We start from the raw sequence: 57,671 nt of genomic DNA on the forward strand, positions 1-57,671 counted from the left end.
GCGTCGGGGGCGGTGGGGTCACGCTGCGGGGTGCGCGGGGGCGCGCACGGCCCGGGGCGCGCGGCGGGGAGGGGCCGCGGGCGTGCGTGACGGGAGGCGTGCGGCGGTCAGAGCCCGCCGGCGTTGCCCACCGGGACGGCCTCGGCCGTGGCCGCGTTCTCCAGCATGTAGCCCCTCCCCCACACGGTCCTGATCGAGAGGTCGATCGGCAGGAGCCGGCGGCGGAGTCGCATGATGTGCAGGTCGAGCGAGTTCCGGTTCAGCGTCGGCGTGCGCATGGCGAGGCACTCGACGAACTCGGCGCGGTAGACGACCTCGCCGAAGCGGTCGATGAGCAGGCGCATCAGCTCGGTCTGCGTGGTGGAGATGGTGATGGAGTTGGGGCCGTAACTCAGGGTGCCGGTCGAGTCGATCGTCGGCACCCGACAGCTGTCGAAACGGTTCTGCAGCGCTTTGACCCGGGCTTCCAGGTCGTCTCTGGACACCGGGGGACGTATCCAGTCCTCGACCGGGTCGTTGCTGATGGGTGGCTGCGCGCCCGCCTCGACGACGAGTAAGCGCGGCACCCCCTCTTTGCGGTAGCGGGTCCGCAGATCCGCCTGTGCAGGCCATCGAACGAAGACGACGTCGGTGTTCCGAACGCCCACGAGCACATCCTCCTTGGACATCCCACGAAAGCCGGCGGCCCGTGCGGTGACGGGCGGGGCACGTGTCTTTCACGGCAAGAGCGCGTGGTTCCTGGCGGGTTTCCGGTGCGGCTATGCGTCCATCGCACCCCGCAGGGGCCGGGGGCGGATTCCGGTCGGGGCCAGGTCCGGGGGATGTGCGCGGCGGGGAGGGCGCGGGGGCCGGGAGGGGCGCCTCGTGACGCCGGTCCCGGCGGTGCGGGAGGTCACGCGGTACGGGGTCGGGCCGTCCGCCCGACATCGCCCGCCGGGGAGCGTGCGGGCGCCGGGGAGCGGGCGGGCCCGTCGCGCGCCGGGGAGTACGCGGCTCCGCCGCGGGGCCGGGGGGCCGTCGCCCCGCCGCGGGACGAGAAGGGCGCGGCCGCGTCGCGGGCCCGGGAGTACGCCGCTACATCGGGGGCGCCGGCGGGTGCCGGCGCAGCGCGGACGGCGGCGGGCGCCGCTCCGGCGCGGACGCTGACGGGCGCCGTTGCACCGGCGCCTCGGGTGGTGCGTACGACATCGGCACCGGGGGCGGTCGTCGCGACATCGCCGTCGCGCCGTCTCCCCGGACTCCCGCGTGGTCGCGACACAGGTCACGCCCATCACTGCCTCCACATCGGACTGGGTCTCCATCGACCTCACCCCATACTTGATCGGAACATGCCGACCTGTCGCAGGGGTGAAAGATCCTCGCCAGATAAAGATCGGCGACGGCCGAAAGGCGCGGTACGGCCGCCGGGCCCGCCGGCCCCGGTTCGGACGGGGCGGGCGGGAGGTGCCGTCAGGCGCCGACGTACGCCGCCAGGTGCTCGCCCGTGAGGGTCGAGCGGGCGGCGACGAGCTCGGCGGGGGTGCCCTCGAAGACGACCCGGCCGCCGTCGTGGCCGGCCCCGGGGCCGAGGTCGATGATCCAGTCGGCGTGCGCCATGACCGCCTGGTGGTGCTCGATGACGATCACCGACCGGCCGGAGTCGACGAGCCGGTCGAGCATGCCCAGGAGCCGCTGGACGTCGGCCAGGTGGAGGCCGGTGGTCGGCTCGTCGAGCACGTAGATCCCGCCCTTCTCCGCCATGTGCGTCGCCAGCTTCAGCCGCTGGCGCTCGCCCCCGGAGAGGGTGGGGAGCGGCTGGCCCAGCGTGAGGTAGCCGAGCCCGACGTCGGCGAGCCGGGCGAGGACGGCGACGGCGGCCGGGGTGCGGGCCTCGCCCACGGCGAAGAAGTCCAGCGCCTCGGTGACCGGCAGGGCCAGCACCTCGCTGATGTCCCGCCCGCCGAGCCGGTACTCCAGGACCGAGGCCTGGAACCGCCGGCCCTCGCAGATCTCGCAGGTGGTCGCGACCCCCGCCATGATCGCGAGGTCGGTGTAGACGACCCCGGCACCGTTGCAGTTCGGGCAGGCGCCCTCGGAGTTGGAGCTGAAGAGGCCGGGCTTCACGCCGTTGGCCTTGGCGAAGGCCTTGCGGACCGGGTCGAGGAGGCCCGTGTAGGTGGCGGGGTTGCTGCGCCGCGAGCCCCTGATCGGCCCCTGGTCAACGGAGATCACCCCGTCGCGGCCGGTGACCGATCCCTCGATGAGCGAGCTCTTGCCGGAACCGGCCACCCCGGTCACGACCGTGAGCACCCCGAGCGGCACGTCGACGTCCACGTCCCGCAGGTTGTGCTTCCCGGCCCCCCGCACCGGGAGCGCGCCGGTGGGGGTGCGCACCCCGGTCTTGAGGGAGGCCCGGTCGTCGAGGTGGCGCCCGGTCAGGGTGCCGCCGGTCCGCAGGCCCTCGACGGTGCCCTCGAAGCAGACGGTGCCGCCCGCGGTGCCGGCGCCGGGGCCGAGGTCGACGACGTGGTCGGCGATGGCGATGGTCTCCGGCTTGTGCTCGACGACGAGCACGGTGTTGCCCTTGTCGCGCAGCCGGAGCAGCAGGCCGTTCATCCGCTGGATGTCGTGCGGGTGCAGGCCGACCGTCGGCTCGTCGAAGACATAGGTGACGTCGGTGAGGGGCGAGCCGAGGTGGCGGATCATCTTGACGCGCTGCGCCTCGCCGCCCGAGAGGGTGCCGGAGGACCGGTCCAGCGAGAGGTAGCCGAGCCCGATGCCGACGAAGGAGTCGAGGGTGTGGCGCAGCGAGGCGAGCAGCGGGGCGACGCCCGGCTCGTCGAGGCCGCGGACCCACGCGGCGAGGTCGCTGATCTGCATCCGGGAGGCGTCGGCGATGCCGACGTCGCCGATCCGGGAGGTGCGGGCCCTCTCGTTGAGCCGGGTGCCGCCGCAGTCGGGGCACTCCATGAAGGCGACCGCCCGCTCGACGAAGGCGCGGACGTGCGGCTGGAGGGCGTCGACGTCCTTGGCGAGCAGGGACTTGCGCACCCGGCCGACGAGGCCCTCGTAGGTGGTGGTGAGGCCGCCGACCTTGAGCTTGGTCGGGGGGTGGTGGAGGAAGTCCTCCCGCTCCTTCCCGGTGTACTCGGCGATCGGCTTGCCGGGGTCGAGCAGGCCGGACTCGGCGAAGACCCGCCAGTTCCAGCCGCCGACGTGGTAGCCGGGGACGGTGACGGCGCCGTCGTCGAGGGACTTCGCCGCGTCGAAGAGCTGGTCGAGGGCGAGGTCGGTGACGGAGCCGATGCCCTCGCAGCGGGGGCACATGCCGCCGGCGACGTCGAAGGCGCGCTGCTCCTCGACCCTGCGGCCGCCCTGGTCGATGGTGACGGCGGTGGCGCCGGTCATCGAGGGGATGTTGAAGGAGTAGGCGCGGGGCGAGGGGAGCCGGGGCTCGGCGAGGCGGCTGAAGAGGATGCGGAGCATCGCGTTGGCGTCGGTGACGGTGCCGACGGTGGAGCGCGGGTTGCTGCCGATGCGCTCCTGGCTGACGATGATCGCGGTGGTGAGGCCGTCGAGCACGTCGACGTCGGGCCGGCCGAGGGTGGGCATGAAGCCCTGGACGAAGGTGCTGTAGGTCTCGTTGATCAGCCGCTGCGACTCGGCGGCGATGGTGTCGAAGACCAGGGAGCTCTTCCCGGAGCCGGACACGCCGGTGAACACGGTGAGGCGGCGCTTGGGGATCCGCACGTCGACGTCGGCGAGGTTGTTCTCCCGCGCCCCGTACACCTGGATGAAGTCGTGGGGGCCCGCGGCGGGCGTGGAGTCCTCGGGTCCGGGTCCGGTGGTCGCGCTGGGCATGGCGTCTCCAGGGGTGTTCGAAGGTGCCCTCACTGTATATCTGCGTATCGAGTGGGGACTTCGGGACGGTTTTACGCGGAGGACGGGGTGCGAAGTCTCAAACGCCCAGGTCCGCGGGGGGAAGGGTTCCGCCCGCGGACCCGGGATGCGGATCAGACCGCCGGGGTCGCCTCGCGCAGGCTGCGGGGGCGGATGTCGGGCCAGTTCTCCTCGACGTACGCGATGCTCTCGGCCCGGCCCGCCGGGCCGAAGACGATCCGCCAGCCGGCGGGCACCTCGGCGAAGGTGGGCCACAGCGCGTGCTGGTCCTCGTCGTTGACCACCACGTGGAACTCGCCGTTCTCGTCGTCGAACGGGTTGACGCTCATCTCTGTCTCCTTCGTCGTGCTCAGGGTGCGGACCGGGTGATCTCGTTGACGACGCGGCTGATCTCCGCCGCGTTCTGGGGCCATGTCATCTCGTTGTGGGCGCAGTCGATCTCGAAGCGCCGTACCGAACCGTCGGTGAACTCCCGCCACATGACGTCGAGTTCCACCTCCAGTTCGCGCCGCTCACGGGTGCCCTGGTCGATCAGGGCGCTGAAGAAGACCAGGTCCCCGCGGAAGACCGGGGAGGTGAAGCGGGTCATCAGCTCCGTGTGCTCGATGAAGAGGGCGGTGGACGTGCCGACCAGCGACTCGAACTCGTCCATGCCGGCCAGGTGCCCCATGTAGTGGGCGAGGTAGCGGCGCACCATCTTCTCGTCCGGGGTCCGGAAGTCGGCGAAGTAGGTGGAGGGGCCCGAGTCGAGCACCGCCAGCAGCCCCACCTCCCGTCCCCGGCGCTGGAGTTCGGCGGCGACCGCCTGGGCCAGCGGTCCGCCGAGGGACCAGCCGAGGACGTGGAAGGGCCCCTCGGGCTGGACCCGCACCATCTGGTCGGCCCAGTCGTCCACCAGCTCCTCGACCGAGGAGGCGCGGGCCTCCCCGGCGAAGCCGCGGGCCTGGAGGCCGTAGATCGGCCGCTCCGGGTCCAGGTGCTGGGCGAAGCCCAGGTACGCCCAGGAGAGCCCGCCGCCCGGCGGCACCCACCACAGCGGGGCCCGGGTGCCGCCGGTGCGGATCGGGAGCACCACCGAGAACGGGTCGTCGAACTCGACGTCCTCCTTCCCCGCCGCCAGGTGCTCGGCGACGCCGGCCACGGTCGGGTTCGTGAACACCGTCCGGATGGCGACCTCGAAGCCCAGCTCGGCGCGGATCCGCCAGATCAGCCGGATGACCTGGAGGGAGCTGCCGCCGCAGTCGAAGAAGTCGTCCTCGACCCCGATCCGGTCCACGTCGAGGACCTCGGCGAAGAGGGCGGCCAGCTCGGCCTCCATGGGCGTGCGCGGCGCGCCGTGGTCCTCCTCCGCCCGCTCCGGTACGGGCAGGGCGGCCCGGTCCACCTTCCCCCGGGCGGTCAGCGGGATCCGGGCGACGACCACGATGTCGGCCGGCACCAGGTGCTCGGGGAGTTCGGCGGCGAGCTCCTGCCGGAGCGCGGCCGGCAGCCTCGACGCCCGGCGGGAGACCGCGGGCGCGTTGGCGAGCTGCCTGCTCCGGGTGGCGAGGGGCCGGTGGACGCCGTCGTAGCAGTGGGTGGCCCCCGCGGGCACGACGACCGCCTCGAACCAGCCGGGCGCCTCGTCCGACCAGGTGCACAGGACGGTGCGGCCGCGCTCCTCGCCCCAGACCTCCAGCGCGTGCGGGTCGAGCGGCGTGCCGTCCGGCGCGCCGGGCACGCCGCACTCGGCGGCCTCGGCGACGAGCCGGGCGTTGGGCACCCGGGTCAGCCGGAGCCGGCCGCCGTGCCGCTCCAGCTCGGCCTCCAGGCCGTCGAGGTCCCGCACGTCCGCGCCCCAGACGACGGTGTGGACGTCCGCGAGGCGGGTCGGCCGGCTGGACTCCTTGTGCAGGACGACCTCGTAGCGGTGGCGGCTGAGCTCGTTGGCGTACGCCCCCGGCTTGAGGCGGACGTCGACGGCGACGACCTCGCGCCGGGCGGCGGCCCACTCGGCGAAGAAGCCCGGGTCGAGGAGGAGTTCGGTCTCGCCCAGCAGGGCCCGCTCGACGCCGGCCCGCACCTGGGCCGGGGTGTCGTCCGGGTGCTGGGCGTGGTGGACGGCGGTGAGGAACTCCCGGTGGGTGGCGAGGTTGCGGACGTCGCCGACGACGATCCGGCCGCCCGGGGCGAGCCGGCCGAGGGCGACGTCCAGGACCCGCCCGAGGTAGCCCGCGTCGGGGAAGTACTGCACGACCGAGTTGAGGAGCACGGTGTCGAACCACGCCTCCGGCAGCCCCTCGGCGGAGTCGGCGGGCCCGGAGAGCAGCGTCACCCGCTCCTTCAGCACCGGATCCGCGGCGACCTGGGCGCCGAGGCGCTCGATGACCGGCTCGGAGAAGTCGGTGGCCCAGTAGGCCTCGGTGCCCGGGGCCAGCGGCCCGAGCTGGAGGCCGGAGCCCGCCCCGATCTCCAGGATCCGGCGCGCCCCGAAGGCCCGCACCCGCTCGACCGTGGTGGCGCGCCACGCCTCCATCTCGGGCAGCGGGATGGGCGCGCGGGTGTAGGAGCTGTTCCAGCCGGTGAAGTCGGAGCCGAGCCGCGGGTCGGGCTCGGCGTCCCCGTACATCGAGTCGTAGATCGCGCGCCACTTCTCGACGTGGGCGTCGACGTCGGCGTCCGGGACCTCGGGGACCACGTACGCCGTGAGGCGCCGCTCGCCGAGCCGGTCCTCGCGGGCGACGACGGCCGCCGCCGCCACGCCGTCCCTGCGGCGCAGCGCGGCCTCGACCTCGCCGGGTTCGACGCGCAGGCCGCGCAGGGTCAGCTGCCCGTCGGCGCGGCCCAGGAACTCCAGCTCACCCTCGTGGTTCCAGCGGACCAGGTCTCCGGTGCGGTACATGCGGTCGCCGGCGCCCCCGTGCGGGTCGGGGACGAAGCGCCCGGCGGTGGTGCCGGGCCGGCCGGCGTAGCCGCGGGCGACGCCCTCGCCGCCGACGTACAGCTCCCCCACCACGCCCTGCGGCACCAGCCGGAGCCGGTCGTCGAGGACGGCGAGGCGGCTGCCGGCCAGCGGGCCGCCGATGGGCAGCGGGTCCTTGGCGCGGTCCGGCGCGTCGATGACGTGGCGGGTGGCGAAGACGGTGGTCTCGGTGGGGCCGTAGGCGTTCACCACGCGGGGCGCGGTGCCGTCGGCGGGCAGCCGGCGGACGGCCTCGGGCGACAGGACGTCGCCGCCGGCCCAGACCGCGCGCACCCCGGCGAGGCTCTGCGGGTGGTGGCGGGTGAGCAGGTCGAACTGGGCGGAGCCGAGCCAGAGCGCGGTCACCTCCCGCTCGGTGACGAGGGCCGCGATCCGGGCCGCGTCGAGCCGCCCGGGCGGTGCGACGACGGCCGTGCCGCCGTGCAGCAGCGGCACCCACAGCTCGTAGGCGGCCGCGTCGAAGTCCTGCGGGGAGTGGACGAGGACCCGCTCGTGGGCGCCGTCGCTCCAGCAGGGGTCGTCGACGAGGGCGAGGAGGTTGCGGTGGGTGACCTCCACGGCGTTCGGCGGGCCGCTGGTGCCGGAGGTGTGCATCACGTGGGCGAGGTGGCCGCCGCGCAGGCCGGCGAGGTCGGGGGCGGTGTCGGGGAGGCCGGACAGGTCCTCCTCGGCGAGGCGCTCGTCGAGGACCGCGACCGGGTCGAGCCCGGCGAGCAGCCGCTCGGTCCTGGCGCGCGGCACGGTGGGGTCGAGCGGCACGTGCCCGGCGCCGGCCTTCAGGGTGCCCAGGATCGCCGCGACCATCAGCGGGGAGCGTTCCATCAGGAGCGCGACCCGGCGGTCGGGGCCCGCGCCGAGGGCGCGCAGACGGTGGGCGATCCGGTCGGACCAGCGGTCGAGCTCGGCGTAGGTCCAGCTGTCGGCGCCGTCGCCGGAGACGAGCGCGACGGCGTCCGGGCGGGCGGCGGCGACGGCGGCGAAGCGTCCGGGGACGGTGTCGGCCGGGCCGTGGTCCCGCCGGCCGCCGGCCGCCGCGCGGTCGCGGCCCGACCAGCGGCGCAGGGCCGCCAGGTCGTCCCCGGTGAGGAGCTCGACCGCGCCGAGCGGCGTCTCGGGGGCGGCCGTCCACCGGCGGAGCAGGTGGCGCCAGCGGTCGAGGAGGGCGGTGACGGTGGCGCGGTCGAACAGCTCGGTGGCGTACTCGGCGACGCCGTCGATCCGGTGGCGCCCGTCGGCGTCGGTCCGCTCGGTGAGGTTGAGGAACAGGTCGAAGCGGGAGACGCCCATGTCGACCGGCTCGTGGGTGACGCGCAGGCCGGGCAGGTCGAACTCCGGCTGGACGTTGTTCTGGAGGGCCAGACAGACCTGGAAGAGCGGGTGGTGGGCGGTGGAGCGCACCGGGTTCAGCGCCTCGACGAGGTGCTCGAAGGGGATGTCCTGGTGGTCGTAGGCGGCGAGGCCGACGTCCCTGACCCGGCCGATCAGCTCGGTGAGGGCGGGGTCGCCGCCGGTGTCGACGCGGGCCACCCAGGTGTTGACGAAGAAGCCGACCAGCCGGTGGAGCGCCTCGTCGGTCCGGCCGGCGATCGGCGAGCCGATCGGGATGTCGTCGCCCGCGCCGAGCCGGCTGAGCAGTCCGGCGAGTCCGGCCTGGAGCACCATCGACACGGTGGTGCCGGTGCGCAGCGCCAACTGCCTTACGGATTCGGTCAGTTCCTGGTCGAGCTCCAGCGGCAGCAGCTCGCCGGCGAAGGAGGCGACGGCCGGACGGGCCCGGTCGGCGGGCAGGTCGAGCGCCTCGGGCAGCCCGGCGAGCCGCTCCGCCCAGTGGTCGAGCTGGCGGCGGTAGAGGCTGTCGGGCCCGTCGCCGCCGAGGAGTTCGCGCTGCCACAGGGTGTAGTCGGCGTACTGGACGGGGAGCGGCTCCCACCGGGGCTCCCGCCCGTCGCGGCGGGCGGTGTAGGCGGTGGTGAGGTCCTCGGCCAGCGGGCCGAGCGACCAGCCGTCGGCCGCGATGTGGTGCAGCGGGAGGAGCAGGACCGCGTCCTGGTCCCCGGTGCGGAAGAGGGCGGCGCGCACCGGTATCTCGGTCGCCAGGTCGAAGGGGCGGCGGGCCTCGGCGCGCAGCGCGGCGGCCAGGGCGTCCTCGGTCACCCGGTGCTCCCGCCAGGGGACGGTGACGGTCTCCGGGGCGAGGACCCGCTGGTGGGCGACGCCGTCGTGCTCGTCGAAGACGGTGCGCAGCGACTCGTGGCGGACGACGACGTCGTGGACGGCGAGGCGCAGCGCCTCCGGGTCGAGCGTGCCGCGCAGCCGCATGGAGAGCGGGATGATGTAGGTCGCCGAGGGGCCCTCGAAGCGGTGGATGAACCAGAGGCGCTGCTGGGCGAAGGAGACGGGCAGCCGGTCCGGGCGGGGCAGCGGCAGCAGCGGCGGGCGGGTGGTGCCGCGGTCGGTGAGGTGGACGGCCAGTTCGGCGACGGTCGGGGCCTCGAAGACGGTCCGGATGGGGATCTCGACGCCGTGGGCGGCCCGGATGCGGCTGACGACGCGGGTGGCGAGGAGCGAGTGGCCGCCGATGGTGAAGAAGTTGTCGTCGACGCCGACCCGGTCGAGGCCGAGGACGCCGGCGAAGATCGCGCAGAGCGACTCCTCCTCCGGGGTGGCGGGGAGCCGGCCGCGGCGGGCCGCGGCGTACTCGGGCACGGGCAGCGCGGCCCGGTCGAGCTTGCCGTTGGCGGTGAGCGGCACGCTGCCGATGGGGACGATCGCCGAGGGGACCATGTACTCGGCGAGGCTCTTCGCGAGGTACTCGCGGAGCACGGCGGGGAGCGCGGTGACGCCCGCGGCGGCGGCCGGGTCGTTGATCCAGGTGCCGGCGCCCGCCACCGGCACGTAGGTGCCGGCGAGGGCGGGCTCTTGGGGGCCGGCGTCGGTGAGGACGACGGCCTCGTAGCGGTCGACGGCGGAGCCGGACCAGGTCGCGGCGGCCCGCCAGCCCAGCTCCGCGGCCCAGGCGGTCAGCGCCTGCGGGGCGAGGGGCGGGGCGGTGGGCGGGGCGGACTCCTCCAGGCCGAGGGCGCGGGCGGCGGCCGCCTCGTGGACGACGCGGGCGTTGGGGATGCCGGTGATCCGGACGGCCGGCGCGCCGAGCGCGCGGACCCGGCCGGCCAGGGCGCCGAGGTCGCCGTCCCACTCCAGGCGCGGGGCGTCGGTCACGGAGCGGGGGCCGCCGGCGGGGTCGCCGCCGGGCTTGTGCACCACGACCTCGTACCGGTGCCGGGTGAGCTCGTTCTCGTACGCGCCGTCCTTGAGCCGGACGTCGACGCCGGCGGCGCCGGTGCGCTCGGCCCAGCGGTGGAACCAGTCCGGGTCGACGACGAGTTCCTTCTCCAGGAGCAGCGCCTGGTCGACGGCGCCGCGCAGCCGGGCGGCGGGCACGTCGCCGTGCCGGGCCCGCTGGACGGCGGCCTGGAAGGTGCGCAGCGAGCGGGCGCGGCGGAGGTCGCCGAGGACGAGCCGGCCGCCGGGTTCGAGGAGTTCCCAGGCGCCGTCGAGGACCCGCTCCAGATAGCGCTCGTCGGGGAAGTACTGGGCGACGGAGTTGAGGACGACGGTGTCGAAGATCCGCGGGATGCCGTCGAGGTCGTCGGCGCGGCGGCAGAGCAGCCGCACCCGCTCGGTCCAGCCCGCGTCGGCGACCTGGCGGCCGAGCCGTTCGACGACGGTCTCGGAGAAGTCGGTGGCCCAGTAGGTCTCGACGCCGCCGGCGATCCGGGCGAGCAGCAGGCCGGTGCCGGCGCCGAGTTCGAGGACGCGGCGGGGGCCGTGGGCGAGGATCCGCTCCACGGCGGCGTCCTGCCAGGCCCGCATCTCGTCGGCGGGGATGGGCTCGCCGGTGTAGCTGGACACCCAGAGGTTGAAGTCCTCGCCGAGCTCCTCGTCGGTGACCTCCCGGTAGCCCTGGTCGTAGATCTCCTGCCATTCGCGGACCTGTTCGTCGGCGGCGACGACGCTCTCGACGGCGTCCCGGTCGGGCAGCACGTAGGAGACGATCCGCAGGTCGCCGGCGGAGTCCCGGCGGGTGAGGGCGATGGCCTGGCGGACGGCGGGGTGGCGGCCGAGGGCGTGCTCGATCTCGCCGAGCTCGATGCGGAAGCCGCGTACCTTGACCTGGCCGTCGGCGCGGCCGAGGAAACAGATGTTGCCGTCGGGGAAGAAGCAGGCGCGGTCGCCGGTGCGGTAGATCCGCCGGCCGGGTTCGGCGCCGAAGGGGTCGGGGACGAAGCGTTCGGCGGTGAGGTCGGGGCGGTTGACGTAGCCGAGGGCGGTGACGGGGCCGCCGATGTAGAGGTCGCCCTCGACGCCGACCGGGCAGGGCTCCAGCTGCTCGTCGAGGACGTAGTAGCGGGCGTTGTCGATGGGCCGGCCGTAGGGGATGCTGCGCCACTCGGGGTCGATGGCGCCGACCCGGAAGGAGTTCGACCAGACGGTGGCTTCGGTCGCGCCGCCGAGGCTGACGACCTCGGCGCCGGGGAAGGCGGAGCGGACCTGGTCGGGCAGGGCGAGCGGGGTGAAGTCGCCGGAGAAGAAGACGAGGCGCAGCTTCCGGGCGCCGGGGTGGCCCTCGGTCTGCGGGAAGAGCGGGACGAGCTGGTTGAGGGTGCCGGGGACCGAGTCCCAGAAGGTGATGGGCTCGGTCAGCAGGACGTCGAGGAGCATCTCGGGGTCGCGCTGCTGGGTGGCGTCGGCGACGTAGACGCCGCCGCCGACGGCGAGCAGGCCGAAGATGTCGAAGACGGACAGGTCGAAGTCGAGGGCGGTGACGCAGAGGCTGACGTCGTCGGGGCCGAAGCCGAAGGTCCGCTCGCACCAGTGGATCAGGTTGTGGACGGGCCGGTGGGCGACGGTGACGCCCTTGGGCTTGCCGGTGCTGCCGGAGGTGAAGATGACGTAGGCCGTGTTGTCGGCGTGGGCGACGGGCTCGGGGTCGATCTCCCCGTCCAGGGAGAAGGCCATGCCGGCGCTGCCGACGTCGAGGAGTTCCACGCCGGCCGGCGGCGTCCACGTGTGGGTGTCCTCGGTGGTCAGCACGAGGGTCGCCCCGGTGTCGGCGAGCATCCCGGCGACCCGTTCGGACGGCAGGGCGGTGCCGACGGGCAGGTAGGCGCCGCCCGCCTTGAGGACGCCGAGGACGGCGGCGATCATCAGCGGGCCGCGGCGGACGGCGACGCCGACGACGGTCTCGGGTCCGACGCCGCGGCGCTTGAGGGTCCAGGCGATCCGGTTCGCCTGACGGTTGAGCTCGCGGTACGTCAGGGTGCCGCCGGCCCAGCGGACGGCGACGGCGTCGGGGCGTTCGGCGGCCTGCCGCTCGAAGGGGAGGTGGAGGGGGCCCGGACAGGGGAAGTCGCGGGCGGTGTCGTTCCAGCCGTACAGCAGCCGTTCGCGCTCGTCGGCGTCGGCGCGGCGGCCGTCCCCGGCGGCCGGCAGGGGCGGCACGTCGAGGCCGCCGATCCGGGCGGCGGGGTCGGCGGTGACCTGCTCCAGGAGGCTCAGGTACCGGTCGGCGATGGCGGCGGCGGTGGCGGGGTCGAACAGCTCGGTGGCGTACTCCAGGTCGACGGTGACCGTGCCGTCGGTGGGGTGGGGCATCAGGTTGAAGAAGAGGTCGAACTTGGCGGTGCCGGTGGGGACGGGCTCCATGGTGGCCGTCACGCCGGGCAGGTCGAGCTCCTGGCGGACGCTGTTCTGCCAGGCGAGGGTGGTCTGGAAGAGCGGGTGGTGGGCGGTCGACCGCTCGGGCCGCAGCAGCTCCACCAGCCGCTCGAAGGGCAGGTCCTGGTGGTCGTAGGCGGCGAGGGCCTTGGCGCGGACCCCCTCCAGGACGCGGGTGAAGGAGTCCTCGCCGGTGAGGCCGACCCGGAGCACCCAGGTGTTGACGAAGAAGCCGACCAGGTCGTCGAGGGCCTCGTCGGTGCGGCCGGCGATCGGGGAGCCGAGCGTGATGTCCTCGTCGCCGCCGAGCCGGTGGAGGAGGACGGCGAGCGCGGCCTGGAAGACCATCGGCACGGTGGTGTCGTGGGTGCGGGCGAGCCGCTCGGCCCGCTCCAGGAGCGCCGCGGGCAGGACGAAGCCGTGGTTGTCGCCGCCGTAGCCGGCGCGGGCGGGGCGGGGCCGGTCGAAGGGCAGGGCGAGCGGCCGGGCGACGCCGTCGAGCTCCCGGCGCCAGTGGCGCAGCTGGGTGGAGAAGACGCTGTCCGGGTCGGTCTCGTCGCCGAGGAGTTCGCGCTGCCAGAGGGCGTAGTCCGCGTACTGGACGGGCAGTTCGGCCCAGTCGGGGGCGGTGCCGGCGACGCGGGCGCGGTAGGCGGCGGAGAGGTCGCGGGTGAAGGGGCCGAGGGAGCCGCCGTCGCCCGCGACGTGGTGGATGACGACGGCGAGCAGGGCGGTGTCCCGGTCGGGGCTGAGCAGGTGGGCGCGGACCGGCGGCTCGGTGGCGAGGTCGAAGCCCTCGCGGACGGAGGTGGCGACGAGGGAGTCGGCCTGCTCCGGCGGGACCCAGCCCCAGTCGGTCCAGGGCAGGTCGAACGCGTCCGGGGCGAGGGTGCGGGGCAGCGGCCGGCCGTCGAGCTCGTCGTAGACGGTGCGGAGGATCTCGTGGCGGGTGACGACGTCCAGGAACGCGGCGCGCAGCGCCTCCCGGTCGATCGTCCCGCGCATCCGGATCAGGACCGGGATGTTGTACGTCGCTGTCCGGCCCTCGAACCGGTTGATGAACCACATGCGCTGTTGTGCGTACGAGAGGGACGCCATGCTGCTGTTTACCTTTCGGTCATCCTGCGCAGGGGTTTCCGGACGGAGGTCGACAGGCCGTCCCAGTGGCGGCCGAGTTCGGCGACGGTGGGCGCGGCGAAGAGGGTGCGGAGCGGGAGTTCGACGCCCAGGTCGGAGCGGACGCGGGCGGCGAGCCGGGTGGCGAGCAGCGAGTGGCCGCCGAGGGCGAAGAAGTCGTCGTCCAGGCCGACGCGCGCCACGCCGAGGAGTTCGGCGAAGAGCGCGCACAGGGCGGTCTCACGGGGCGTGCCGGGGGCCCGGTAGGGCGCGTCGGCGGCCTCGGGCCGGGGCAGCCGGGCGCGGTCCAGTTTGCCGTTGGCGGTGCGCGGGACGGCGGGGAGGAGGACCACGGCCGAGGGGACCATGTAGTCGGGCAGCCAGGCGCGGACGGAGCTCTGGAGCTCCCGGGCGGGCGGTGCCCCGGCGCCGTCCTCGGCGACGACGTAGCCGACGAGGCGACGGTCGCCCGGCTGGTCCTCGCGGACGACGACGACGGCCTCGCGGACCGCCGGGTGGCGGGTGAGGGCGTGCTCGACGTCTCCGGGTTCGATGCGGAAGCCGCGGAGCTTGATCTGGAAGTCGGCCCGGCCGAGGTACTCGATCTCGCCGGTGGGCGACCAGCGGGCCAGGTCGCCGGTGCGGTACATGCGGGAGCCGGGCGGGCCGTACGGGTCGGCGGTGAACCGGCCGGCGGTCATGCCGGGCCTGCGGTGGTAGCCGCGGGCGAGGCCGTCGCCGGCGATCCAGAGGTCTCCGGCGACGCCCGGCGGGACGGGCCGCAGGGCCGGGTCGAGGACGCGGACCCGCTGGTTGGCGAGGGGGGTGCCGATCGACGGGGGCGGGGCGTCGGCGACGTCCGCGAGGGTCGACCAGATGGTGGTCTCGGTGGGGCCGTACAGGTTGACGACCTGGGCGGCGTGGGCGGTGAGCAGGCCGGCGAGGGGGGCGGGCAGGGCCTCGCCGCCGGTGAGGACGCGCAGGCCGGCGAGGCGGCCGGCGTCGTGCAGGGCGAGCATCTGCCAGAGGGCGGGGGTGGCCTGCATGACGGTGGTGCCGGTCTCCTCGACGAGGTCGAGGAGGGCCTGCGGGGCGGCGACGTGGTCGCGGCCGGCGAGGACCACGCGGGCGCCGGTGGTGAGGGGCAGGAAGAGTTCCAGGGCGGCGATGTCGAAGGCGATGGTGGTGACGGCCGTGAGCGCGTCGGCGGGCGTCAGGCGGAGGGTCCGCTGCACGCCGGCGAGGAAGTTGGCGAGCGCCCCGTGGGGGACGACGACGCCCTTGGGCGTGCCCGTCGAGCCGGAGGTGTAGATGGTGTAGGCGGCGCGGCCGGGGGGTGTGGCGAGGCCGGGGTCGTGGGCGGGGTGGGCCGTGAGGTCGGTCCGGTCGAGGAGGTCGCGGTCGAGGACGAGGGCGGCCTCGCTGTCCTCGATCACGGAGCGGATGCGGGCGGCGGGGTGGTCGGGGTCGACGGGGACGTAGCAGCCGCCGGCCTTCCAGACCGCGAGGAGCGCCACGACGAGGTCGGCGGAGCGGGGCAGCAGGACGACGACCCGGCTCTCGGGTCCGACGCCCCGGGAGACCAGCCAGTGGGCCATCCGGTTGGCGCGGGCGTCCAGCGCGGCGTAGGTGATCCGCTCGCCGTCCGCTTCGAGGGCGACGGCGTAGGGGGTGGTCCCGGCCTGTTCGGCGAAGCGTTCCGGGGTGGTGCCGGCGGGGACGGCGAGCGCGGTGGCGTTCCAGTCGCGGAGGACGAGGCTCCGCTCGGTGCCGGAGAGGAGGTCGACGGCGGCGGTGCGGGTCTCCGGTGCGGCGGCGAACTGCCGCAGGACCCGGGCGAGCCGCTCGGCGACGGCCTCGACCGTGTCGGTGTCGAGGACGTCCGGGTGGTGCTGGAGGGTGACGGCGAGCATCGGGTCGGCCGCGGCGAGCACGGTCAGCGGGTAGTGGGTGGGCGCGAAGGGCCGGATGCCGGTGACGGTCAGCTCGGCGGAGGCGCCCGCGCGGGAGAGCGCGGCCCGGTCGACGGGGAACGACTCGAAGATCACGATGGTGTCGAAGAGCGCGGGCAGGCCGGTCGCCCGGTGGATGTCGCCGAGACCCACGTGGTGGTGGTCCAGCGTCCTGGCCTGGGCGTCCTGCACCGACCTGAGGAGGCCGGCGAGGCTCTCGCCGGGCGCGCACCGGACGCGCACCGGCACGGTGTTGGTGAACATGCCGACGGCGGTGTGCGCGCCGGGCAGGTCGGGCGGGCGGACGGTGACGGAGCTGCCGAGGACGACGTCGGTGGACCCGGTGAGTCCGGCGAGGACGACGGCCCAGGCGCCCTGGACGAGGACGTTGGGGGTGATGCCGCTCTCGGCGGCCCGCCGGACGACGAGCGCCGCCTCCTGCGGGGTGAGCGGGACGTCGACCTGGCCGACGTCCCGGCCGGGGGCGGTCCCGGCCGCGTCCGGCGCCCGCTCCCCGGCGGGGGCGAGGGCGGCGGCGAGGAGGGTGGGCTGGTCGACGCCGGAGAGCTCGTCGGCCCAGGCGGCGAGCGCCGCGTCGCTCTCGGCGGCGCCGCGGCGCGCCTGCCGGCGCAGGAACTCGCGGTATCCGTGCCCGGCGGGTTCCAGCGCGCCGGGCCCGTCGGCGTACAGCCGCATCAGCTCCTGCTCGACGATCGGCAGCGACCAGCCGTCGAAGAGGACGTGGTGGGCGGTGAGGGCGAGTTCGGAGCGGTCGGGGGCGAGGGTGACCAGGTGGAAGCGGAGCAGCGGGGCGGTGTCCTGCGGGAACCGCTCCTCGCGCTCCTCCGCGAGGATCCGGGCGAGGGTCTCCTCCTGCTCCCCCTCCCGGGCGCCGGTGAGGTCGAGGTGCCGGAAGGGCACGGTGACGCCGTCGACGACGACCTGGACGGGGTCGCCGGCGGCGGTGGACGCGAAGGCGACCCGCAGGTTGGGGTGGCGGTCGAGGAGGTGCTGGGCGGCGGTCCGCAGCCGGCCGGGGTCCACGGCCCCGTCGATCCGGAAGACGAACTGGGTCTGGTAGGAGGCGGCGGCCGCGTCGCCGAGCATGCTGTGGAAGAGCAGGCCCTGCTGGAGCGGGGTCAGCGGCCAGACGTCGCCGATCCGGCCGTACCGGCCCTTCCATCCGTCCAGGTCCCGCTGGGTCGCCGTCACCAGCGGCACGTCGGAGGGGGTGAGCCCGCCGGCGCCGGCGGCGGCCTGGGCGCGCAGTCCGCGCAGGGCCAGCTGCCAGGTGTCGGCGAGGCGGCGGACCTCGTCCTCGGAGAGCACGCCGGGGGCGAAGCCGAAGAAGGCCCGGAGCCGGTCGCCGTCGCCGGTCCGGGCGACGAGGGAGTCGAGCGAGAGGGCGGAGATCATCGGGGTGCCGGGAGCCGGCGCGGCGACGAGTCCGGCGGTCTCGGGTGCGGGCGTCCACGGGGTCTCGCCGTCCGCGCGGGACCCGTCGAAGGCGAACCTGCCGAGGTGGTTGAAGCCGACCTCGTCGGCGGGGAGTTCGCGCAGGACGGCGGCGGTCGTCTCGTTGAGGTAGCGCAGCAGGGTGTAGCCGATGCCCTGGTCGGGCAGGGCGCGGCGGCTCTCCTTGACGCGCCGCAGGGCCTCGGCGGCGGCCGGTCCGCCGGCGAGCGCGTCGGCGACGTCGAGGCCGGTGAGGTCGAAGCGGACCGGGTGGACGGTGGTGAACCAGCCGACGGTACGGGTCAGGTCGGCGCCCGGGACCAGCTCCTCCTGGCGTCCGTGGCCTTCGAGCCGCACCACGGGGCCGGGGCCGGCGTCCGGGCCCCGGTGGTCGGCGAGGGCGAGGACGAGGGCGGTGAGCAGCACGTCGTCGACGCCGCAGCGGAAGGCGGCCGGCACGGAGGTGAGGACGGCCGCGCCGAGGTCGGCGGGGACCTCGACGCGGTGGGTCCGCGCGGTGGCGGCGAGGTCGGTCGCCGGGTCGAGGCGGCGGGCGCCGAGCGGTTTCCCGGCCGGGGCCAGGATCCCGCGCCAGAGGTCGAGTTCGGCGGTGCGGGCCGGGCGGGCGGCCTCCTCGGCGAGCGCGTCGGCCCACTGCCGCGGCGAGGTGCCGACGGGGGCCGGGGCGGGGGTGCGGCCGGCGCGGAGCGCGTCGGCAGCCTCGGCGAGGTCGGGGACGATCACGCGCCAGGACATGCCGTCGACGACGAGGTGGTGGGCGGCGACGAGCAGCCGTCCGGGGAGGCCCGGGGAGGGCTCGAACCAGACGAGGCGGAGCATCTCCCCGGCGGTCGCGTCGATCTCCGCGACGGCGCGGGCGGCCTCGTCGGCGAGGAGCGCCTGCCAGGCGGGGCCGGTGAGGTCGTCGGGGCGGGGGACGCGCCGCAGGAGCCGGTCCGCCGCGACGGATCCGGGCGGTCCGACGTGGAGTTCGGTGCCGGAGAGCCGGGAGCGGAGCACGTCGTGCCGGTCGAGGACGGCGCCGAGGGCCGCGGTGAGGACACCGGCGGTGAGGCCGGCCGGCAGGGTCAGCACCAGCCACTGGGCGAGCCGGTCGAGGCCGGGGCCGTTCTCGGCGAAGAGGCGGGCCATGGGCGGCAGCGGGACGGGGCCGGCGGGGGCCGGCGCCTCCGGGGCGGCGGCCGGCGCGGCGACGGGACCGGCCGCGGCGGCGAGGGCGGCGACGGTGCGGCACTCGAAGACGGTCCGCGCGGTGAGGCCGAGCCCGCCGGCGCGGGCGAGCGTGACCACCCGCATCGCGGAGATGCTGTCGCCGCCCAGGGTGAAGAAGTCGTCGTCGAGGCCGACCCGGGCGGTGCCGAGGACCTCGGCGAAGGCTTCGGCGAGGAGTCGTTCGCCCGCGGTCCTGGCCACCCGGTGGGGGCGGCGCACGGCCTGCGGCGCGGGCAGCGCGGCGCGGTCGAGGGTGCCGTGCGCGGTGAGCGGCAGGCTGTCGTGGACGAGGAAGACGGCGGGCACCAGGTGGTCGGGGAGCCGGTCGGCGGCGAAGCGGCGCAGCTCGGCCACGTCCAGGCCGGCGCCGAAGTCCACGTCGAGGCCGGCGGCGCCGAGCCGCCCGGGGGTGCCGGGGACGACGTGGGCGACGAACCTGACGGACCCGTCGGACCCGTCGGGTCCCCCGTCTCCCCCGGAGTGCGGGACGACGGCCGCCCGGGCGACGCCGGGGTGGGCGGCGAGGACGGCCTCGGTGGTGGCGGGCTCGGCCCACAGGCCGCGGATCCGCACCCGCCGGTCGGCGCGGCCGGCGTGCTCCAGCTCGCCGTCGGCGTTCCAGCGGGCCAGGTCGCCGGTGCGGTGCATCAGGCCGCCGGGCGGGCCGAAGGGGCAGGGGACGAAGCGTTCCGCCGTCGCGCCGGGCCGGTGCGCGAGGCCCCGGGCGAGGCCGGTGCCGGAGACGTACACCTCGCCGACGACCCCGGCGGGCACCGGGTGGAGCCCGCCGTCCAGGAGGTGGATCCCGGTGTTCCGGACGGGCCGGCCGAGCGGCGCGCCGGCCGACCCGGTCCGGTGCTCCCACGCCGTCGCGTCGAGCGCGGTGCCGGCGGGGCCGTACACGTGGTGGAGGGGGACGTCGTACAGCGCGCGGAAGCGGGCGGCGAGGGCGGCCGGCAGGGCCTCCCCGCCGCACAGGACGCGCCGCAGGCCCTTGCAGGCGGTCGCGGCGGCCTCGTCGCGGACGAGGGCGGCGAGGACCGAGGGGGTGAGGTGCAGGGTGGTGGCGCCGGTGCGGCGGACCGCTTCGGCGAGCGCGGCGGCGTCCCGCTGCACGTCCTGCGCGGTCGTCGCGACGGCGGCGCCGGCGGTCAGCGGCCACAGGAGCTCCCACAGGGCGGGCGCGCCGAGCGCCGCCGGCGTCTTGTGGAGCACCCGGTCGTCCGGGTCGAGGCGGTACCGCTGCTGCATGCCGAGCAGGCCGTCGGCGAGGGCGGCGTGGGTGAGGACGAGGCCGGTGGGCGTCCCGGACTCCGCCGCCTCGTACCGCAGCCAGGCGGCGGCCGCCGGGTCCGGGGCGGGCAGCGGCGGCGCGTCGGGGTCCGCCGCGCCGTCGGCGCGCTCGACGGCGCTCGCCTCCCAGCGCGGTTCGCCGGCGTCGAGCGGGGTGACGGCGATGCCGTCGGCGCCGACGGCGGTGAGGAGGAGCACCGGGCGGGCGTCGTCGAGCACGGCCCGCATCGCGTCGGACGGGGCGCCGGGGTCGACGGGGAGGCAGACGGCGCCGGCCTTGAGGACCGCGCAGACGGCGACGGCGAGTTCGGCGGAGCGGGGCACGGCGACGGCGACGACCCGCTCCGGTCCGGCGCCGAGCCCGGCGAGCCGGCGGGCGAGGCGGTCGGCGCGGGCGGCGAGGCGGCCGTAGCCGAGGGTGGTGGTGTCGTGGACGACGGCGACGGCGTCGGGGGCGGCGGCGGCCCGCCGGTCGATCAGGGCGGTCACGGTCTCGCCGCCGGGCGCGGCGACGGGGCCGGTGCCGAGGGCGAGGAGCGCCGCCCGCTCGGCGGCGTCGACGGCGCCGAGGTCCTGGACGCGGGCGTGCGGGTCGGCGAGCGCGGCCCGGACGAAGGCGACGAAGCGCTCGACGAGGCCGGCGACGTCCTCGGGGCCGTAGAGCGTCCCGGGGGCGTCGAAGCGGACGTACAGGTCGCTGTCCGGGCCGCCGTCGCCGTAGGTGGAGATCCGGACCTCGTCGGGCAGGCCGAAGGTGCCGCCGGCGAACCGGCCGACGGCTCCGCCGAGGTCGATCTCCCGGAGGAAGGGGATGACGTTGACGACGGGCCCGAAGGGGCTGCGGGCGTCGCCCGCGTGGCCGGCGGAGCGCTTGATGAGGGCGACGTTGTACTCGGCGTGCCGCAGCACCCGCAGGCGTTCGAGGCGGACCGCCTCGGCGAGGGCGGCGACGGAGGCGGCCGGCGGCACGTCGACGGCGAGCGGCAGGGCGTTGGAGTAGAGGCCGAGGGCGTTCCGCAGCTCGCCGCGGCGGTAGTTGACGGTGAAGGAGAGGAGCGGCCGGGGCGTGTCGCACAGGCGCCGCAGGAAGGCGGTGGCGGCGGCAGTGAGCAGGTCGGGGACGCTGGTGCCGGCCGCTTCGGCGGCCCGCCGCCAGCCGTCGGTCTCGGTGGCGGGGACGCGGGCGGTGCGGCTGGAGACGCCGAGCGGGGCGGTGAGCCCGTCCCAGAATCCGGCGTCGTCCCCGGGCTCGGCGGCCCTCGGGCGGAGGCCGGCCGGGAGGCGGGCGGCGGTGGCGTCGGCCGTGACGTAGGCCTTCCAGAACTCCTCGGCGGCGGCGAAGCGCGCGGAGGAGCGGTAGGCGGTCTCCTTCTCGCCGGCGATCCCGGCCGGGGTGTCGCGCCGTCCGGGCACCGGCTCGCCGGCGCGCAGGGCGCGGTAGACCTCGGCGAAGCGCTGGGAGAGCACGGCGAAGACGCCGAAGGCGTCGGTGAGGATGTGGTGGAAGACCAGGCAGACGAGGTGGTGCCGGTCGCCGAGGCGGACGGTGCCGACGCGGAAGAGCGCGTCCGTGGCGAGGTCGAAGGGGCGCCGGATCTCCTCGGTGAGGAACTCCCGTGCGGCGAGGGCCGGTTCGGCGGCCGCGGCGACGTCGGCGTGGAAGGGCTCGAAGGAGTCGGGGGCACGGCCCACGAGGCGGAGCCCGCCGGTGCCGGTCTCGTCCCGCCGGAAGTTCACCAGGAGCGCGCCCGCCTCGCCCAGGGCCGTCCGCAGGGCCCGGTCGAGGTCGGCGAGGTCGAGGTCGCCCCGCACGTCCCAGATCGTCGTGGTGCTGTTCGGCACCTCGGGCGCGAGGTTCTGCTCGAGCCACATCGCCTCCTGCGCCGAAGAAACACCGCCGCTAGCACCCATGCAGACTCCCCGGAGAAGTAGGGCTCGGTCGTGGCCGGCACGCGGCGGAGCGCCGCCCGGTCGTGCGGTGCGCGGCTCCGGCGTCCCGGCCGGCGCAGGCCGCCCCCGCTCGCATGGGCCCCACCCTAGGAACGGATCCGCGCCCCATCCGGGCGCCTGAAAGATCTCGGCCAGACCCGACGGGGCGGCCCCGGGGACCCCGGAGAACACGGCGCCCCGCCCCTCGGGGAGGGGCGGGGCGGTGCGGCGCGGAGGTCCGGGCGCGGGCCGGCCGGCGGGCCACCGCGCGGGGCCCTCGGGGGCGTCCCCGACGGAGACCAGGGCGTTCTTGTCGGCCCGTCGCGACGGGGCCGGCGGCGCGTCGCCGTACCGGGGCGACTCGCGGGGAGCGGGCGGCGCGTCCCCGGGCGCGGCGGCCGGCGGGCGCACGTCGACGGCGTACCGGCCCTCGGGGAGCGCGGGGAGGAGTCCTTCGACGGTGTCCGGCGGCGGGTCCTGGACCCCGCGGTGGCGGAGGGCGGTGGGGACGAAGGCGTCCTCCTCGCCGAGCCGGGCGGGCGAGGCGTCGGCCGTCCCGGAGCGGTGGCGCAGCAGTCCGGCGGCGGTGCGGGCGCAGAGCCGGGCCCGGTGCCACGCGTCGCGCTCCGCCTCGTCCGCGAGGTCCGGGGCCCGGGCGTCGAGGAGGGCGGCCGGGGCGTCGGCGATCGGGCGCAGCCGGTCCGCGCCGGGGCTCCGTCCGACGGACCGGGAGGGGTCCCGCATCGCGACGGGTTCGGTCCAGCGGCCGTCCTCGCCGAGGAGTCCGTCGAGGACCTCGGCGGTGCAGGGGAGCGCCGCGGCGCCGCAGCGGGCGGCGAGGTGGGCGTGGAGGGCGGTGAGGGCCTGCCGGGGGCTCGCGGCGCCGGGCCTTTCCAGCGGGCCGTCGACACCGGCGAAGCGCACGCGCTCCGCCGCGGGCCGCCCTTCGTCGTGGGCGCACGTCCGGCGGACCGGTTCGCGAGGGGCGTCGGATCCGCCGAACCCGTGGCTGAATCCGCGTGCCATGACGTCGTCGAGGTCGCCGGTGCCGGGGGTGACGTAATCGTCGACGGGCGAACCCGCCGCGCAATCGCCCTCCAGCGCGACGATCCGGTATCCCTCGTCTTCGACGAGCTGCCGGAGGAGTTCGTCGCGCACGTCGAGGAGGGCGTCCTCGCCGTGGGCGGGCCCGTCCAGCGCGAACAGCCGCGGCCGGGCCCCGATCAGCCCCAGGACACGTGCCGCGGCGACGACTCGGGCGGCGTCCTCGATGGCGGCGGCGATACGCCCGGCCTGTCACCGGGTCTCCGGGTAATACCCTTCGGGATATCGGCGGAAGAGATGGCCGAACCCTTACCGGCGATTTTCCGACCCTCATTGAAATGATATTCGTACGACCTCTTTCTTACCGAACTCTTTCGGGAAATCGCATGCGGACGCGGAAAGTCCCAACGATGCAGTTCCCAAGGCGGGCGAGCGAGAGGGACGGACCGATGGGCCGATTGCGGGAACGAGGGTGGATCCGGACGCTGGCACCGGTCGAGGACCCCGCCGTCCGGCTGGTGTGCTTCCCGCACTCCGGAGGCTCGGCGACCGCGTTCCACGGCTGGACGGGCGCGCTGCCGCCCGGGGTGGCGCTCGCCGGCGTCCAGTACCCGGGCCGCGGCGACCGGTTCGGCGAGCAACTCGTGGACGACGTCGCCGAGATGGCCGGACGGGTCGTGGCGGAGCTGCTGCGGCTGCCCCCCACGGAGCACGTGCTCTTCGGGCACAGCCTGGGCGCCCTCGTCGCGTACGAGACCGCCATGCTGCTGCGGGACATGGGCGCCGAGCCGCGCCGGCTGTGCGCCTCGGCCTGCCTGCCGCCGGGCGCCATGAAGAACCGGGACGTCCACCTGGCGCCCGACGACGAGTTCTGGGCCGCGCTGGGCGCGCTCGGCGGCATCGACCCCGGCATCATCGAGAACGCCGAGATGCGGGAGCTGTTCACGCCGACGCTCCGCTCGGACCTGCGGGCCCACGCGCAGTACCGGCCGCGCGGCGGCACCACGTCGCTGTCCTGCCCGGTGAGCTGCTACCACGGCGACGGCGACCCGCTGGTGGACGAGGAGCGGATGGCCGGCTGGGCCGGCGTCACCTCGGGCCCGTACACGCTGCGGGTCCGCCCCGGCGGCCACTTCCACGTCTCCGGCGACGTCGCCGGCCTGGTCGCGGACGTCCTGGGCCGCGAACCGGTCTGAGCGGAGCGGAACCGGCGGGCGGCGGGGGCGCCCCGCCGGTCCGGCCGCCCGCCTGGGACGCGCCCCGCCGGCCCGGCCCGGCCGCCCGCCGGGGCGCCCCCCGGTCCTGCTCAGCCCCCCGCCAGGGCCTCCCGGACGGCCGCCGCCAGCTCCGCCGGACGGGCGGTCGGCAGGTCGTGGCCGCCCGGCAGCGAGACGAGCCGGAACGGGCCGGTGGTGAGCGCCTCCCAGGCCTCGATCCGGGCGGCCTCGACGGTGTGGTCGTCCCGGCCGAAGACCGCGACCGTCGGCACCGCGACCGGGTCGGCGCCGCCGCGCTCGTACAGCTCCAGCTCGTACTCCTCGACGAGCCGGTAGTCGGCGCGCAGGGCGGGCTCGACGATGTCGAGGAGTTCCTCGTTGGCGAGGAGCATCGACGGCAGGTAGCCGTCCGCCACCACCTGCTTCAGGAACTCCGGCCGCGGCAGCCCCCAGGTCGGCTCGCGGCGCAGGCTGCCGGGCGCCGGGTGCGAGGAGACGACCAGCGCCCGCACCCGCCCGGGGCCCAGCCGCCGGGCCACCTCGTAGGCGATCGCCGAGCCGGCGCAGTGGCCGTACAGCACCACCGGGCGCCCCTGCGCGTGCCGGAGCAGCTCGGCGGCGACCTTGTCGGCGAGCACGGGCATCTCGGTCTCGACGGGGTCCTCCAGGCGGGACTCCCGGCCCGGCAGCCGCACCCCGAACGCGTCGTAGGCGTCGGCCAGTTCGAGGCAGAGCGGGCGGACCGTGGTCACGCCCGCGCCCGCGTGCGGGAAGGCGTACAGCGCGCACTCCCGGGGCTCGTCGCGGGAGGCACCGACGAACCAGCGACTTCTCGTGTGGGTTCCCATGCCCGTGAGGATGACCAGTCGCCGCCGCCCGGGGGCGCCGACCCTGACTGACCTCTGAAAGATCCTCGGACAAGCTCCGACCGCCGCGGCAAGACTGGCACCCCGTTCGCGCCGGTGAGAATCCGCCACCGCGCGGCGAGGCGACGAGGCCGCGGCGGAAGCCGGTTGACGACACAGAGCACCGCGAGAGACGCAGGAGCGAGTGGTGGACGACTTCGGAACGGCCGGGGCGGCGAGCCCGGACCACGGCGACGACGGCGCACGGCTCGACCGGGTGCGCGCGCTGGTGCGGGCCCGGTGGGCGGACGCGCTGGAGGGCGAGGCCTTCGGTGACGACGACGACTTCTTCGAGGCGGGCGGGCACTCCCTGCTGATCGCCGACATCATGGCCGGGCTCGGGCGGACGGCCGGCACCCGCCTGCCGTTGCGCCTCTTCTTCGACAACCCGACCGTGAACGAGCTGACCACCGTGCTGGCGGCCCACGAGGCCTTCCGGTCCCCGGCCCGGTGAGCGCCCCGCCGGCGTCCTTCCCGGACGCCCCCTGGAGCGGCTGGAACGACACCGGGCGACGGTTCCGCGCCGACGCCACCCTCTCCGGCCTGGTCGCCGAGGCCGCCCGCCGGCATCCGGACCGCCCGGCGGTCGTCACCTCCGACAAGGAGGTCCTCACCCACGGCGAGCTGGACCGCCGCTCCGACCGGCTGGCGCGGCTGCTGCGCGGACGCGGGCTGGGCCGGGGGTCCGTCGTGGGCGTCCTGTGCGGCCGCGACGCCGGGGCCCTCGTCGGCCTGCTCGCGGTGGTCAAGTGCGGTGCTTCCTACGTGCCGCTCGACCCGGCGTGGCCCGCGCCGCGGGTGGTCGGCCTGCTCGACCGGCTCGGCGCGACGGCCGTGCTCACCGACCGGGCGCACCTGGCCGCCGTCCAGGAGTTCCGGTGGGAGGTGCGGTCGCTGCGCCACGTGTTCTGCCCGGACATCGCCGAGGAGCACTCCTGGACGGCCGGCTTCCGGCGCGAGCGGGTGGCGGACTTCTTCGACTACGTGGCCGGATCCGACGATCCGCTCGAAGCCGCCGGCTTCAACCTGCGGCGCGCGGAGCGGCCCTTCGGCGAGGAGGACGTCCGCGGCTACCGGGACCACGTGGTCCGGTTCGCGCGCTCCGCGACGGGCGCCGCGCGGCCCTCGGTCCTGGAGGTCGGCTGCGGCTCCGGCCTGATCGTGGAGGCCCTGGCGCCGGAGGCGTCCCGGTACGTCGCCGTGGACCCCTCGCCGGTCTCGGTGGCCCGCAGCCGGGAGGCGGGGGCGCGCGCGGGCGCGGCGGTCGAGGGCGTGGTGTGCTTCGCCCACGAGGCCGCCGAGCGGGTGAGCGGCCCCTTCGACGTCATCCTGCTCGCCAGCACCGTGCAGTTCCTGCCGGACCTCGACCATCTGACCGGCGTCCTCGACGGCCTCCTCGGCCTGCTCGCCGAGGACGGCGTGATCGTCCTCGCCGACCTGGTGGACCCCGCGCCCGGCGCGGCCGCGGGGCTGCGGGTGTCGCCCCGCTACGTGGAGCGCCTCCCCGAGCTGCTGCCGGCGGTGGCCCGCACGGAGGTCCACCGCCGTCCCGGCGGGGCGTTCGCGGGCGAGCTGGCCGAGCGGTACGACGCGGTCGTGCGGGTCGCCCCCGGCGGGCGCGGCGCGATGCGGCGGGAGCCGCTGTGGACCGGGCACCACGCGGAGCTCTGTCCGGACCGGCCGCCCGCCGACGGTCCGACCCCCGACGACGTCTGCTACACGATCTTCACCTCGGGGTCGACCGGCGCCCCCAAGGGCGTGTCCGTCACCCACCGTTCGGCGGTCAACCTGGTCGACTGGATGAACCGCGTCCACGGCGTCGGGCCGGGCGACGAACTCCTCTTCGTCACCTCCTTCTGCTTCGACCTGTCCGTCTACGACGTCTTCGGCGTGCTCGCCGCCGGGGCGACCGTGCGGATCGCCTCGGAGGCCGAACTGGCGGAGCCGGACGCCCTGGTGGACCTCCTCGAACAGGGCACCGTCACCCTCTGGGACTCGGCGCCCGCCGCCCTGGCCATGATCATGCCCTTCGTCGGCTCCCGGCCGCCCACCGGCCGCGGCGCGCTCCGCCTGGTCCTCCTCAGCGGCGACTGGATCCCGGTGCCCCTCCCCGACCGGGTCCGCGCGGCCTTCCCGAACGCCGAGGTCGTGTCGCTGGGCGGCGCCACCGAGTGCACCGTCTGGTCGAACCGGTACCGGGTCGGGGAGGTGGACCCCGGGTGGCCGAGCATCCCCTACGGCACCCCCATGCAGAACGCCCGCTACTACGTCCTCGACGACGCCCTGCGGCCCTGTCCGCTCGGCGAGGAGGGCGACCTCTACATCGCCGGGACCTGCGTGGCCCTGGGGTACGCCGCGGCCCCCCGGCTCACCGCCGGCCGCTTCCTGCCCGACCCGGGGGCCCCGCTGCCCGGCGGGCGCATGTACCGCACCGGCGACCGGGCCCGCTGGCTGGCCGAGGGGGAGCTGGAGTTCCTCGGCCGCCTCGACGACCAGGTGAAGGTACGCGGCTACCGCGTCGAACTGGGCGAGGTGCAGGCCGCGTTCCTCCAGGTGCCGGGGGTCCGGGCGGCCGCGGTGGTGGCGCCTTCCGGCCCCGGTGGGCGGACCCTGGCCGCCTTCTACGTACCGGAGGACGGGCCGCTGCCGAGGGCGGAGCTCGTCCGCGCCCTCAAAGCGGCGCTCCCGGCGTACATGGTCCCCACCCGGCTCGTCGCCCTCGACGCCCTGCCCCTCACCCCCACGGGCAAGGTCGACCGGGCGGAGCTGCTGCGCCGGCTCTGACCGCCCGCGCCCGCCCCTCCCCTTCCCTCCCCTTCCCGCCCCTCCGCCCCGATGACCGCACCCCGATTCCCACACCCCGATGGAAAGGCAACACGATGACGACAGGATCTCCTGGATCGTCGGTACCCCCCCTCGCCGCGGGCACCTCCCGGCGCCGCCTGCTGGTCGCCGCCGCCGGTGTCGCCGCGGGCACGGCGGGCCTCGTCGCCCTCCCGGCGACCGCGCGGGCCGCCGCCCCGGCGCCCGCGGGGACCGGCACCGCCACGGACCTCGTGGGCCCGTGGCTCGACGAGATGCTGGCGGCGTTCGCCGCGTCCCCGATGCACGGACTGCCCGAGCGCACCTGGGCGATGGGCTGGACGGCGGCGTGGGCGGCGCTCGGTTCCCGGCGGGCGGCGGCGGTACGGGCCCCGGAGCGGCGCGCGGTCTTCGAGGACGCCGCCGTGGCGACCGCGGTGCACGGCGTGCTCCTGGCGCTCGTCCCCGACCAGGCCGTCCGGCTCGACGGGGTGCTGGCGCGTTCGCTGGCCGGGCTCGCCGCCGGCGGCGCCAAGGAGGCGGGCGTCGCCGCCGGCCGGGAGGCCGCCGCGGAGACGGTCGCGGCGCGCACCGGCGACGGCCTCGACATGGCGTCCGTGAACGTGCCCTTCACCCTGCCGCCGGAGGCGCCCGGCGTCTACCGGTACACGCCCGGCCAGACGATGCTGGTCGGCGCCGGGTACGGCAGGGCCCGCACCTTCCTGCTCGGCCGGGCCGACCGCTTCCGGCCGGGCCCGCCGCCGGCGCTGGGCACCGCCCGCTACCGGAGGGACCTCGCCGAGGTCCGCCGGCTCGGCGGCGTGGTCTCCGAGCGCACCGAGGAGCAGACGGACACCGCGTGGCTGGACCCGCTGAGCCACTACGTGCCGGCGCTCCGCGCGCTGGTCGGGCAGCGGAGCCGCTCCCGCCGGAACAAGGTGCTGGTCCTCGCGGCGCTGGGCGCGTCGATCGTGGACTCCAGCATCGCCTGTTTCGACGCCAAGTACGCCCGGCTGCACTGGCGTCCGGTCACCGCCATCCGCCTCGCCGACACCGACGGCGACCCGCGCACCACCCCCGACCCGGCGTGGGAGTCGTTCCTGCAGACCCCGCCGCACCCCGAGTTCCCGAGCGGTCACGCGGTCACCGCGGGCGCCGCCGAGCAGGTCGTGTCGTCGCTGGTCGGGCCGTACAGCCCGGTGGAGTTCACCAGCACGTGGCAGCGGGGCGACGGCAAGGTCGTGACCCGGCACTACCCGCGCGGGACCGCGTGGACGACCCTCACCCGGGAGAACGTCGACGCCCGGGTGTTCGCCGGCGTCCACTTCCGCTTCTCCGACGAGATCGGCGCCGACCTCGGACGCGACGTCGCCCACCACAACCTGCGCCGCCTCGCCCGCGGCCACGCGGGCCGGTGAGCGCGGTGGGAAGACGGCGGCTCGCGGCCGCCTCCGCCGTCCTGGTCCTGGCGGCGACGGGCGGCGGCCTGTCCGGACCGGCGTTCGCCGCGCCGGCGGCCGGAGAGGCCCCCGCGGCGGCCGCCGCCTCGGCCCCCGGCAGCGGGACGGACCGGTACGGCGTCCGTTTCCACCCGGTCGGCTCGCTCGCCGGTCCCGGCGCCGCGAGCGAGGCCTTCGACATCAGCGACCGGGGCGTCGTCGTGGGCGCCGCCGCGGTCCCCGGCTCCACGGTGGCGCACGCCTTCGTGAGCGACCCCGACACCGACGCCGGCCGGCTCGTCGACCTCACGCCGTCCGAGACGCGCGGCACCCGCGCCGAGGCGGTCAACCGGTCCGGCACGGTGGCCGGGACGCTCGGGACGGTGCCGGGGGCCGGGCTGCCGCAGCCCTTCGTCTGGCGGCCGCGCACCGGCCTGGAGGTCCTTCCGCTGCCGCCCGGCTCCTCGGGCGCGCAGGCCGTGGACATCAACGACGCGGGCACGGTGCTGGTCGTCGGCACGGACGCCACGGGCGTCGGCCTGCCGGTCGGCTCCTTCCTGTGGAACCCGTCCACGCGGACGTACCGCACGCTCCCGGCGACCGGTCCGGCCGGCACCGCCGCGCCGGTGCCGATCGCGCGGACGCTCGACGAGCGCGGCGGGGTGGCCGGGGGGCTGGTCTCCCCGTCCGGGAACCAGACGTGGCACCACACCGCGACGGTGTGGGAGCCCGGCACCCTGACCCCGCGCACGCTCGCCGCGGGCGGCGGCAGCGACACCTTCGCCACCGACCGCAACGAGCGCGGTCTGGTCGTCGGCTGGCGGATGAACACGCCGGGCACGGCGCCCACGGCGGTCTACTGGCCGGACGCGGACGCGGCCCCGGTCGCGCTCCCCGGCCAGGTGGCCTTCGAGGTCAACGACGACGGCCGGATCGTGGGCATCCGTCCCGTGCCCGGCTCGGCCGCTTTCCCGTTCGCCGCGGTGATGTGGGAGCCGGGGGACGGCGGCCGGGTGCGGACCACCGACCTCGACGACCAGGGCCTCGGCTCGTACGCGAACGCCGTCAACTCCTCCGGGAAGACGGCCGGGTTCGTGGTGACGCCGGGCGCCTCGGCCCCGTACAACGCGGGCGGCTGGTGGAACCCGCCCCGCCGGGGCTGACGCCCCGGTCCCCGCGCCACGGAAGCGGCCGCCCCCTCGCGATCGAGGGGGCGGCCGCTTCCGTCGCGGGGGACGGCGGTCCGGTCAGCGCCGGGTCACTGGGAACGCACGCTGTACTTGCGGGTGGCGAGCGGGGCGAAGACCGCGACCAGGGCGATCGACCAGCCGACGGTCAGCAGGACGTAGTCGGTGGCGGGCTCGCCGTTGAAGAGGGCGCGCAGCGCGTTGACGGTGGTGGTCATCGGGCTGGCCTCGGCGTACACCTGGAGCCAGGACGGCATCGTGCCGGTCGGGACGAACGCCGAGGAGATCAGGCTGAAGGGGAAGATCCAGATCAGGCCGGCCGACTGCGCCGCCTCGGGGTTGGCCACGGAGAGGCCGATCATGGCACCGACCCAGGTGAGCGCGTAGCCGAAGAGCAGCAGGAGCGAGACGCCGCCGAGCGCGGCCCAGAAGCCGCCCTGGAAGCGGAAGCCGATGAGCAGCCCCATGAGGAGCACGACCAGCACCGAGGCCACGTTGCGGACGATCTCCGAGAACGACCGTCCGACGAGGACGGCGGAGCGGCTCATCGGCATCGAGCGGAAGCGGTCCATCAGTCCGCGGCTCATGTCGGTGGAGACGCCGATGGTGGTGCCCGCGACCGAGCCGAAGAGCACCATCTGCACCAGGATGCCCGGCAGCAGGAACTGCGGGTAGTTGCCGCCCTGGACGTTGATCGCCCCGCCGAAGACGTAGGCGAACAGCAGGATGAACATGATCGGCTGGACCAGGGAGAACATCACCAGCTCGGGGCTGCGCAGCAGGTGGCGGAAGTTGCGCAGCGCCATCTGCCAGGCGTCGGAGAGCCACCACGACAGGCCGCTCTTCGGCTGCGTGGCGAAGGTGTCGAGGCGTGCGCCCGGTTCCAGGGACGTGGTGGCCATCAGTGCGTGCCGCCTTTCTTGTCGGTGCCGGTGTTCTCGGTGGCGCGGGCGGTCGCGGTCTGCCCCGTGAAGGCGAGGAAGACGTCGTCGAGGGTCGGCCGGCGCACGGCGACGTCGGCGATCGCGATCCCGGCGTCCCGCAGCGGGTCGAGGAGTTCGCTGAGCGTCACGCCGTCGGGCAGCGGGGCGTGCACCTGCATCACCTCCGGCTCGGCGACCGGCTGGGTGCCGAGCCGCTCGCGGAGCAGCCGGACGGTGCGGTCGACGGCGCCGCTGTCGACGAGGGTGACGTCGGCCCAGGCCTGGCCGACCCGGGCCTTGAGCTCGTCGGGGGTGCCGCCGGCGATGACCCGTCCGTGGTCGATCACCGAGAGCGAGTCGGCCAGGTGGTCGGCCTCCTCCAGGTACTGGGTGGTGAGCAGGACGGTGGTGCCGTCGGCCACCATCTCGCCGACGATCCGCCACACGTCCATGCGGCTGCGCGGGTCGAGGGCGGTGGTCGGCTCGTCCAGGAAGATGAGCTGCGGCCGGCCCATCAGCCCGGCGGCGATGTCGAGCCGCCGGCGCATGCCGCCCGAGTAGGTCTTGGCGGGCCGGGCGGCGGCCTCCGACAGGTCGAACCGTTCGAGGAGTTCACCGGCGCGGGCCTTGGTGTCGGCGGTCGACATCCGGAACAGCCTGCCGATCATCTGCAGGTTCTCCCACCCGGTCAGCATGTCGTCGACCGCGGTGTACTGCCCCGTCAGGCCGATGATGGACCGCACCGACAGGGGGTTGCTCCGCACGTCGAGCCCGAAGACCTCGGCCTTCCCCTCGTCCGGCCTGAGCAGGGTGCTCAGCACGCGCACGGCGGTCGTCTTGCCGGCGCCGTTGGGGCCGAGGAGCCCGTGCACGGTGCCCTCGGGGACGGTGAGTTCGAGGTTGTCGAGGGCGGTCACCGAGCCGAATCGCTTGCACAGTCCAGCCACTTCGATCGCTGCTGGCATCTCCAGTAGTTCCTTTCCAAGGGATCCGACGCATCTCCGGGGTACCTTGGGCTGGAACCTACACCTGAACATCCCATTGAACCTTGGCCCGACAGGTGCAGCCCTCTGCGGCCTATAGTCTCAAACATGGCATATTTCCGACCGGCCGATCTCGCCCAGGAACACGGCATCTCTCCGCAGACCGTGCGCAACTACGAGCGGGACGGCTTCCTCCCGCCGGCCGACCGCACCGACTCCGGCTACCGCCGCTACACCGAGCGCCACGCCGCCGCCCTGCGGGCCTACCGCGCCCTGGTGCCGGCCCACGGATACGCCGAGGGCGGCACCATCATGCGCGCCGTCACCGAGGGCCGCGTGGACGACGCCCTGACCGCCGTCGACCGCAGTCACGCCGAACTCCTGCGCGACCGGGGCACGCTGGACGCGGTCGGCAAGGTCCTCACCCACCTCACCAGGCGCGCCGACGGCGCCTCCTGGCGCGCACCGGCGCCACCCGCCCATCCCTTCACCATCGGCGAGCTCGCCCACCGCCTGGGCGTCAGCGTGGCGACGATCCGCAAGTGGGAGGAGGTCGGCGTGCTGGTCCCCGACCGCCGCCCCGACACCAACCACCGCACCTACGACGCCGACGACGTCCGCGACGCCGAGCTGGCCCACTTCCTCCGTCGCGGCCGCTACCCCCTGGAGCTCATCGCCACCGTCGTGCAGCAGGTCCGCGCCGCCGGCGACACCCAGGCCCTGGAGTCCGCGCTCGACAACTGGCGCCGCCGCGTCACCGCCCGGGGCCTGGCCATGCTGAAGGCGGCCGCCCTGCTCTCCGACTACCTGGCCCTGGAGGCGGACGGGACCGTCCGCTGAGGCCCGGCCGGCACCGCACGGCGTCAACACGCAAATGAGCATCACCCGATCGAGCGAGCTCGTGCGATGTGCGGAGGGGAAGGCGACACCCGTGGGGCGCCGCGGGCCGGCGGCGCGCGGGCAGTCGCCCCGATCCCCTCCTTCCGCACGTGGCGCTGTGTTAGCGTCCTGGCCCCGTCACCGCTCGACCGGTGCGAGCGGAACGGCCGATGACATGCGTGGGGGGCAGAAGCGTATGAACAGGCGAGACGTGCCGGAGCGTCAGCTCCACGACGCCGTGGTGGTGGTCCCGGGCATCATGGGGAGCGCCCTGTACGACGTCGAGAACGACACCCCGTTATGGGGGGTCGGCCGCATCTTCCAGTACTCCGCGCGCGCCCACGGAAAGCGGCTGCGCGCCCTGGCCGTCACCGACGCCGAACGGGCCGGCCGGACCGGCCGGGTCGAGGCGACCGGCGTGCTCAACGTCGCGGACTGGTTCCCGGGCCTCGGCCACGCCCAGCCGTACAACGCCCTGATATCCGGACTGCGCGGAGCGGCCCTGCACAAGGCCGCCGTCCGGCCCTTCCCCTACGACTGGCGCCTCTCCGTCGCGCACAACGGCGCCCTGCTCGCCCGGGAGATCCGCCTGCACCTGGAGGCCTGGCGGACGCACGCCGCCCACCGCCACCACCTCGACCGGCACCCGGAGGCGGGCCCCGCCAAGGTGCTGATCGTCGCCCACTCCATGGGCGGCCTGCTCGCCCGCGAGGCCGTGCACCACGGCGGGGTGCGGGACGACGTCCGCGCGGTGATGACCGTGGGCACCCCCTTCGCCGGCTCGGTGAAGGCCGCCGTGATGCTCAACTCCGGCAAGGGCGCGCCCGGGCTGATCCCGCCCCAGGTGCTGCGCGAGGTCACCCCGACCATGCCGGGGCTGTACGACCTGCTGCCCGCCTACCGCTGCCACGAGGAGGGCGCCGACATGAGGGAGCCCGGCCTCGACGACATCCTGGCGCTGGGCGGCCGGCGCGAGCAGGCCGAGGCCTCCGCCGCCTGGCGGAAGGCGGCGGGGGGCGCCCTGCTGCCCGAGCACGTGATGGTGGTCGGCGTGGGCCAGCGGACCTGGCAGAGCTACCGGATGGACGCCGGGGCGGCCGTGGCCCAGTCGTACCTGTTCCGCCGGAAGGCGGGCCGCCTCCTCCTCGACGCGGAGGGCAGGCCCCTCCCCGAGAACCGCAAGGGCGACGGCACCGTCTACCGCTTCGCCGCCCACCTGGAGGGCTCCGACGCCCGTCCCGTCCCGGTGCGCCAGGAGCACAGCTCCCTGGCCCGCAGCGAGAGCGTCATCGAGATGGCCCGCGCGATGCTGAGCGGCCTGCGCCACCCCGACGAGCTGGGCGACATGCTCGGGGGCGACGACGACCTGGAGCTCCACACGCCCGAATGGGCCGTCCCCGACGCCGCGTTCGCCATCGAGGTGGAGGGCGCGCCCCCCGGCTCGGACCTGGAGTGCGTGGTGCGGGAGGTCAGCGGACACGACACGGTCCACCACCCCGAGCTGAAGCGGGTCCGCGGCACGGAGGGCGGCTGGCGGGCGGCCTGCCGGCTCGACCGGCCGGGGATGTACGAGGTGGAGGTCCGCGGCGGCGCGGAACCGCTGCGCCGGCTCGTCCCCGTCCTCGCGACGGAGCAGCACGGCTGAGACGGTGGTGCCCGAGTTCGTCGCGCCGCCGTCCGGCGCCGGGACCGCGCACGGCCGGACCGCGGACGTCCCGCGGCCCGGCCCGCCCGCGGAGACCCGCGCCGGCGCCGCCGCCCCGCCCGCGTACGACACCACCGGTGCGTACGCCGACACCCGCGCGTACGACACCACGCCCGGGAACGCCGACGCGCCCGGGCACCCCGACGCGCCCGGGTACGACACCACGCCCGGGCACGACGTCACGTCCGGGTACGACATCGCGTCCGGGTACGCCGACACCGAGGTCGCGGACGTCTTCGACGTGCACACCCTGCCCCTGGGGCCGGTGCTGAACTTTCCGGACGCGAGGACCGCGGAGGAGGCCGAGCTGGCCGTCGCCGTCCTGGAGCGGTTCGGCGGGACGGCCGTGCCCCCGCTCGCCCGGCCCGCGGCCGGGAAGAAGGAGGACGAGCCCGGCGAGGGCGACGGAGAAGAGAAGGAAGGGGCCGGCCCGCGGCTCCTGATGTCGCTGACCGACGCCGACGACGCGCTGGCCCACTGGGCGGCGGAGGGCCGCGACCACCCCGGCCGGCCCTCGGTCCTCCTGTGGTTCGGCCACGGCCGCCAGGGCAGGACCGGCCCCGTGCTCGTCGTGCCCGACGGCGGACGCGGGCAGCGCAACACCTACGTCACGCCGGACATGTTCGCGTACTACCTCCACGCCGAGCAGCAGCGGCGGGACACCGAGGAGGGCCACTGGGCGATCGTGGTGATCGAGGCGTGCAACTCGAAGAGCTTCACCGAGGAGCTGCAGGCCAGGTTCCTCGGGGCCCACGCGCCCAAGCTGTGCTCCCTCCTCCTCGTCGGCACGGGCAAGGAGGCGGCCCAGGCGTACCTGGGGGCCTTCCGGAAGGCGATGGAGAGCTACCTCGCGGAGAAGTCCTGGCAGGACGAGGTGCACACCCTCCGGGAGCTCCAGCTCCACCTCAAGCGCAGGGTCCCCTACGCCGAGCTCGTCGGGGAGGAGACCTCGCGGGAGCTGCCGCTGCGGCTGCGGGACGTGGTGCCCCTCGACGGCGCCACCACCGTCGCCGAACAGCAGCGGCTCCAGCGGGAGCACGACGCCGCCCCCGCCGGTCCCGGGACGGCGGGGGCCGAGAAGCCGCACGACGGGGGGACCCGGGGCCTGCCGTCCGTCCCCGGAGGGGACGAGACGGGGTTCCTCGAAGTGGTCCCGGACTTCACCGGCCGGACCACGGAGCGCGCCGCCGTCGCCGACTGGCTCGCCGCCCCGGACGGACCGCCGGTCCTGGTCGTCACCGGTCCTCCCGGCACCGGCAAGTCGGCCCTGCTCGGCGAGGTCCTGCGGGGCCTGCGCCGGGGCGGGGGCGTGGGGCCGGACGTGCGCGTCGGCGCGGTCCTGCGGCTCACCGGGAGCACCGCGGCCGACGTGACGGACCGGCTCGCACAGCTCCTCGGCACCGACCGGAGCACCGGCGGCAACAGCCCCGGCCCCGACGACGGACCCGGCGAGGACGGCGGCGCCCGGTCGCCGGCACCGGGCGGCCCCGGCGACCCCCTCGAACCCCTCCGCCGCCGCCTGGCCGCCCCCGCCGCCGGCGGGGTCCCCACGCTGATCCTCGCCGACGCCCTGGACGAGGCCCGGGAGCCCTTCCGGGTCGCCTCGCTGCTGCGGGACCTCACCGAGGCCGCCGGGGTCCGGCTGCTCGTCGGCACCCGCACCTCCCCGTACGAGACGGAGGCGGCCGGGGACGGGGCCGACCTGCGGGAGGCCCTGGGCAGCGCCACCGGACAGGCCCGCGTCCTGGAGCTGACCGCCGACACGGAGGCCGCCACCGCCTACGCCGCCCGCCGGGTGGAGCGCGTCCTCGACGAGCACGGCACCGCGGACCCGGCCCGGCGCGCGACGGTCGTGGGCACGGTGCGCGACGCCGTCGAGCACCACGTCCGCGAGGGGTCCTGGCAGTTCCTGCACGTCGCCCTCGCCGTCGGCGAGATCGAGCAGCGGCCCGGCCTGCTGGCCGACGGGCCCGACGCCCGCTCCGCCCTGGAACAGCTGCTCGCGAAGGACCGGACCGGGCTGTTCGGGGCCGCCGTCGCCCGGATCACCGCCGCGCTGCCGGCCGCCGACGCGCTGCTGAGGTCCCTGGCCCTGGCCCAGGGCCGCGGCCTGCCCCGTGCCGACGGCGTCTGGGCCCACGCGGCGGCGGGCGTCGCGGGACGGGAGGACCCCGTCTCCGGCGAGGAGCTGTCCCTGTTCCTCGGCCGGGCGGCGGCGTACGTCCTGCTCGACGGCGAGGACCGGCGCAGCGTCTACCGCCCCGCCCACCGCACCTACACCGAGCAGCTCCTGGCCACCACCACCCCCGGGCAGCGGCTCGGCCTGCTGACCGCGCTGCTCGACGCGGCGGCGGAGCAGTGCGCCGGCGGCGGGACGATCAGCCCGCACCTCGAAGCGCGGCTCGCGCAGTACGCGGCCGACTGCGGACTCCCCGGCTGGACGGAGCTGGCGGCCCGGCCCTCCGTCCTCGACCGGCTCCCCGTGACCACGCTCAGCGGATCGGCCCTCGCCCCCGGCGGGGCGGGCGTGACCGGCCCCGCCGACCTGCCGATCGAGGTGCTCGGCACGGTCGCCTCCGCCCACCTGGTCCGCGCGGCCACGGCCGCCGACCGGCCCGGGCTGCGCCAGCTGGGCGGGCTGCGCGCCACCGGGCGGCTGCACCCCGCCGGCCCCGGGGCGGCCTGGGAGGTGTGCTGGGGCGAACTGCGGGTCCTGCCCCCGCACCTGAAGCTCGGCGGAGCCGGCAGCGGCGCGGTGTCGGCGCTGACCGCCCGCCCCTCGGAGCCGTGGCTGGCGACGGGGGCGCTCGACGGCACGGTGGTCGTGTGGGAGCCGTGGCGGGCGCACCGCCCCGCCCTGCTGATGCGCGGCCACGGCCGGCCGGTCTCCGCGCTCGCCTCGCTGGGCACGCGGCCGCACGGCGGCGGACCCGCCCTGCTCCTCGCCGCCCACGACGACCGCACCCTGCACCTGTGGGACACCGGCTCCGCCGACCGGCCCGTCCTGCGCCGCACGGGCACGGCCGGAGAGACCGTCCGGATCGCGGCGCCCCTGCCGGGCGGGGCGGGGCGCTTCGCGCTCGGCGGCGCCGGCGGCTATCTGGCGCTCCTCGACGCGGACGGCGGGGCCCCCGGGGCCCTGGCGACGGGCGTCGCCGGCGACGTGGTCGGGCTGACGCCCCTCACCTCGCCCGACGGACGGCAGTGGCTGGCGGCGGCCCACCGCTCGGGAGAGCTGGTGCTGTGGGACGTGACCGGCTCCGGGGCGGTGCGGCTGGCCTCGCTGGCGACCCGCAGGACGCTCACGGCCCTCACGGCGCTCACGGACGCCGACGGCACGCTCCGGCTGGCGACCGCCGCCGAAGCGGGTCCGGTGGAGCTGTGGCGGGTGCAGACGCGGCAGGACGAGCTCCTCCTGACGGCCTCGCCCCTGCCCGACCCCGAGGAGCTGCGCGCGCCGCTGCTGGCCGCGCTGCCCTCACCGGGCGGCGACACCCTCGTCGTCGGCGACGCCGACGGGACGGTCCGGCTGCTCGTCCCGGGCGACGTGTCCCCGCGCCCCGCGGGCGGCGGCATCCCCAAGGCCCGGACCACCGCCGTCCTGCGCGGGCCCGGCGGCGGGACCGTGCTGGCGACGGTCGCCGGACGCGACCCGCTCGTCCACCTCTGGGCGCCCGCCCCGGCCGCCGGCGGGGCCGGGGCGTCGCGCCGGCCCCGCGTCGACCGGGTGCGACGGCACGTCCTGGAGGACGGTACGGAGGTCGTGCTGGTGACGGAGTCCGCCGTCGCGCCGGCGGGCGCCGCCCCGGCGGTCTCCGTCCGGGTCCTGCGGGCCGCGGACGGCGAGGACCTCACCGACCGGGTGGGGGCCGCGTCCCTGCCGGGGGACGAGGCCGGCGGGAAGGACGCGGCGCCCCCGTCCGTCACCCGGCGGCACGCGAACCGCGTGATGGGCTGGGTGGAGCTGGAGGGCGTGGAGGACGGCGGCGGGCGGCGGGCGAGCCTCGACCGGGACGGCGTCCTCCTGGTGTGGGACGACGGGCCGTCCGGCTCCCGCGAACCCGTCCGCCGGATCTCCCTGGGGGCTCCGGGGCTTCACCTGACGGCCCTGTCCGGGGGACGGGTCGCCGCGACCACCGACGACGGGATCGTCGTCCTCGCCATCGCAGCCGTCGCGCCGAGGGGCGCCGACGGGGGGACGGAGGAGACACATGGTTGACGACCTCGGACCGGAGGAGATCACCGATGTGCTGAAGCAGCTGTTCACCGGCCCCCAGGCGGTGTACGCCCCCGAGGGCAAGGAGCCCTACCAGCTCGACGGAGACGTGGAGGAGGTGATCAAGGGCACCCTGATCCGCTTCGTCCTCACCCACCCGGACCCGGACCTGCAGCACGACCGGGAGGTCTCGCTCTTCCTCCGGGTGGACGGCGTGGTGGGCGAGTTGTGGGAGTTCGAGGTCCGCAACCTGCTGCGGCTGCGCATGCTGGGGCACCCCGCCCTGCCGGTGGTCGAGGACGGCAGGTTCGACCCGTCGCACCAGGTCGCCTTCATCATGACCCGGAAGGTCGGCACGCCGCTCGCGGAGCAGGGCTGGAGCGACGTGCGCGGGTGGGCCACCGAGCACCCGGTCGCCGCGTTCGAGCAGTTCGGCCTCCTGGTCGACGCCCTCAGCCAGCTGCACGGCACCCGCATCGTGCACCGGAACCTGACCCTCGCCGCCCTCCGCATGACCTTCGACGAGGGCAAGGAGTCCCAGGCGTCCCTCTCCCTCGCCCGGTTCGAGCTCAGCGCCCTCCTCAACAACCTGCTGCACGCGATCAGCGGACCCAAGGGCAGGGAGATGTACGAGGAGGCCATGCGCGCCCTGTTCCACACCCCGCCGCCCGGCATCGGCACGGCCCAGCACCTGGCCTACATCGCGCCGGAGACGTACCCCTCGGTCTTCGGCGACGTGCGGTCGCGCCGGCTCGACCACGGCAGCACCGACGTGTTCGGGCTGGGCGTGCTGGGCTGGGAGCTCTTCTTCGACTCCCTCACCGACCGGCTGCCCGATGAGTGCGCGGCGGTCGAGGCGGCGGATCCCGAGGAGCTGCCGAACGCCCTGCTCCGGCTCCACACGAGGATGCGCCGCGAGCTCGACCTCGACACCCGGCTCCCCCGCCACCTGCGGACGGCGCTGCTGTCCATGCTCGACCCCTCCCCCACCAGCCGCAGCACCTCCTTCCAGGCCTCCGCCGACCTGCAGCGGCACTGGACGGCCATCTCCCTCGGGCTGGAGCCCGCGGACGAGGCCGCGGACGGGGGCGGGGGGAAGCGCGAACTGCCCCGGCTGGTGGCCTTCATGCCGGTGGAGTCCGTCGTCACCATCCACGAGGCCCGGGGCTGGACCGACCACCGCACCGACACCAAACAGGGGTGCGAGGAACTGGAGCAGTTCCTCAGGACCGAGCTCGACCAGGCGGAGCTGATCCACTGCCCCGGCGGCGCGGAGGGCTACGTACAGGACGACAACCGCAGGGCGCTGGCCCAGGCGGAGTGGGTGCTCGTCGGCACGCAGGCGGTGTGGTTCTGCGCCTACCTGTACCAGGACTCGGTGAGGCGCCGGAACCTCGTCACCCACAAGGACACGCTCGTCATCAAGTACCTGCTGGACAAGCGGTACGCGGGCGAACTGCTGAAGACCTGGCCCCGGCGCCGGATCGGCAAGTTCGACCTCGTGCCCTACTACGCCCGCAAGTCGCTCGACGCGGAGCGCAGGAACCGCCCCTCCTGGGAGCCGCTGACCTCGTCGGTCTCCATCGAGCGGGCCGTGCAGGACACCGGGGTGCAGAAGATGCTGCGGAGCTTCCACTTCATGCTGGAGTACCGGGGTCTCGTGCTGAGGGCCCGCACCTACCCGTACCGGCTGGAGGACGCCGACGGGCGGCTGGTCCTCACCCACGACAAGGACCGGGACCGCCGCTGGCTCCACGGCGACCCCCTGCTCACCGCCTACGCGGCTCCGGGCCGGCGGCACCGGCCGCCGCTGGGCGACTTCGCGGACGAGCTCCTCGCGGAGCAGGAGTTCGCGGAGCTCGTCGTCGCGCCGGACCGCAACGACGAGAGGACCTCCAAGTTCGCCGGGCCCTACTTCGGCGAGCGCACCGTCAAGGTGCGGATCAGGGAACGGCTGGACGCCGACTCCCTGGTCGTCGACACGCCGTTCGGCCGGGACGACCTCCCCCCTCTGGGCTGGCTGCGCCCCGACGAGGACCGGGGCACGGAGATCCAGCTGCGCCGCGAGATCAAGGGCTACGACTCGCTCGCCCACAAGGCGGGCCTCGCGCGCACGCTCTACGAGCCGCGGTCGATCGCCCTGCGGGCCGGCCGCGGCGCCCTCCCGGCCGGCGGGAGTCCCGAGGAACAGCTGCGGGGCAGGGCGGACGAGGTGATCGGCGGCATGCTGAAGCTGCACCCGTTCTACGCCCTCCAGGGACCGCCCGGCACCGGCAAGAGCACGGTGGTGGCACGGGCCCTGCGGACCTTCCTCGGCAGTGAGTACGGTTCCCGGGTGCTGGTGAGCGCGCAGTCGAACGACGCGCTGGACCAGCTGGGCGGCAAGATCGTCGAGGAGCTGAGGACGCAGATCGAGGACCGCTCCCTCCTGGTGCTGCGGGAACTGTCGAAGTCGAAGGACCGCCAGGACCTGCCGCCCGCCCTGCGGCGCCACACCGCCGAAGCCCTCACCAACGACCTGGTCGAGCACATCGAGCGGCGCGTCCGCAACGGGTACGAGGGCGTGCGTCCCGGCGAGGAGGACCTGATGGACCGGTGGGCCGGGCTGGCCAAGGACATCTCGGTGGAGCTGACCGAACGCATCAAGTCGGGTGCCGACATCGTGCTGGCGACCTGCTCGATCGCGTCCACCCTCACCGACGAGATGCGCGACCCGTCCGACATGTTCGACTGGGTGATCATCGAGGAGGCGGCCAAGGCCTGGCCCACCGAGATCACCATCCCGCTCGCCCTGGGCGTGCGCTGGACCCTGATCGGCGACTACCTCCAGCTCGGACCCCACCGGGCCCAGGAGATCGAGACCTTCCTGGAGGGCCTGGCCACCAACCAGGACGAACGGATCCGCCTCCACTACGACCAGCGGGAGAGCTACCTCGAGTTCGTGCAGCTGTTCCGGCGCTTCTTCGAGGGGCACAGGCCCGGCGCCACCGCCGCGGCGGAGAGCCCCAGGGACGTGCTGGACATGCAGTTCCGCATGCACCGGGACATCTCGCTGCCGTTCGCCAGGGCCTTCTATCCCCCGGTCACCGAGGACGACCTGGACGGCACCTTCCTGAAGACCGACCCCGAGCTGAGCCGGGTCCACGCGCACGCCCGGCCGCCCTACCTCGCGGGCGCGCCCCTGGTGTGGCTCGACACCTCCCGGAACGACTGCGGCGACCAGGGCTACTGGTGGAACCCCGGCGAGGTCGCCCTCGTCGAGGGGCTGGTGCGCGCGATGGGCCTGGCGGACCGCAGGAGCCCGAAGGAGCTGACGGTCCTGACGCCGTACCGCCGCCAGGTGAGGGAGCTGAGGAAGGGCTTCCTGGACGGCCGGGTGCACACCGTCCACTCCTTCCAGGGCGGCGAGGCGGACACGGTGGTGATCTCGCTCGTCCGCAGCGGCGACCGGGGCCCGGACTCCCGCCGGAACGTGGGCCACACCGCCCAGCCCGACGTGGTCAACGTGATGCTGTCGCGGGCCCGGAGCCTGCTCGTGGTCGTCGGGGACATCGCGCACTTCGAGCGGCACGGCGGCAAGGACTGGCAGAAGATCATCCAGGTCTTCCGGACGGAGGGCCGGGTCGTCGACGCGTCGACCGGGGAGATCGTCGAGTGGCGGCCGGAGGCGGAGCCCGACCCGGCGGAGCGGCCGGATCCGCCGGCGACCGGGGCCGGGGCCGTATCGATCCCCGCGCAGGCCTCGGCCCCGCCGGACGCCGCCCCGCGCGAGACGGACGGCGCGAACGACGCGAACGATCCGGCCGGCACGACCGCCGCCGGCACGGTCCCCACGGCCGACACGGACGCGGCGGGGACGACGGGAGAGAAGCCGTGACCGAGACGACGCTGATCGCCATCCCCTGCCGGGTGATCACCCTCCAGGTGGAGTTCGGCGCCGACTCGGGGGCCTCCACGCTGGAGGCGCTCGTCCTGGAGGCCGTGGTCGGCGGCCGCAGGACGGTGAAGGAACTGGGCGACCTGTTCTCCCTGCCGCACCGGCTCATGCTGGACGTGGTGCACGGTCTGTGGACCCGCGGCTTCCTCGCCGTCGACTTCGCCACGAACGCGCTGGAGAGCACCCAGGCGGCGGAGGCGCTCCTCGGGGGGAAGGAGGGCCACGCCCCGCTGGCCACCAGCAGGAAGCCGCAGCGGTTCCTGTTCGACCCGGTGACGGCGACCGTCCTCCCGTACAAGCTGGGCCGGCAGCGCGTCCCCCAGGGAGCCCTGGAGATGCCGTACGCCCAGGGCATCTCGGTGGACGACCTGCCGCAGACGGAGCTCCTGCGGGCCGTGCGCCAGGTCGTGAGGGCCGAGCGCGCGGGCGACGGCCGCAAGGACGACGAGAACGCGGCGGACGACGCCCGGAGGAAGGACACCCGCCTGGCCGACGACCGCAGCCGCGTGCTGAACGTGTCCTTCGCCAACCCGGTGCTCAGCCCGCCGCAGGCCGTGTGCTGGCGGACGGTGGAGACCGTCGTGAAGCGGGACCCGGACACCGGCCTGCTCACGGCGGTGCCCGTGAAGCCCCCGCCGGGCTGGGGCCGCAAGGCCCAGGAACTGTTCCGGTCCCGCATCTCCGATCTGATCCGAAACCGCCCCGAGAGCAGGTTCTCCCAGCGCCTGATGAGTCGTCAGGCCCTGGAGGAGAGGCGCTCCGAGAGCCTGCTGGTGATGATGCGGGGCCTGGACGGCCTGGCCGCCGAACTGACGAGCGCCCCCGACGAGCGGGTGCCGGATCTCCACGACGACCTGACCGCCACGGCCCTGCGGGTGCTGGAGGACCTGGAGGAGGCCCGCCGGGGCCGCTGCTCGGCCGGCGGCGTGGCCGCCGGGGTGGGCGTGGACTGGGTGCTGTCCCATCTGATCGAGAGCGCCACCCGTCAGCTGGTGCTGGCCCTGCCGGAGATCGCGTACGACGCCCTCCACCCCGTGCTGCCCGCGCTCGAACTCGCCGCGAAGCGCGGTGTCACCCTGGTCCTCCTGTGGGGCAGCACTCCGTACTCGAAGCTGGAGTCCCGGGTGGCGACCGCCCTGTTCGACCTCCAGTCCCGCTTCCCCGGGCGCGTGCTCATGGAACAGCGCAGCAGTTCCTGCGCCGCGTCCGTGGTCGTCTGCGACGACCGGTCGGCCTACGTCGGGTCGCGCGGCGTCCTGTCCGGGAACGCGAGCGCGGGAGTCCTGGTCGAGCCGCTCGAAGGCTCCGACACCCCGCCGGAGTGCGTGACGGACCTGCTGAGCTGGGCCCGCCAGGCCTACCCGTACTGGCCCACGGCCCGCGACATCGCCCTGTTCCCCTCGGACTTCGGCCGCCGCGAGTCCTCCGACGGCCCGCCCTCCGGCACCGGCGGCGAGCAGGTCGTGCTGCCGCTGCTCGCGGACGGGTGGGAGGAGGACGCCGCCGCCTCCCGCACCGGCTGGGCCGCCGAGTGGGGCCGGCTGCTCCAGCGCCTGCGCGCCTCCGTCGACGAGCTCCACCGGGGCGCCCCCGTCGTCCGGGTGGTCCGGGGCGGCGTCTACGCCGACCTGGCGCAGCGCCTGCTCTCCGGCACCGTCGAACGGCTGGCCGTGCTGGACGACGCGGTCCAGCCCGAGGGGTACGGGGAGCAGATCACCCGGCGGCTCACCGAACTGCGCGACGAGGGGAAGGTCGTGCACCTCCAGCACCCTCCGCTCGACAAGGCGGACGGGCGCCGCGGGGAACTGCAGAAGCGGCTGGCCCGCGAGCGGACCCTGCGCACCACCCCGGCGCGGGCGCGGGCGGTCCTCAGCGACCACGAGGTCGTCGTCGGCAGCCACCACCCCCTGGGCGACCGGGCGGTGGGCCCCGGGGGCGGCCCCGCCCCCCACCAGCTGGGCCTGCACGTCGTCGGCACCGCGTTCACCGCCGACTTCGCGCGGGAGATGGGCATCCCCGACTGGTTCGGCGACGACGCCGAGGAGCTGCCGGCCTACCTGCCGCCGCTGCCCGCGCTGAGCGCGGCGCCCGTGGACGACGACCCCTGGACGGAGCTCGCCAACCGCGAGGCCAGGAAGGAGCCCGCGGACGTCCTGCGCGCGAAGGCCGCCGGGCTGCTGCTGGACAGTCCGGACCACGCCGACGAACGGTGGGGGAAGTGGGCGCGCTGGCTGCTCCACGACGCCTGGGCGCGCGGCGCGTTCATGGAGGCGTACCTGCTGTCCCCGCTGCTCGGCGGCCCCGGCGGGATGCCCGTGGACCTCGCCGCCGTGGCCGTGCCGGTGGAGCACGGACCGCTCGGCTACCAGCTCTACGCCAGCACCGTCGAGCTCGACGCCGCACCGCCCGGGCACCGTGCCGTCGCCCTGGTCGGCGCGATCGCCGAGATGCTGCTGCACGGCGGGCACACGGGGGCGGAGGTCTGCGACGTCCTGCTGGACGGCGACGGGCCGGGCCGGGACCTGACCCCGGCCTGGACGCGGCTCGGCGCCGCGGCGCGGAGGTGCTTCCACGAGGATCCGGCGCCGCTGCCGCTGGGCGACGCCAGGGAGTGGGCGGCGCGCCAGGAGAGGCTGGCCGACGCCCAGGCCCGCTGGATCGGCCTGGCGGCCGAGCTGGACGACTTCAGGGAGGCCAAGCACCACTTCACCTTCCAGGACGGCGAGAAGGTGCACCGCGCCCTGTTCCACCCGGGCCGCGTCCTGGCGCAGGTCGTCGAGGCGACCCTCCAGGAGGTCCCGCCCGGCGCCCTGGTCGACGACGTCCTGGCACTGCCGCGCACCGAGCAGGAGGTCAGGGCGGCGCTGGACAGGATCTCCGACGACCTGGGGGTGCGGAGGATCGAGTGGCGCAACCACATGGCGTACGCGCGCAAGGTCGCCCGCTTCCTCACCGAGGCGCGCGAACTGGCGTCCGTCCCCGTCGGCGGGGGCGAGCGGCGTCCGGGCCGGCTGCCCGTGCTCAGCGGTCACCAGAAGGACTTCGCCCGCCATCTCGACCTCGAATGGCATCAGTTGCTGGCGGAGGCGGAGGCGCTCGACGAACCGGCGGGCCGGCCGGCCAGGGCCCTGCTGGAGATCCTGTCCGTGCTGCCGAAGGCCGGGAAGGAGGAGGCGTGAGCGAGGAGCGGACGGGGGACGACGTCGGCGTCGAGATCCGGATCGACCGGGACCTTCTGGAGACCTGGCCCGGCCGCTTCCGTTATCCGGACGTGCTGATCGGCCTCGCGTCGGAGACGGGGCCCGGCTCCGACGCGGACGGCTCCGCGCTCGCGCGGGCCGTCCTCACCCGCGCCGGGGGCAGGTCGCCCCGCACGGTGGGCGAGGAGCTGGTCGACCGGGGCGAGTTCGAGGCGGCCGAGTACCTGCACACGGACTGCCCGGAACTGGGCGGCCACGACAAGGAGGCGCTGAAGCGGAGGCTGGAGGCGGCCCGGGCGGCGGCGGGCGAGGACGTGCGGCAGGAAGTCCGGAAGCTGGAACGCGAGGCCGCCGCGGCCGGCGTCCGCTTCGACCTCCTCGACGCGGAGGCCCTCGTCGCCCGCGCCCCGTCCCGCCGGTCCGCCGTCGACGACGAACTGCGCGAGGCCGCGGACATGCTGGCCCAGCAGGTGAAGCCCGTCGCCGACGAGCTGCGCGCCCGGCTCGAACGGCAGGCCGCCGAGGCCGTCACGCGCCGGAGCGACCCCGTCATGAAGCGGGTCGACGCGCTGATCGCGGCCGGCGAGCTGATCGCCGCCCGGACCCTGCTGAACCGCGAACCCCTCGGCACGCCCATCCCGGAGTCCGCCGCCCCGCTGCCGCCGTGGAACCCGCTGTGGACGCCGGACGAGCTCCTCGACTACCACCTGAACCCGGCGGCGAACCGGCCGCCCGAGTTCGCCTCCTGGGAGGCCGCCGACACGAACGGCAGAGAGCTCCTGGCGGCCTACGGCCGTCTCCAGAAGGAGGACTCCGCCCAGGCCGCCGAGGCCTTCGCCGGTGCCCTCAGCCGCTTCCTCGGCGCGCCGGTCCGGGACGGCGTGGCCCGCCGGGTGGACGACAGCCGCCACCACCACACGTACTTCGACGGGCTGTTCGGCACCCCGGCGCTGTCCCGGCTGCACCCGACCGGACGCGTCGACCTGTACGTCGGCGGCCCGGGCACCACGGGACTTCCGGACCGGCTGGCGCAGCAGCCGCCGCACGTCGCCGTCGCCCCCGGACTCGCGGCGCCGGAGTACACCGACCGCCGGGCCACGGCGGTCCTGTCGCTGCGCGACCTGCTCCGGCTCGTCGTGCTGCCCGAGGACCGGCCGGCGGCGATGCTGGGCATCCTGGCCCGCCAGTGGCCGGTCGCGGCGCTGATCGGCTCGCGCGGCCCGGACCTGGCCGCCGCCCTCGGCGACGAGCCGGACGCCGCCTGGCGGACCCTGCGCTGGATCGCCCACCTCTCCCTGGGCGCGGGGCTCCCCCTCGCCCAGGCCATGGAGAACTGCACGGCCATGGACACGGCCTCGCTGCGCGTGATGCTCCGTTACGCCGAGGACCGGATGCCCGCCGCCGGGGCCGCGCTGTGGTCCGGCGCGGAAGGCGGCTGGCAGCGGGACGAGGTGCTCGTCCAGGCCCTCCAGGAGGAGCTGGTGGCCCGCTGCGGCGGACCGGCAGCCGAGGCCGCCTGGTGGGCGGCGCTGGCGGCCGGCCACCCCTCGACCGGCGAGGTCAGCACGGAGGACCTCCTCCTGATGGCCGAGGCGTGCTCGGAGTGGCCGGGGGCCGTGGAGCAGGTGCGCGCCGGGGTCGAGGCGCTGGTGGCGCGCGGTCTGCTGGTCCGCGCCGGGGACGGGACGGACGGGCTTCTGACCGTGCCGCCGAGCGGCATCGTCCGGATGCTCCGGGCGGGCGCGGAGCAGCAGTTGACCGGTCTCCTGACCCGCCTGGCGCACGCCCGGGACGAACGGGACGCGACCGGGGCGCCCGCCTCGTCCGCCCCCCTGACGTCCCCGGCCTGGACGCCGTGGCAGTGGAACCGCTTCGCGACCGTGCCGTCCCTCGCCCGCCTCGCGGCGGCGGCGGCCGGCGGCACCGGCACGCCGGCGGCGCAGGCCGCCGAGGCCCTGGCCGAGCTGCGGGACCAGGACCCGGCGGCCCTGGCCGAGGCGCAGGGCCCGGCGGTCACCGAACTGGCGCCGCTCCTCGACGCCCTGGCCGCGCAGTGCCGCGACCACCACCCGGGCGCGGTCCTGGACGTGCGCTGCCCGCCGGCGCTCTCCGTGGAGGTGCCCGAGCCGGTCCTGCGGGCCGTGCTCTACGAGGTGCTCGACAACGCGGCCGGCGTGGTCGCCGGGACGGACTCCGGCCTGGTCCAGGTCGTGGCGAGGGCGGAGGCCCCCGAGGTGCACGTGGAGGTCCGGGACAGCGGCCCGGGCCTGCCCGCCGGATCCCGCGGCCGCCGGATCTTCGCCCTGAGCGCGGCGGGCCGCGAACGGGGCCGCACCGGAGGCCTCCACCGGGCCCGTCTGCTGCTGCGGGCCTTCGACACCCCGTCGGTCGAGACGGAACTGGAGGTCTTCGAGTCGGGGCACCCCACCCTCACGGGCGCCGCGCTCCGCCTCGTCCTGCCGGAGCACACGCCCTGAGCGGGACGCGACCGTACTGCCGTGGGTGGGCGGGGCAGCTGACCTTCCCCGCCCCCGTGCGGGCCGGGGACCTGCTGAGCGTCGAGGCCGGGCTCGAACGCGTCGGCCGCACCTCCATGACGGTCGGCCTCCGCGTCACCGCCGAACGCGGGAACAGCTCCGGCCCGGCCACCGAGGCCGCCACCGCCTTCCTCACCTTCGCGGCGATCGACGCCGACCACGCCCCCGCCCCGCCCCACCCCTCACCGTCACCCTCCCCACGACCTCCTGAGACCGGGACCCCACCACCCCGGCCGGAAGCACGCCCCTTCTCCAGCCCCCAGGGCATGGAGAGGAGGCAGCGGGTCAGGCGTCCTTCTTCGCCGGCTCCAGGATCGCCACGCACTCCACGTGGTGCGTCATCAAGAGCACGTAGGAATCGAGGCCGGCCAGCAAAGCAGCAGGTCAAAGGCCACATGGATCGCCATTCACAGCCCCTCGTGAGGGTCCATGCGTCAAACGAGCGTCACTGGTCCTGGCATCGGTCCCGGTCTCGGCACGTCGCATGTCTCACCAGCCGCACGTCCTACCCGAGGTCTGCCAGCAAAGAGTCCAGAACAGCCTCCTCCTCTATACGCACACCGTGCTCAGCGAGGGCAGTTGCCAGATCCGGATCCCATGGCGACAGAGCCGAGATCCCGGTCAGAGGCAGGAGAGCAGAACCGGCAGCGGCTACCGCCGCACGGTATTCCTCGGCTGTGTAGCGCCATGGCTGCCACGGCACATGCTGGTGCAGTGTCGTGGCGATGCGCAGGCCGCCCCAGTCGAAGTCGCCGTGGTAACGAAATTCGGCACGGAGCTCGTGGAGGTGCGCCAGGAGGGCCAGGGCGGCAGCCGACGGCTGGCCCTGGAGGCAGACCAGCGGAAGGGCGTCCGGGCCGTAGGTGTCGGCCGCAGCCGACAGGACGGCGGGATTCTCACAGATGTGGACCACCGGCGGTGTGGTCCGGGGCGGATGGTGCGCGAGCTGGCGAAGGGTGAGTACGCACGGCTCCCCCATGTCGGCCGTCCAGTCCAGAGCGGGGGTCCCTCGGAGGTTGAGGGTGAGGACTGTGGAGGAGACGTCGTCACGGAGAAGGCCGGCGGAGGCCCAGGCGGCCCGTCGCCAGGCTGCGCCCGCCCCGTCCGGATGTCCGGTGAGGGCACGGATGCCGGAGAGGCAGAGCGTCGCCGGGGGTGTGCCGTCGTCCAGTGCGTGGGCGCTGCCCAGGATGTCCGCGGCGAACACGGAGAGGGAGCGCGGCGGCTCGGCCGGCAGTTCCCGCAGGACGCGAGCCACCTGATCGAGCAGCGATCGGGCGGCCTCAGGCGTACGGGCGAGACGCCGCACAAGGCCGTCTTCGCGTACCCGGCCGACCCATTCCTCGAGGGACGGAACCTCTCCGGCGAGCCCGGTGAGCGGAGCGTAGGCCTCCGCCCAGGCCTGGTCCTCACTCCGGCGGACCTCTTCGAGAGGGACGACGGGGCCGGTGAGCGTCGTCACGGCCACCGTCAGGCCCTCGGGGCTGACGCCTGATCTGACCAGCACGGCATCCACGGCGTCGAGCCGGACCGTCAGCACCTTGCCATCACCCGGGGCCCGGCCCAGCAGCCGCTCGGCCGCGGACCGTTGGGCCGGGGTCGGCGCGGCCAGGGAGACGGGTCCGGTGAGGGACTGTCCGCGCTCCAGCCGACGGCGTACGCGCTCCAGCAGCCAGGCCAGATCGGGCCCGCCAAGGAGGCGGCGCAGGCGGGCTTCGTCGACCGGAGGCCTGTTCACGTCCACAGGGGCTCCGGGTCCGGCGTGCGCACCGGGTCCTCGTGACGGGTACGAGCCGTGCCGTCCCATTCCCAGCGGGTGACCAGAACGGCGGCCACCTCGTCGACGCGGGACAGCTGGGCGATGGCGATGCCCGGTACCTGCGGATAGCAGGCCCATTCCCGTTCACTGGTCATGACCACATCCAGGTCGAAAGCGTGCAGGAGGCCGAGGCACTTGGCGCGCGAGTCGTCGTCGACGCCCGCGAACGCCTCGTCCAGGGTGACGAGTCGTGGTGCGTACGGGCTGGCCGCGCTCGCGTAGTGCGAGGAGGCCGCGGCGAACAAGGGCACGGAGACCGCCAGGACGCGTTCGCCTCCGGACGCGGGACCGGTGGCGGGTACCCAGCGACCGTGTTGCTGCCGCTCGACGGCGAACTCGTGCCAGGAACGGTAGTCGAGGGCCGCTGTGAGGTGTTCCAGCCAGCTGCCGGCCGCGTCCTCGGTCTGCTGGCGGGCGATCTGCGTCTGCAGGAACTCCCCGACCGCGGCCCGGTCCTCGGGAGTCCAGGCGTCGGCGGTCTGGAGCAGTCGGCCACGGGCCTGGGCAAGGCCGGCAGGTGCCTTGCGGGAGGCCCGCCACACCAGGCGCAGGGTCATGCCGGTGGAGGTCGGACGGTCCTCCAGCTCGGCGTTCATGGCGAGCACGTGCCGTTCGGCGGTCGCGATAAGTTCCTGAAGAGTACCCGCGACCTCGGTGATGAGGTGGGTTTCGAGAATCTCGCGTTCATTCGCGGAGAGGATGCGGGTGAGTTCGCCGACCTCGACCGCCAGCGCCTCGGCGAGTTCGGGTACGGCACGTTCGCGGCCCTGGTAGACGATGTCGACGATCATCCCGTCCTCGACCATCCGGGCCGAGGCGGTATGGCCGTGCCGGGACAGCGCGTCCTGAAGGGTTTTGAGCTCTTCGCTCAGACGCCGCTGTACGCGCTCCCAAGCACCGTCCGAGTCGTCCGTCGTCGACAGCTCCGCTTCGAGGGAACGGGCGAGGGCGATGGCCGGGGTGGCCGCCCAAGGCCCGTCGGCGGCGGCCGGTACGGCGAGTTCGGGAAGCGCGACCGTGATCAGCCCGGTGGCGGTGAAGCGCTGGAGCGCGGCAATGGCCTCGGAGCGCGCGGAGGCAGCCTCGGTGACGGCCTTCTCCAGCTCTTCGATCCGGCCTTCGGCCCGGTTGGCCTGCCGGTCCGCCTCCGTGCGACGGTCCTGGAACGACCGCTGATCGGCGGCGCAGCCGCGCATGGCCTCCGCGGTCTCCGCCAGCCGCCGTTCCAGCTCGGCCACGGCCGCGCCCACGGTCGAGCGCAGCGTGGTGAGCCGCTCGTCCGCGGCTGCCGCCTCGCGGGCGGCCTCCTCTGCGCGCAGAGCAAGTTCGGCAGTGCGCTCCCCTGCCCGGCCGGCTTCCTCACGCTCCTCCTGCGCCTGCCGTGCCGCTTCGGTTCGCTCGCGCAGGGCGGGCCAGAGTGCGGCCAGGACGGCCGCGAGTTCGACGAGGGCCTGCCGTACGACGACTAGCGCCGGCCGGTCCGGGGGCAGCCCCAGATCGGCGGCGGCCTCCTGGAGCTCGGCGCTCGCCAGTTCCGACCGCCCGGCTGCAGCCAGCGCGTCGGCGGCCCGTGCCTCACGACGGGACCTGGCCCGGCGCGCGGTGTCGGCGGCAGCCGCCGCGCGGGCGTGCGCCCGGGTCAGCGGCCCGTCGTCGGGCACCGCGGCCAGTTCGGCGTCGAGCGTACGGCGCCGGGTCTCCAAACCCTGCGCGTGCACGGCCTCGGATGCCGCCTCCCCCTGGAGAAGGGAGAGTTCGGCGCGCAGGGTGGTGATACGGGTGCGCCGCGCGGCTTCCCGGGCGCCCTCGCCGATGTACTCGGCCGCAGGTTTGGCCCACCGGCCGATGAGGACGCCTACGCGGTAGCGTCCGTCCGGAGCAGCCCACGTGCCCGCCGTCGGCTCGGTGCCCCTTAGCCCGGCGCCCGCCTCCGCGATCCCGGCAACCGCGCCCAGACCGATCGCCGAGAGGAGCCGACCCACGGTCTCCTCACCCACGTGGACCGCCTGGGCATCGCCGCGGTCAACGGCCGGGCGGAGCACGTCGGCGAGCGACGGCCCGTCGACCGGCCCCGTCCGCGCGTCGAGGAGTACGTCGTGACCGTCAACCGCCAGGGCCGCGCCGTCTGGGCGCACCCACGCGTCCAGCAGCCCGGCCGCCTCCAGGGCCGCCTCCAGGCCGGCGCGCTCCCGGTCCGCGACCTCGTCCCGGAAGTCGACCAGCCGCCACAGTGGGGCGCCGGGCGCCTGATCGCGCAGACCGGGGTTCCGGGTGTACAGGGCCTGCGGTCCACGGCGGCCGCCGGCCCCCAGCTCGGCGAGTTCCTGTTCCGCGTCTCGGGCACGGGCCGCCAGGGCCGCCCCGCGCTGCGCTGATTGCGCCGCCTGGTCGGCGAGTACCGCTGCCGTGGCGCTGTGCGCGTCCGATCCGTGCCGGCGTGCCGGGTAGGGCCCGTCCTGGTGCTGGGTCCACTCCTGGAGCTCGTCCAACAGTCCGACCGGGTCGGCGTACGCGAGCTCCTCGCACCGGCCCGCGTGCTCGCGCACGGCGTCCACCAGGGCCCGGCCCGCGGCCGTCACCTTCTCGTCGGCCGCGCCCTGTTCCTCGGCGGCGTGCGCCAGGTCGGTTTCCGTCTCGTCGAGCCGCAGTGCGGCGGCCCGGCGCTCGGCCGCCGCCGCCTCGGCGCGGTCCGCAAGCTCCTCGACATGCGCAAGGGTGCGATGCCGGCGGTCGGTCGCCTCGGTCACAGCGGCGCGCAGTTCGGCCGCCGTCAGCCCCTCGTCCCCGGGCAGGTCCAGCCGGGCCGCCTCGGCGGTTTCCCGCGCGAGGCGAAGCGTGTCCTCGACTCGCTGCCCGGCGGCCCGGAACCGGTTCTCCGCCGCCGCGAGGCGCCCGAGCGCCCGTGTGTGCAGCAGCGCGGCCTCCTCCCGGTCGGCGCGTGCACGTGCACTGTCCTGCCCGCACCGTTCCAACGCCTTGGCGGCCCGCTCCAGTTCATGAGCGCTGCGCATTTCCGGGCCCTCACGCAGGGCTGCGTCGACGGCCTCCAGGCGGGCCTGTGTCTCGGTGAGCGCGGCGATCCGCTCGCCGGCCGCCGCCCGCTTCTCCTCGGCTGCGGCTTTCTCGGCCTGTGCCTCGGCGAGATCGCGCAGCAGGTGCTCGTACTTCGAGTGCTCGCTGCGCGGGAGGCGTGCGCGCCGGCGGGAGGCGATGCGGGCATAGCGTCGGTAGTGGTCGAGGAACGCAGAGGCCGCGCGCTCGGCCGCGCCGGCGGCCCGTAGCTCCTCCTTCTCCTCGTCCAGGGAGCGGAATGCCTCGGCCACGTCCGCGATGACGGCCTGGTCCATGGGCGGAAGCGCTTCGGTGAGCGCGCGGGAGAGGGCGGCTTCGTTGGGGCGTTTGGACAGTTGGGGCTGGCGCAGCTGGATGAGCAGGTCCACGAGGGCGCCGTAGCGCTGCTCCCCGAGCCCGAAGAGCGCCTCGTCGACGGCCCGGCGATAGGTCTTGGCCTGGTCGTAGACCATTCCGTGTCCCGCGACCGCCTCGATGAGCCGGTCCCGGGACAGCACCGTGCCGGTGGCGTCGAGGAGGCTGAGCGACCCCTCCGACACCGCCCCGGCCGGTGCGTGGTCGATCCGCTGGGCGGTCACCGCCCACCAGTGCCGGGCGATGCCGCGCCCGCTGACGGCCTTGAGCCCGCAGAGAAGCGTACGGAACTGCTCCTCGCCGCTCACCTCGTCGCGGCGGCCGAACTCCACCCAGGTGTAGCCGAGCCGTTCGGAGTGGAGGTGCTCTCCGCCGAGCAGCAGATTCCACTCCATCCTCTTTCCGGCGTCTCCGTCGGGCTCCACCCGGCGCGCGCTGAGGTCCCCGTCCAGGAGGAAGGGCAGGGTCAGGGCGAGCACCTTGGATTTGCCTGTGCCGTTGTTCCCCCGGAGCAGCAGCCGCCCGTCGCGGAAGTGGAATTCCTCCACGTCGTAGTGGAAAAGATCGACGAGACCGATCCGCAGGGGCTGCCAGCGGGCGCGCGCGGGGACCGGGAGTATGGCACGGGGGGTCAACGCTGATGAGCCTTTCGCTGCGCGGGCACCTGAGCGGTGCCGACTGTGCGGGGTTCGAGTACGACGGTCTCGCCGACCGCGTACCGGGCGAGCGCCGGGCGTGGCATCACCCCGTCAGGAGTACGGGAGACCAGGCCGAGGGCGGCGAGCCGACTGACGGCCTGCTCCACGAGCTCCCCCTCAGCTCCCGGCTCACGGGCCGACTTCGCCCAGAAGCCTCCGTGTTCGGCGGCCAGCGCGGCGACACGGCGTTCAAGGTCTGCCGTGGAGACGACCGGACCTTCGGCACTCGTGAGGTACTCGGCGAGCAGCAGGGTGACGTGACCGTGGGTGCCGGATTCCGGCATGCGGAGGTCGGTGAGGTCGTCGTCGGGGTCGACCATGGCGATGCCTTCGGCCCTGACCTCGGCCACCAGGCCCGTCAGTTCGGTGATGCGTGCGGTGAGGAACCCGCGCTGCCGCGTGAGGTAGCCCAGCTCGGCATCGGTCAGTTCGTCGTAGTAGAGCACGGGGTCGTCCAGCAGTCGGCGGGTCAGCGAGCGGCGCATCGCCCGGAACCGGAGTTCGTCGCTGTCGAGGGCCGTTTCGGCGGTGAGCCCGACGAGCCGTTCGTCCAGGGTGGCGGCCGGGATGGTGGACGGGCCGCGTCGGGTCGCGAGCAGCCCGGCGAGCACCCGCCGTTCGACGTCGTACAGGACGTCTCCGGCACCGCTGACGTACGCCTCCTCGTCGCCGGCGACGCGCCGCAGTACTCCGAGGCCGATCAGGAGGCGTACGACGGCGGCGAGGTCGAGGCGCTCGTCGCGGCGGTCCAGGGTGAACTGGATGCCCGTCGCGGCCAGCTGCGGATCAGCGGCGTCGAGGACGACCTGGTCGGCGAGGCGGCCGAGCGCGATCTGCGCCTCGCCGCGTTCGAGGGCGGCGAGGGCGAGGCAGAGCAGGACGTAGCGACGGCGGGTGAAGGGGGCGGCGCTGCGCGTGGCCTCGCGGGCGGGGTGGGTGGCATCGGCGAGGTGGGCCGGGATCTTGCCCAGCCGGGCGGTCCCGGCGTCGACCTGGAGGGACCAGCCGGTGTTGCGGTCGAACCACTCACGCAGGTCGGAGGCGTGCCGCCGGACGAGACGGAAATCGTCGGCGTACGCACCACCGGCGAGCAGCAGAGGCTGCTTGAGCAGAGCGCGGGCGGCCTTGCGCAGTTCCGCGGCGTGCTGCCCGTCCAGCACTTCGGCGAGCGGAGCACTCACAGTCCGTCGGCTCCTTCCGCCAGATCGATGATCTCGATGGTGTGGTCAGGGCCGCGGAAGACGCCGCCCGGAGTGCGGACCTCGGCCGCGGATCCATCGGCCAAGGCGGTGAGTCGGATCTCCATGGACCCGTCGTTGCTGGTGGCCACCGTGTGCGTCATACCGGGCCGCCAGGTGGCCAGGGCGTCCCCGAGGAGCTGGAGGAAGAGCCGGAAGCTGACGGGATCGAGCTCGCCGAGCCCGGACAGCCGGGTGATGCCGTCGGTGACGAGCCGGGCCCGCGCGGCCGCGACCTCCGCGGCCTGCTTGACCGCCACCTCGGCGAGCCTGCGGCGCGCTTCCTGCCGGTCCTCCACTTTGCGGGGCTTGCCGCGCCGCTCGTAGCTGCCGGTACGGCGCAGCTGCGGGCTGATGCGCAACGGCTCGGCGTCGGCCCATGGGGTGGACGCGGGATCGGGATGGGCGGCACGGGCGGCCAGCGTCTCGGCGTCCACCGTGAGGTGTCGGGCCGGGTACAGCCCGAAGGCGGTGCGCCACAGCCGGTGCCGGGAGTCGTCATCGGGGGCCTCGGCGAACCAGCGGGCGAGCGTACGGAAGTCGGCGGAGCGATCGGAACGCCCGGCTCGGCGCTCGTTCAGCGACCGTACGACGGCCAGCAGCTGGGGTACGGCCCCGAGCGCACGGCCGCGCAGCAGCCGGGCCTGCGATTCCCGGCCGTCCCGGCTGAGGAACCAGGCCGCCAGCCCGGCCCACCGGCCGGCCCACCGCTCGTACGCGGCCTGCTCGGCGTACGTGGCCTCCTGCGGCGTGGCATCGGCGGCCTCGCGAGCGGCAGCGGCGCGCAGCAGTGCCTCGATGCTCCCGCCCTCCTCCAGCTCCAGGATCAACCGGGCGATGCGGCCACCGAGGGTGATCAGGTCCTGGATGAACCGTTCCAGGTACTGAATGAGCTGGTCCTTGTAGGCGAGGAAGACTTCCTCCCCCACGTCGTGGAGGTCGATGGTCCGCTGCAGGGACCCCATGAAGGCTCGCGCGTTGTCGGCGAGCGCCCCGAACCGACTGGCGAGCCCGTCCAGCGCGAGATGTGTCTTGGCCGGATCCGGTGTCTCCTCGGCTGCCAGCACGAGGAGGGCACGGAGCTGGGTGACGATGTCGTGCAGCGCGACGGCCTGGAGCGCACCCCGGCGCCCGAGCGCCTCGTCGTAGGAGGACAGGGCCTCCTCGGCCGCCTCGCCCTCCCGGGTGAGCTGGTAGATGTACCGCTTGCGGTAGAAGTCCTCGACAGCCGTGACCCGCCCGGTGTCCGGGTCGGCGCGCAGGTTCCCCCACGCGACCAGCTTGTCCAGGGCTCCGACGACCCCCTCCAATTCGCCGGGCCGTACGGCGGCGGGCAGCCCGGCGTACACGTCCTCGGGCCGCAGATGTACGGCGAACCGCTCCTTGGCCACGAGGAAGGCGCGCATCACCGAGCGGTAGAGCGGCACGTTCGGGGCGGTGAGATGCGCGAAGGGCCCGTACTCGTCCCGCGGGCCTGCCGGACGCGGAGAAGTCATGTCCATCGCCTGCCATCCTCCCGGACCGTTCTCCGTGATCGGCAGGGACTTAAGTACTTGGCCGATTCGCACCGCTCTTGATCGCGCCTGCCCTGCACTCGCGGCATCCGCAAGCCCGGGCGCTGCCCGCTTCGTCGCAGGTGCCCCGGATGTCGAGGCCCACCGTTAGGATCTACCGAGAGCTTTGTCTACCGCCGGATGGCCGAGCCAATCAGCTCTTCAGCACGCAGCGACGAAGCGGGGGCCGCACATGCGGGAAGGCCGGTGGACCACGGTCACCGAGTCCGAGTACGAGCACGAGCACCGCGGCCTGGAAGCCATCCGCGAGAAGCTGCCGGACTCCGATCCCTGGCGGGCCTGGTCGAACTTCACCTTCACCGCGAACACCGGGCACGTCCGCGAGATCGATCTCCTCGTCATCGCCCCCGGCGGCGTCTGCATGATCGAACTGAAGAACTGGCACGGCTCCGTGACCAGCGAGAA

The 57,671-nt window shown here is 75.1% G+C and carries 24 protein-coding genes and 1 pseudogene (1 of these 25 running past the window's edge); 13 read left to right on the forward strand and 12 right to left on the reverse strand.

Annotation, left to right across the window (positions count from 1 at the left end; all coding sequences use genetic code 11):
• Positions 1 to 107: 107 nt before the first annotated feature.
• The 5 genes from IE287_RS31405 to IE287_RS31425 all read right to left on the reverse strand — a co-directional run bounded on the left by IE287_RS31405 (position 108) and on the right by IE287_RS31425 (position 22,695).
• On the reverse strand, positions 108 to 566 hold the full coding sequence (locus IE287_RS31405) for a winged helix-turn-helix domain-containing protein (RefSeq protein WP_229883859.1): 459 nt from the start codon (positions 564 to 566) through the stop codon (positions 108 to 110).
• A gap of 883 nt (positions 567 to 1,449) precedes the next feature.
• Positions 1,450 to 3,840 (reverse strand): ATP-binding cassette domain-containing protein, encoded by a 2,391-nt coding sequence (locus IE287_RS31410; protein WP_189852634.1) that lies wholly within the window; start codon positions 3,838 to 3,840, stop codon positions 1,450 to 1,452.
• 152 nt (positions 3,841 to 3,992) lie between these two features.
• Positions 3,993 to 4,208 (reverse strand): MbtH family protein, encoded by a 216-nt coding sequence (locus IE287_RS31415; RefSeq protein WP_189852635.1) that lies wholly within the window; start codon positions 4,206 to 4,208, stop codon positions 3,993 to 3,995.
• Positions 4,209 to 4,228: 20 nt separating this feature from the next.
• On the reverse strand, positions 4,229 to 13,657 hold the full coding sequence (locus IE287_RS31420) for a non-ribosomal peptide synthetase (RefSeq protein WP_189852636.1): 9,429 nt from the start codon (positions 13,655 to 13,657) through the stop codon (positions 4,229 to 4,231).
• An 8-nt stretch (positions 13,658 to 13,665) separates the two neighbouring features.
• On the reverse strand, positions 13,666 to 22,695 hold the full coding sequence (locus IE287_RS31425; RefSeq protein ID WP_189852637.1) for a non-ribosomal peptide synthetase: 9,030 nt from the start codon (positions 22,693 to 22,695) through the stop codon (positions 13,666 to 13,668).
• A gap of 335 nt (positions 22,696 to 23,030) precedes the next feature.
• On the opposite strand from IE287_RS31425, the gene IE287_RS31430 reads away from it, so the two are divergent.
• Positions 23,031 to 23,777, forward strand: a complete 747-nt coding sequence (locus IE287_RS31430; protein ID WP_189852638.1) for a thioesterase II family protein — start codon at positions 23,031 to 23,033, stop codon at positions 23,775 to 23,777.
• A 110-nt stretch (positions 23,778 to 23,887) separates the two neighbouring features.
• Here the strand turns inward: IE287_RS31430 and IE287_RS31435 are convergent, their stop codons facing one another.
• Positions 23,888 to 24,646 (reverse strand): thioesterase II family protein, encoded by a 759-nt coding sequence (locus tag IE287_RS31435; RefSeq protein WP_189852639.1) that lies wholly within the window; start codon positions 24,644 to 24,646, stop codon positions 23,888 to 23,890.
• Positions 24,647 to 24,851: 205 nt separating this feature from the next.
• On the opposite strand from IE287_RS31435, the gene IE287_RS31440 reads away from it, so the two are divergent.
• From IE287_RS31440 to IE287_RS31455, 4 genes are all read left to right on the forward strand, one after another.
• Positions 24,852 to 25,157, forward strand: coding sequence for an acyl carrier protein (locus IE287_RS31440; RefSeq protein ID WP_189852640.1), 306 nt, complete (start codon positions 24,852 to 24,854; stop codon positions 25,155 to 25,157).
• Complete coding sequence (locus tag IE287_RS31445; RefSeq protein WP_189852641.1) at positions 25,154 to 27,487, forward strand: amino acid adenylation domain-containing protein; 2,334 nt, start codon at positions 25,154 to 25,156, stop codon at positions 27,485 to 27,487. The genes IE287_RS31440 and IE287_RS31445 overlap by 4 nt, the downstream gene beginning before the upstream one ends.
• A 95-nt stretch (positions 27,488 to 27,582) precedes the next feature.
• Entirely contained in the window at positions 27,583 to 28,923 is a 1,341-nt protein-coding gene (locus IE287_RS31450) for a vanadium-dependent haloperoxidase (RefSeq protein ID WP_189852642.1), read from the forward strand.
• A 5-nt stretch (positions 28,924 to 28,928) separates the two neighbouring features.
• Positions 28,929 to 30,107, forward strand: a complete 1,179-nt coding sequence (locus IE287_RS31455; RefSeq protein ID WP_189852643.1) for a hypothetical protein — start codon at positions 28,929 to 28,931, stop codon at positions 30,105 to 30,107.
• A gap of 95 nt (positions 30,108 to 30,202) precedes the next feature.
• Here the strand turns inward: IE287_RS31455 and IE287_RS31460 are convergent, their stop codons facing one another.
• On the reverse strand, positions 30,203 to 31,033 hold the full coding sequence (locus IE287_RS31460) for an ABC transporter permease (protein ID WP_189852644.1): 831 nt from the start codon (positions 31,031 to 31,033) through the stop codon (positions 30,203 to 30,205).
• Positions 31,033 to 32,019 carry an ATP-binding cassette domain-containing protein gene (locus IE287_RS31465; RefSeq protein ID WP_189852645.1) on the reverse strand — a complete coding sequence of 329 codons (987 nt, stop codon included), beginning with the start codon at positions 32,017 to 32,019 and terminating at the stop codon, positions 31,033 to 31,035. The genes IE287_RS31460 and IE287_RS31465 overlap by 1 nt, the downstream gene beginning before the upstream one ends.
• A 126-nt stretch (positions 32,020 to 32,145) precedes the next feature.
• On the opposite strand from IE287_RS31465, the gene IE287_RS31470 reads away from it, so the two are divergent.
• From IE287_RS31470 to IE287_RS39530, 7 genes and pseudogenes are all read left to right on the forward strand, one after another.
• Positions 32,146 to 32,877 (forward strand): TioE family transcriptional regulator, encoded by a 732-nt coding sequence (locus IE287_RS31470; protein ID WP_189852646.1) that lies wholly within the window; start codon positions 32,146 to 32,148, stop codon positions 32,875 to 32,877.
• 235 nt (positions 32,878 to 33,112) lie between these two features.
• Complete coding sequence (locus IE287_RS31475; RefSeq protein ID WP_189852647.1) at positions 33,113 to 34,561, forward strand: esterase/lipase family protein; 1,449 nt, start codon at positions 33,113 to 33,115, stop codon at positions 34,559 to 34,561.
• A 7-nt stretch (positions 34,562 to 34,568) separates the two neighbouring features.
• On the forward strand, positions 34,569 to 38,840 hold the full coding sequence (locus tag IE287_RS31480) for an AAA family ATPase (RefSeq protein WP_189852648.1): 4,272 nt from the start codon (positions 34,569 to 34,571) through the stop codon (positions 38,838 to 38,840).
• Entirely contained in the window at positions 38,833 to 42,714 is a 3,882-nt protein-coding gene (locus IE287_RS31485; RefSeq protein WP_189852649.1) for an AAA domain-containing protein, read from the forward strand. Before IE287_RS31480 ends, IE287_RS31485 begins: the two co-directional genes overlap by 8 nt.
• Entirely contained in the window at positions 42,711 to 45,953 is a 3,243-nt protein-coding gene (locus tag IE287_RS31490; protein WP_189852650.1) for a hypothetical protein, read from the forward strand. Before IE287_RS31485 ends, IE287_RS31490 begins: the two co-directional genes overlap by 4 nt.
• Positions 45,950 to 48,451: an ATP-binding protein gene (locus IE287_RS31495; protein WP_189852651.1), complete on the forward strand. Its 2,502-nt coding sequence runs from the start codon at positions 45,950 to 45,952 to the stop codon at positions 48,449 to 48,451. Before IE287_RS31490 ends, IE287_RS31495 begins: the two co-directional genes overlap by 4 nt.
• Positions 48,452 to 48,489: 38 nt before the next feature.
• Positions 48,490 to 48,594 (forward strand): annotated as a pseudogene (locus IE287_RS39530) (hotdog domain-containing protein); the annotation flags it as partial.
• A 422-nt stretch (positions 48,595 to 49,016) separates the two neighbouring features.
• Here IE287_RS39530 and IE287_RS31500 read toward each other — a convergent pair.
• The 4 genes from IE287_RS31500 to IE287_RS31515 are packed head-to-tail and all read right to left on the reverse strand — an operon-like array spanning position 49,017 to position 57,188.
• Entirely contained in the window at positions 49,017 to 50,255 is a 1,239-nt protein-coding gene (locus IE287_RS31500) for a TIGR02679 family protein (RefSeq protein WP_229883861.1), read from the reverse strand.
• The gene (locus tag IE287_RS31505; protein ID WP_189852653.1) at positions 50,246 to 54,391 is read right to left on the reverse strand and encodes a TIGR02680 family protein; all 4,146 of its coding nucleotides are present in this window, start codon (positions 54,389 to 54,391) and stop codon (positions 50,246 to 50,248) included. Before IE287_RS31505 ends, IE287_RS31500 begins: the two co-directional genes overlap by 10 nt.
• The gene (locus IE287_RS31510) at positions 54,388 to 55,635 is read right to left on the reverse strand and encodes a TIGR02678 family protein (protein ID WP_189852654.1); all 1,248 of its coding nucleotides are present in this window, start codon (positions 55,633 to 55,635) and stop codon (positions 54,388 to 54,390) included. Before IE287_RS31510 ends, IE287_RS31505 begins: the two co-directional genes overlap by 4 nt.
• Positions 55,632 to 57,188: a TIGR02677 family protein gene (locus IE287_RS31515; RefSeq protein WP_189852680.1), complete on the reverse strand. Its 1,557-nt coding sequence runs from the start codon at positions 57,186 to 57,188 to the stop codon at positions 55,632 to 55,634. The genes IE287_RS31510 and IE287_RS31515 overlap by 4 nt, the downstream gene beginning before the upstream one ends.
• Before the next feature lie 250 nt (positions 57,189 to 57,438).
• Here IE287_RS31515 and pglW point away from each other — a divergent pair, with 250 nt between their 5' ends.
• Positions 57,439 to 57,671 carry the 5' portion of a BREX system serine/threonine kinase PglW gene (pglW, locus tag IE287_RS31520; protein ID WP_189852655.1) on the forward strand. Its footprint extends 4,411 nt past the window's final position, so 233 of the gene's 4,644 nt are visible here — the first part of the coding sequence; it begins with the start codon at positions 57,439 to 57,441; its stop codon lies off the right edge, out of view.

It is taken from the genome of Streptomyces omiyaensis, from assembly GCF_014650895.1.
Classification (GTDB): domain Bacteria; phylum Actinomycetota; class Actinomycetes; order Streptomycetales; family Streptomycetaceae; genus Streptomyces; species Streptomyces omiyaensis.

Bases quoted from the DNA above. Each gene is read 5' to 3' on its own strand.
- IE287_RS31415 (WP_189852635.1), bottom strand. From the start codon at position 4,208: ATGAGCGTCAACCCGTTCGACGACGAGAACGGCGAGTTCCACGTGGTG.
- IE287_RS31465 (WP_189852645.1), bottom strand. From the start codon at position 32,019: ATGCCAGCAGCGATCGAAGTGGCTGGACTGTGCAAGCGATTCGGCTCG.
- IE287_RS31460 (WP_189852644.1), bottom strand. From the start codon at position 31,033: ATGGCCACCACGTCCCTGGAACCGGGCGCACGCCTCGACACCTTCGCC.
- IE287_RS31435 (WP_189852639.1), bottom strand. From the start codon at position 24,646: ATGGGAACCCACACGAGAAGTCGCTGGTTCGTCGGTGCCTCCCGCGAC.
- IE287_RS31450 (WP_189852642.1), top strand. From the start codon at position 27,583: ATGACGACAGGATCTCCTGGATCGTCGGTACCCCCCCTCGCCGCGGGC.
- IE287_RS31410 (WP_189852634.1), bottom strand. From the start codon at position 3,840: ATGCCCAGCGCGACCACCGGACCCGGACCCGAGGACTCCACGCCCGCC.
- IE287_RS31420 (WP_189852636.1), bottom strand. From the start codon at position 13,657: ATGGCGTCCCTCTCGTACGCACAACAGCGCATGTGGTTCATCAACCGG.
- IE287_RS31485 (WP_189852649.1), top strand. From the start codon at position 38,833: ATGGTTGACGACCTCGGACCGGAGGAGATCACCGATGTGCTGAAGCAG.
- IE287_RS31430 (WP_189852638.1), top strand. From the start codon at position 23,031: ATGGGCCGATTGCGGGAACGAGGGTGGATCCGGACGCTGGCACCGGTC.
- IE287_RS31475 (WP_189852647.1), top strand. From the start codon at position 33,113: ATGAACAGGCGAGACGTGCCGGAGCGTCAGCTCCACGACGCCGTGGTG.
- IE287_RS31515 (WP_189852680.1), bottom strand. From the start codon at position 57,188: ATGACTTCTCCGCGTCCGGCAGGCCCGCGGGACGAGTACGGGCCCTTC.
- IE287_RS31470 (WP_189852646.1), top strand. From the start codon at position 32,146: ATGGCATATTTCCGACCGGCCGATCTCGCCCAGGAACACGGCATCTCT.